Here is a 56,792-nt window from a genome sequence, read left to right as displayed (position 1 = left end):
AGTCGACGACGTCGGCGGCCTCCACCACGACCGGGGCGCCGATCCGGACCGTGGGGTCGCCGGCGGCGTCGCTGGCGCTGGCGCCGACGATGCGCTCCGGGGTGTCCCACGAGGTCACCCCGGCCCATACGTACTCGGGGCCGTCGTCGCCGGGCAGCCCGTACTTGACCACGAGCTGGCTCTCGGCGGGCAGCAGGCCGGCCAGGAAGCGGGCCCGGATGTCGTCCAGCGCGGCCCGGGCCGTGGCGATGGCCCGGCTCATCGCGTCGCCGGAGCGGGCGTACCGGACGTCGGGCTGGATGCCGTTGAACAGGGTCGCGCAGGCGGCGGCGAAGTAGCGGCCGGGCGGGCCCGGGTGCCCGGGCGGCGGGTTGAGGGTGAGGAACGAGTCGGCGTCCGGGTCGGTCGCCGGGTCCAGCTCCAGCCGCAGCAGCACCGGCGCCGTCGCGCCGTGCTGCTCCGGATTGCCGTACGCCACCGCGATGTCGTGCCCGGTCACCGTGGCCAGCACCGGGAGCTGCACGAACGCCGGCACCTCCTCGCCGGCCAGCCCCTCGGTCCAGTCCCGCAGCAGGCGCCGGGCCGCCCCGGTCATCACCGCGCCCCACGCCCGGGTGAGGTGGTCGGGCACGCCCTGTGCCTGGAGTTCCAGCAAGCCGAAGCGGCGCAGCCCCTTGGTGGTGAACCAGAGCCCGTCGGCGTCCGACGAGTAGGGCACCAGCACCCAGTCGACCAGCCGGATCCGGCCCTGGGCGTCGGGGAGGGAGCGCAGCGCGGTGGCCGGGTCGAGGAACTGCAGCCCGAAGACGTCCACCACGTCCCCGTCGACCGTTTCGGCGACCGCCGCGGCCACCGCCCGGGCCGCCCACTCGTGCGCCGGCGGCCAGCCCGGCCGGTATTCGGCCTGCACCACCACCAGATGCGTGGCGGCGGCCAGGCGGGCCAGCTGCGGCTCGGTCGCCCCGAACGCGGTGAGCAGGTCCGGCGGCAGCTCGGGGAACTCGCTGACCGGGCGGGTGTCCACGGTCATCAGCGGGCTGTCCAGCATCTGCCGGGCCAGCCCGTGCACCGGCTCGGCGAGCCGGCCGGCCAGCCGCTCCACGGCGGTCTTCGGGCTCACCTTGGGCAGGCCGACGATCGGCACCAGGTAGGTCGCGTCCAGCGACTCGGGCACCGGTACGGGCATGAAGTCGTCCGTGATGAGCATGCCGTCCCCCTCGACCGCGCCGGTGCACCTCGCCTGAGAACGCTACCCGCCCGGACGGGTGACCCTCAGGCGGACAGCACCAGTCCCAGGTAGGACAGCGTGGTGACGATCTCCACGAGGGCGCCGAGCACGTCGCCGGTGATCCCGCCCAGCCGGCGTACCAGATGCCGGAGCAGCCCGGCCGCGACGGCGAGCGCGGCCAGGACGGCGAGCGGCCCCTGCCACGGGCGGCCGGGCACCGCCGGCACGGCCAGCAGCGCCACGGCGGCCGTGCCGGCCACCAGCGCGACCGGTCCGACCGTGCCGGCCACCAGCGCGCCCAGGCCCTCCGGGCGGGCCGCCGGCACCCCGCGCCGGCAGGCCAGCGCGACACCCAGCCGGCCGGCCGCCGTGGCGGCGACCACCGCCGCGAGGGCCGCCGGCCGGGACCGCCCGGCCAGCTCCGCGAGCACCGCGGCCTGAAGCAGGAGTACGGCCACCAGCGCGACCACGCCGAACGGCCCGACGTCCGGCTTCTTCATGATCTCCAGCGCAGCCGGTCCGCGCCGGTAGGAGCCGAGCGCGTCCACCGTGTCGGCGAGCCCGTCCAGGTGCAGTCCCCGGGTGAGCAGCGCGCCCAGCGCCACGGTCACCCCGGCGGCGACCAGCGGGGGCGCGACCGCCGAGGCGAGCAGCAGCACCGCACCGAGGAGCGCGCCGAGCAGCGCCCCGACCGCCGGGGCGAGCGCCATGGCGGCGCCGGCCGCGGCCCGGTCCACCCGGCCGGCGCGTACCGGCGCCGTGGTGAAGGTGGTGAGCGCCAGCCGAATCCCGTCGCCGAGCCGGAACTCAGTCGGCACGGCGGCCGGGGGCGACCGGCTCGTCCGGCTCGATCGTGGTGGGCCCCGGTCCGGCCGGTTCCGGCTCGGTGAAGTCCGGCGCGGGCCCGGTGGACCCCGGCCCGGCCGGCTCGGTGCCGGTGAACCCGGGTCCGGCCGGCTGGGGCTCGGTGCTCGTGGGCCCCGGTCCGGCCGGTTCCGGCTCGGTGAAGTCCGGCTCGGGCCCGGTGCTCGTGGGGCCGGGGCCGGCCGGCTCGGGCTCGGTGAAGTCCTCGTCGTCCCCGCCGCCGAGCGACGGGTGCACGGGCAGGCCGGCGGCGAGCGCCAGCGCCGAGCGCAGCAGCGGCAGGGCGGCCAGCGCCGTCGCGCCCTCGCCCAGGTCGAGGCGCAGGTCCACCAGCGGGGTCAGGCCCAGCACGTCGGCGGCGAGCCGCACCCCGGGCCGGCCGCCGTGGTCGGGCAGCAGGCACCAGTGCCGGGCCTGCCCGGCCAGGTCGCGGCTGACCATGCCGGCGGCCACCCCGACCGGCCCGTCGAGCAGCACCGGCACGCGCCGGGCGGTCGCGCCGAGCAGCACGCCGGTGGCCACCGCCACGTCGCCGCCGCCCAGCTCGGCGAGCACGTCCTTGGCCTCCCGGGCGGAGCGCCGGGTGCGGTGCAGCGCGTCCCGGACGGCCGCGCAGCGGACCATCCAGGCGGCGTCGTCGAACTCGCCGTGCTCGGTGATCACCCGGCCGAGCACCGCCGGGGGTTCGGCGCCGGCCGTGGCCGCCAGCACCGCGGCGGCGGCCGTCTCGGTGCCGGCCCCGCACGCCGCCAGCACCAGCAGTTGTACGCCCGCGTCGGCGGCCTGCTCGGCGAGCCGCCAGCCGTAGCGCAGGGCCGACTCGACCTGCTCGCCGCTGAGCGCCGGCCCGTCCTCGATGGGTGCGGAGGTGGGCGCCTCGACCACCTGGAGGCCGGCGCCGTTCTCGGCCGCCAGCCGGGCGAGCGGTCCCCTGCCGGCGCGCGCCTGCCGGGCGCGGCGGGCCGACTCGCCGGGCGTCGCGCCCGCCGACGCCCCGCCCTCGTGGTCGCCGTGCAGCAGCAGCACCCGGACCGAGTGCCACGGCGCCGGGGTGGCGGTGCCCTGGGTGGCGCCCGCGAAGCCGACCACCCGCTCCAGCACGCCGAGACCGGCGCCGGGGATGTCCAGGGTGGCGAGCCGGTCGACCGCCTGCGGCCCGGTGTAGTCGTCGGGCATCGGCAGTTCCATGCCGGGCTGGATGACCAGGCCGGTGGCGACCATCGGCAGCGCCATGGTGGGCGCGGCCCAGTCGGCGGCGGGGGCCGCGGTGGCCGGCGCCGGGGCCGGGGCGGGCGGAGCGGTCGGGGTGAGCACCTCGGGCAGCGCCTCGTCGGGCACGCCCGTCACCGGCCGCGCCCCGGCGCTCGCCGCCAACTCCGGCGCGCCCGCCTGCCCGGGGCCGGCCTGCGCGAGGCCGCCCTGCGTGGGCGCCGTCTGTGCCGGGACGGTCGTGGGCGCGGCGGCCGGCTTCAGCCAGGCGGTCTGCCCGGCCACCACCAGCGCCACGGCGTCGCACGCCTCGGCGACCGCCCGGTTGGCCGCGCCCAGCGCGTCGGTGAACGCCCGGCCCAGCGGCGTGGTGGGCACCAGGGACAGGCCCACCTCCGGGCTGACCAGCACCAGCCGGGCGGCGCTGGCCCGGACCGCCGCGGCCAGCTCGGCGATGGTGGCCGTGTCGTCGGCGGGCTGGTGTGCCGGGTCGAGCAGCACGGTCACCCAGCCGCCCAGGTCGTCGACGAGCAGCGTCTCGTTCGGCCCGGCCGTCGCGATCACCTCGGCCAGCCGGCCGGGGTCCGCGGCGGTCTCCTCGGTGGTCCAGCTCCCGGGCCGGCGGGCCCGGTGCGCCGCGAGGCGGGTCGCCCACTCGGTGTCGTCCGGGTCCCCCTCGGGGGCGGTGGCCACGTACCGGACCGTGGGCGCGTCGGCGACCACCGACTCGGCGAACTCCGACTTGCCGGACCGGATACCACCGAGCACCAGGAGCGTGTTCCACCCGTCTACGGACATGCCCGTACCTTAAAGCCGCCCGCCGGGTCGCCGCCCGCCGCCCCGGCGTCAGTCGCAGTGCTCGAACGCGCTCGCGTAGCTGGCCCCGCCCGCCGACCCGCCCCACTTCACGCAGACCCCGGCGGCGGTGGCCCGCACCGGCCCGGCGTAGTACTGGTAGCCGCCGCTCTCGGTGTGCCGCGCCTTGCCCTGCACCTCCAGGTACGCGGTCACCGTGGTGGCCCGCCCGACGTCGGTGTCCTTGAGGGTCACCACGCAGTTGGCGCTGCTCGCGGTGCTGTAGAGCAGGTAGACCCGCCCCTGGCGCACCCCGCCGGCGGTCAGCGTCGCCGAGTCGATCACCTGGTAGCCGCTGCCGCACACCTGCGTCGCCGAGTACGGCTGCTTCGGCGTGGCCTTGCTCCCGGTCGGCGCGGGCGCACCGGTGGTCGGCGCGGGGTCCCCGGCCGGCGGGGTGCCGGCGTCCGGGGCGGGACGGCTCGGCGTGGCCGACGGCGACCGGCTCGGCCGCCCGCTCCGGCTCGGCGTCGGCTGCGGGCCGGAACCGGCGCCCACACTCGCGCCGGCCGACGCCTCGGGCTGCGCCGGGTCGGCGACCGCGGACTCACCGGCCAGCGCGGCCGGGCCGCGCCCCGGATCCCTGCCGTCGGGGGAGCGCAGCACGGCCACGACCACCGCGGTCAGCACGGCGACCAGCACCACGCCGGCCGCCCCGGCCAGCGCCAGCGCCCGGCCGCGACCCCGGCCCTCCGCCGGCTCCTCCAGCGTCGGCGGCACGCCCGAACCGGCGTGCCGGTCCCGCAGCGACCCGTGGCCGGGCCCGCCGCCGGGCTGCGCGACGCCGACCGACCAGGCTGGGCCCGGCGCGGGCACCGGACCGTGCGCAGGGACGGGTCCGGACGCCGCCGGAGCAGGCCCGTAGGCAGCGGGGGCGCCGGGGACGGAACCGGGAGCGCCGGAGGCGTGCCCGGTAGCGGGCGCGGGACCGGGCGTCGAGGCGCGGGCGGCCGGATCAGAGGTGGCGGGCGCCTGCCCGAAGGTCGCGGGGGCGCGTCCGGGCGCGGGCGTCGCGCCGCTCGCGGCCGGATCGGGCCCGGCGGTGGGCAGCGGCGCGGCCGGGAACGCCGCGGGCGGTACGGCCGCCGGGGGCTGACCGACGGGCGGTTGCCCGGTGGATGGCGTACCAGCGGGCGGGCCGGGGGTCGGCGCGGGCGCCGGCAGGACGGCGGGGCCCGCGACCGCCCACGGCGGGCGGGGCGGTTCGGGGAGCCGGGCCAGGGTGGCGTCCCGGGCGTCCTGGGCGGCCTCGGCCAGGGCGAGCGCGCTCGGGAACCGGTCGGCCGGGCGCTTCGCCAGCGCGCGGCCAACCACCTCGACCACGGCCGGCGGGGTGCCCACGAGCGGCGGCGGCTCGTCCTGCACGTGCCGCATGGCCACCTGGAGCGGGTTGTCGCCCTCGAAGGGCGGCCGCCCGGCCAGGCAGAAGTAGGCGACGGCGCCGAGCGCGTAGACGTCGGTGACCGGCGAGACCGGCTGGCCGGCGGCCTGCTCCGGCGACATGTACGAGGCGGTGCCGAGCACCATGTGCGCGGCCGTGATGCCCGCCATGGTGGTGGCCCGGGCGATGCCGAAGTCGACCAGCACCACCGTGCCGTCCCGTTTGACCAGCAGGTTCCCGGGCTTCACGTCGCGGTGGACGATCCCGGCGAGGTGGGCGGCGTGCAGGGCGTGCGCGGCCTGCCCCACCACCGACATGGTGGACGCCGGGTCGAGCCGGCCGGCGCGCCGGATCCAGGTGACCAGCGGCTCGCCGTCGACGTACTCCATCACGAGGTAGCTGACCTGGCTGCCGTCGGCGAGGGTGGCGGAGCCGAAGTCGTGGACCTGCACGATGCCGGGGTGCCGCAGCGCGGCCAGCATCCGGGCCTCGGCGTGGAAGCGGGTGGTGAACTCGGGATCGGCGACCAGCGACGGCAGCAGCACCTTCACCGCGACCTCGCGGCCCAGCAGGGTGTCGGTGCACTTCCAGACGGCCCCCATGCCGCCCGTCGCGATGCGTTCGCCCAGCCGATAGCGATCGCTGAGCACCACTCCTTGAGTCAGCACCGGGCCACCGTACCGGTCGGGGTGGTGGGCATGATCCATGTGGCGGCCGGGCCGTCCCGCGTCGGGCCGACTAGGCTTGCGGGGGTTTCCGTCCCAGGGCGACGGCGGCGAGGGGAGACGCGGCATGGCGTGGAGCTGGCGGTACGAGGGCACGAACGGCGCTTCGGTCGACGGGCCGGGTGAGTCGTTCCCCAGCCAGGCGGACGCCGAGTCGTGGATCGGCCAGGCCTGGCGGGAGCTCGCGGCGTCCGGCGTCACCTCCGTCGCGCTGCTCGAGGACGACCGGGTGGAATACCGCATGAGCCTGCTACCCCCGGCCGAATGACGAGCTACGACCGCCCGCGCGACCCGCTGGTGCTCGGGGTGCCCCGGGCGGCGTTCCGGCCCAGCGCGATCTTCCTGGCCCTGGTCGCGCTCTTCGTGGCCAGCGGGGTGATGGCCTGGAACCGGTTCGGCAACGTCCGGTTCGACGTCTTCCTCTTCGTGGTCTCCGGCTGGCTGATCTCGCTCTGCCTGCACGAGTACGCGCACGCCGTGGTCGCGTACCGGGCCGGGGACCGGGACATCGCGCACCGGGGCTACCTGACGTTGAACCCGCTCAAGTACACGAACCCGCTGCTGTCCATCGTGCTGCCGGTGGTCGTGGTGCTGCTCGGCGGCATCGGCCTGCCGGGCGGCGCGGTCTGGGTCGACCGGCACGCCATCCCGGGCCGGCTGCGGCACACCCTGGTCAGCCTGGCCGGGCCGGCCACCAACGTGCTGTTCACGCTGCTGCTGGTGCTGGCCGTGCGGATCGGCCTGGACGTCGGCGGCCCGGTGGAGTTCGGGGCCGGGGTGGGGCTGCTGGCGTTCCTCCAGCTCACCGCCAGCGTGCTCAACCTGCTGCCGGTGCCCGGCCTGGACGGCGGCAACATGATCCAGCCGTGGCTCAGCCCGCAGTACCGGCGGATGTACGACCTGTTCGCCCCGTACGGCTTCATCCTGCTGTTCGCGCTGCTGTGGAGCCCGCGGATCGGCAACGTGTTCTTCGGGGCCGTCTTCGACGTGGCGGACTTCCTCGGGCTGCCGCCCCAGCTCTACGTCCTCGGGCTCGAACTGATCCGGTTCTGGCGGGGCTGACGCACCGCCGGCGGGAGCCGCCGCGCAGCGGCGGGGTGCCCACGGCGGCGCGTACCCCGAGGGGTCCCGGGCCGGCGCGGAGGCCGCGCCGACCCGGGAGAGCGTCACGGACGCTGCGCCGGGCTCTCGGTCTTCGCCGGGTCCCGCTCGGTGACCGGCTCGACGATCTCGTCGATCGCCTTGAGCAGGTCGGCGTCGAGCTTCACGCCCGCCGCCTTCACGTTGTCGTGCACCTGGTCGGGCCGGGACGCGCCGACGATCGCCGAGGAGACGTTCGGGTTCTGCAGCACCCACGCGACGGCGAGCTGGGCCATGGTCAGGCCGGCCTGCTCCGCGAGGGGCTTGAGCCGCTGCACCCGGGTGAGCACCTCGTCGGTCATGAACCGCGCGATGAACCCGGCGCCCGACTTCTCGTCGGTGGCGCGGGAACCGGCCGGCGGCGGCTGGCCCGGCAGGTACTTGCCGGACAGCACGCCCTGGGCCATGGGCGACCAGACGATCTGGCCGACGCCCAGCTCCTCGCTGGTGGGGATGACCTCGGCCTCGATGACGCGCCACAGCATCGAGTACTGCGGCTGGTTGGAGACCAGCGGGATCCGCAGCTCACGGGCGAGCGCGTGCGCCTCGCGGATCTGCGACGCCTTCCACTCGGAGACGCCGATGTAGTGCGCCTTGCCGGAGTGCACGATGTCGGCGAACGCCTCCATCGTCTCCTCCAGCGGGGTGCTGTAGTCGTAGCGGTGGGCCTGGTAGAGGTCGACGTAGTCGGTCTGCAGGCGGCGCAGCGAGCCGTTGATCGACTCCAGGATGTGCTTGCGGGACAGGCCCCGGTCGTTGCGGCCCGGCCCGGTCGGCCAGAACACCTTGGTGAAGATCTCCAGCCCCTCGCGGCGCTCGCCCTTGAGCGCGCGGCCGAGCACCTCCTCGGCCTTCGTGCCGGCGTAGACGTCGGCGGTGTCGAAGGTGGTGATGCCGGTGTCCAGGGCGGCCCGCACGCAGGCGGTCGCCGCCTCCTCCTCGACCTGCGAACCGTGGGTGATCCAGTTGCCGTACGAGATCTCGCTGACCAGCAGGCCCGAGCGGCCTAGGTGTCGGAATTCCATGCCCCGACCCTAGCCCTGCCCGATCATGGTCGGCGTGCGGCGCGGCGGGGGTGTGACGCTCCCGGCGATCGTCAGAGCACCGGGCTGGTGTCGGCGAGCAGCCGGTCGATCTCCGCGACCACCGCGGCCCGCCCCGGGTGCACCGGGTCGATGAGCGGGTCGCCCCGCCGGTCCAGCGCACCCCACCGGCCCGACTCGTCGCCCACCAGGAACGCCACCGGGTGCACCACCAGCACCGGGTACGCCGGCGAGACCAGCAGCCGGCCCGTCCGGTCCACCACGCCCCGGCGGCCGGCCAGCTCCACCACGGCCAGGCCGTCCTCGGTGAAGCCGTCCACCTGGCGGCCGTCGGCCAGCGCCGTGGTGAGACCGTGGTACCGGGTCGGCACCACCACCTGGCCGGTCCGGTCCACCGCGCCCCAACCGCCGTTCTGCCGGACCGCCGCCAGGCCGCCCCGGAACGGCCGGACGTCCTCGTAGCCCGGCGGGATCTTCACGATGTTGGTCGGGTCGACCGCCATCCACCGGCCCTTGCCGTCCATCGACACCCAGGCCAGCCCCTCCGAGAACGAGCCCACCCCCCGGTAGCCGTTGTTCGCCTCGATCAGCGCCGCGCCGCTCGTGTCGATGAGCGCCCAGCGGGACGCCTCCGGGCGGCGTACCCACGCCAGGCCCTCGCGGAACGGCTGCACCTCGGCGTACCGGTGCGCGATCACCAGCTCGCCCTCGGCGTCCGCGTACCCCCAGAGCTCCTGCTCCTCGTCGAACGTCGGCACCGGGTACCGCTCGCCGCCCAGCAGCGCCTCCCGGCTGCGCGGCTTCGGCCCGAACCCGCCGACCGCGGCCCGCTCGGCCACCGCGTCCAGCGCCAGCGTAGTCCGCGCGTTCAGCTCGCCGTCCGCACCCTGGCGCAGATCCAGCGCCCGCTCGAAGTGCAGGCACGCCTCGGTCAGCCGGCCCTGGTCATAGCAGGACCGGCCGGCGTGCTCGTGCAGCACCGCGCGCAGCCGGTCGGGCAGCTCCGGCGAGTTGGCCTCCGCGAACAGCCGGTCCGCCTCCGCGTACTCGCCCCGCCAGCGCAGCACCTCGGCCAGCCGCGCGCGGGCCAGCGCGGTCCGCCGCAACTCACCGGTGGCCTCCGCGTACGTGAGCGCGAGCCGCGCGTCGGCCAGGGCGTCGTCCAGCTCGCCGAGGACCCGGGACGCCACCGAGCGCAGGCTGAGCAGCCGGGCCCGGCTGCGGTTGTCCACCGCGCTGCCGAGCTTGGCGGTGAGGCCGTCCCGGATCTCGCGCAGCGCCAGGGGATCGGGGGCCTCCTCGCGGAGGGTCTCCGGGTCCAACCGCCAGCGGACGGCGGCCAGGGCCTGCTCCGGATCGGCCGGGCGGGCCTCGCGCTGCTCATCGCCGCCCGCCTCGTCGGCCTTCCCGTGGCCGGCGGCTTGGTGGTCGGAGCTGTGCTGGTCGGCCGCTTCCTGGTCGGCCGTCTCCTGATCGGTCTCCTGCTGGTCGGCCGTTTGGTGGTCGGCGGTTTGGTGGTCGACCGCATCCCGGGCGCCCGAATCCTGGTCGGCCGCATCCTGGCCGGCCGTTTCGTGGTCGGCGGCTTCCCGGGCGCCCGAATCCTGGTCGGCCGTTTCGTGGTCGGCGGCTTCCGCGTCGGTCGGTCCGGTCGCCGGCGTGGGGGATGCCACCTCGGTCGGGGTGGACGGTGCCGGTGCCGGTACGTCCGGTGTGGCCGGCGGGACGGGACGGGCCTGGTCGGTGGTGGCGGTCGGCTCGTGCCGGGTCGCGGCGGCCTCGTGCGGCGCGGCCGCTGTCGCGGCGGCCCCGTGCGGCGCGGCCGCTGTCGCGGCGGCCCCGTGCGGCGCGGCCGCTGGCGCCGCGGCCGCGTGCGGCGCGACCGCTGTAGCGGCGGCCTCGTACCGCGTGGCCGCTGGCGCGGCGGCTTCCGGCGCCGGTGCCGCCTGTTCCGATACGTCGGCCTGCTCCGGTGCGCGTGGCGCCGGAGCGACGGTCGAGGGCGCGGCGTCCCGGGTGGCCTCGGCCGGTGCGTCGGCCCCGGTCGGCGGACAAGGCGTCGGGGCGGCCGGCGCGTCCTCGGTGGCCGGCTGTGCGGGCGCCATCGCCTCGGTGGACCGGCCGGGCGTGGTGGTCGGCTCGTGCGTGGTCGGCGCGGGCGGGTGGTGCGGCACGCCGTGGGCGGGTGGCCCGGAGACCGGCCTCGCGGAATCGGCCACCGGGGCTCCGGAGACGGGCGCGGCGGAATGCGGGGTGGGCGTTGCCGAGACGGGCGTGGCCGCGTTCGGAGTGGTGTCGGTGAGCTCCGCCCCGGCCCGGACGTCGGGGGCGGGGGCGGACAGATCCCGGTCGGATGCGGTGTGCTCCGGACGGGGAGCCACCTGAGCCTCGGGCGCCGGGTCGGACAGGTCCGACGTCGGCCGGGCCACGGTCGCGTCGGCTTCCGGGGTCTCGTCCGGGGCGTCGGGTGCCGGGACGGGCGCCTCCGGCGACGCCGGCTCATCCGACCCGAACCAGGCGTCCGCGGAGGCGGCCGGCGCCTCGGCCGATCGGCCCGACGCCGGGTTCTCCGGCCGGTCGGTGACCTCGCCGAGCTCACCGTGCCCGTCGGCGGCGGCAGGTGCGGGAATCGGGTCGCCCTCGTCCGGCAGGCCGGGGCCGGCCGGCCGGGTCACGTGGTTGTCGCCCGCCGGTCGGGCGGCCTCGACAGGGGCGGCCGGACCGGCGGTGCTGCCGGGTCGGTTGCCCTCGACGGGCGCGGCCGGACCGGCGGTGCTGCCGGGTCGGTTGCCCTCGACGGGCGCGGCCGGACCGGCGGTGCTGTCCGGACGGTTGCCCTCGGCGGGCCCGGTCGGCCGGTGCTCCGGCGGGGCGACTCCCGCGCCGGGGTAGGCAGGCGGGGCGGGTCGGCCCGGTGCGGCCGCTGCCGGCGTCTCGCCGGGCCCGGCCTGCGGTGGCGGGGCGGTCCGGGGGCGGTCGACCGCCGGCCGCTCGGCAGGGTAGGCGGGTGGGGTCGCGGCCGGTTCCGTCGGCCGGTCGAAGCGGTCGCCCGGCGCCGATCGGTCGCCGGAGCCGGTCGGCCGACCCGAACCGGGCGCACCAGAGGTCGGCGCGTCAGAGGTGGGCGCGTCAGGGATGGGCGCGCCGGGGACCGGCTCGCCGGTGGTGGGGGCGCCCGAGACGGGGGCCGCGGGAATCGGTGGGCCGGACACGGGTGCGCCGGACGCCGGCCGCACCGGCACGGGCGCGCCGAAGACCGGCGGCGCAGACACGGGTGCTCCCGGCACGGGCGCGCCGAAGACCGGCGGTGCAGACACGGGTGCTCCTGGCACGGGCATGCCGGAGACGGGCGCGTCGGCGGCCGGCGCAGCCGACACCGGCGCACCCGACACCGGCGTGGCCGGCAGGGGCGCGTCGGAGTGGGGTGCCGCCCGGCGTGGGTCCGGGCGGGTCGCGGGCTCCACCGGTGACCGCCGGACGTCGTCGGGCCGGGCCGGCGGGGCCGGCTGACGCAGCTGGTCCGGCTGCGCCGGCTGACGCCACTCGTCCGGGTGCGCCGACGGCACGGGACGCTGGCGGGCCTCGTCGGGCCGCGGCGGAGGCGGTGCCATCGGCCGGTCCTGCCGCTCCCCGGGGCGGGTCGGGGCGGCCGGCACGGCAGCCTCGCGCCCCTGGTCCGGTCGGGTGCCGGGCGGGGGCTGCTGCCGGACCTCGTCGGGACGCACGGGTCGGTCCCGAAGCTCGTCCGGGCGGGTACGCGCCGCCGGCTCGACCGGCGGTCGCCAGCCGTCGCCCGGCCGGGCCGGTCCGGGCTCGCCCGGCCGTCCCTGCCACCCGTCGGGTTGCGGCCGGAACTCCGGGCGAGGCCCGACCGGTTCAGGACGCGGAGCGGCCGAATCAGGCCGCGGCTCGACCGACTCCGGTCGAGGCCCGACCGACTCGGGCCGGCGCACGACCGGTTCAGGTCGGGGAGCGGTCGACTCAGGCCGGCCGGACTCCGGCCCAGGCCCGACCGACCCGGGGCGGGGACCGTTGACCTCGGGCCGGGGACGGACCGGCTCCGGCCGGCCGTCCATCGGTTCCGGGCGCGGACGGGCCGGCTCCGGCCGTGGGCCGACAACCTCCGGCCGCGGGACGCGCGACTCGGCGCGGGGGCCGTCGTAGCGGGCCGCCTCCTCGGCCGGCTGCGGGCGGGGTCGGGCCGGCTCGGGCCGTGGGCCGACAATGTCCGGCGCCGGGGCGCGCGACTCGGGGCGGGGGCCGTCGTAGCGGGCCGCCTCGTCCATCGGGCGGGCGGGGCGGGCGTCGGGGCCCGGCCGGTCGACCGACGGACGGTGCCGCTCGTCGGGCCGGTACGCGGCCGGCTCGGTACGCGGTCGCCGCTCGACGACCGGCCATTCCCCGTGCTGCGGGCGGGTGCGGTCGCCGGGCGGCCGCTGACCTTCCCGGCGCTCCTCGGGCCGGAACGCGGCGGGACGCGACTCGCCGTACCCACCCGGCTCGGCGCGGTACGGGTCCATCGGCCGGCGCCCGACCTCGGGCCCCTCCCGGTACGTCTCGGCCCGCGCGGCCGCCTCCCGTCGCGGCGGTCCGTCGTATCCCGGTTCCCGGCGCGGTGTCCCCTCGTATCCCCGGTCCGGTTCCCGGCGCGGCGGTCCGTCGAGCCCGCGACCCGACTCGCCACGCGGCGGTCCGTCGTAACCCCGGCCCGGCTCACCCCGCGGCGGCCCGTCGAACCGGGGGCCGGCGGGCTGGCGGAGGTCCTGGTTCCGCGGGTCCGGACGGGCTGCCCCGGCGTCGCGGCGGCCGGCGAACCCCTGGTCGTCCCGACCGGGCGCCTCCTGGTCGCGTCGCTCCGCCGGACGCCCGGGGTCGGCCTCCCGCCGACCGGTCCGCCCGTCGACCGCCGCCACGCGCTCGCCGTCGAACCGTGCCTCCCGCCGGTCGTCGAAGCCCGGATCACGCCGGCCGTCAAAGCCCGGCTCACGCCGGCCGTCGAACGCCCGGTCGCGCCGGCCGTCGAACGCCGGTTCCCGCCGGTCCACCGGCCCGCCCGGCGGCGGGTTGGTCCGGCCGTCCGCCGGGCCGCGGTGCTGCTCCGGCCGGCCCGATCGCGGCGCGTGGTGGGGGTACTCGTCGGGCTCCGGCATCCAGCCGGGCTCGGGAGCGGGGGAGACCGGCCGGTGCGGCGCCGTCCCGCGCGCCGCCTCCGGGCGTACCCATCGCTGGTCGAACCGGTCGTCCGGCGCGCCGCGCCGGGGACCGTCGTCGGGCCGCCGCCCGTTGCCGTCCGGACGCGCGCCGCGCCGGCCGTCGAGGTCGTCCGGTCCGGCGGGGCTGACCGGGTACGCCCCGCGCCGCCGGTCGAGATCGTCGGGGCCGCCCGGATACGCCCTGCGCCGCCGGTCCAGGTCGTCGGGTCCCGCCGGGCTGACGGGGCTGGTGCCGCGCCGCCGGTCGAGGTCGTCGGGCGCGGCGGGGCTGACCGGGTAGGTGCCACGCCGCCGGTCCAGGCCATCAGGCCCCGCAGGGCTGACGGGGTACGTGCCGCGTCGCCGGTCGAGGCCGCCGGGTCCGGCCGGGCTGACGGGGTGCGGACCACGCCGCCGGTCCAGGTCGTCCGGTCCCGCCGGGCTGACCGGGTACGCGTCCTCGCCTCCCGGCGCCGGGCTGACCGGGTGCACCTCGGCCCGGCCGACAACGGCCCGGCCGCGCGGCGCCGGCGGGGTCAGGTACTCGAGGCCGATGTCGCCCGGATAGCGCTGGCCCGGGAACTGCGGATGCCACTCGTGGGTGGGTTCGGCCGCCCAGGACGGTTCGGCCGGCTCGCGCCAGCGGTCCCAGCCGCTCATCGGGAGACCCTGTCGCCGCCCGCGCGGCGCGGCCCCGGGGCCGGCTCGCGTCGCTCGCTCACGGCGATGTCACCTCGTTGGAAATTGTCGCGCTGGGCACCCGTCGCGCCGGTAGAGTCGCCCGGTCCAGCACGTCGTGGCTGCGGAAGGAGGGTAGCGGCGTGGGCTCAGTCACCGCCACTGTGGCACCGCCCACGGATCCAAACGTTACCCGATGGTTTCGGACATTCGGCGCGATAGCCGCCTCCGGTTTCCGGCGTCACGCCACCTACGGGCAGGCCGCCGTGGCGGGCGTCGTGACCAACACGGTCTTCGGTTTCCTGCGCTGCTACATCTTCCTGGCGGTGGCCGGCGCGGCCGGCACGGTGGCCGGCTACGACCGGGCCCAGCTCGGCACCTTCGTCTGGGCCGGGCAGGGGCTGCTCGCCGTGATCGCGATCTGGGGCTGGACCGAGCTGGCCGACCGGATCCGGACCGGCGAGATCGCCGCCGACCTGCTCCGCCCGGTGCACCCGGTGACCAGCTACCTCGCCACCGACCTGGGCCGGGCCGGGTTCGCCTCGCTGGCCCGGCTGCTGCCGCCGGTGGTGATCGGCCCGTTCTTCTTCGAGGTCTACCTGCCCCGGCACTGGGCCACCCTGCCGCTGTTCGGGCTCTCCGTGCTGCTCGCCGTGGTCGTCTGCTTCGGCTGCCGCTACCTGGTCAACGCCAGCGCGTACTGGTTGCAGGACGTCCGCGGGCCGATGATCCTCTGGACGCTGGGCTCCGGCGTGCTGGCCGGCCTCTACTTCCCGCTCGGCTTCCTCCCGGGCTGGCTGGAGGCCACGCTGCGGTACGCCACCCCGTTCCCGAGCCTGTTGCAGGTCCCGCTCGACGTGCTGGTCGAGCGGGAGCCGATGCCGACCGAGCTGGGCCTGGTCGGGCTCCAGGTCGGCTGGGCGGTGCTGCTGCTGGCGCTCTGCCGGCTGGTGCAGCGCCGGGCCGAGCACCGGCTGGTGGTGCAGGGTGGCTGAGCCGGGCGCGACCGGGGCGCTGCGGGCGTACCGGGCGCTGCTCGGGGCGCAGGCCCGGTCGCAGGCGGCGTACCGGACCTCGTTCGTCGTGGACCTGGTGGGCAACATGGGCGCCACCGTGTTCGACGTGCTGACCGTGCTGGTGCTGTTCGGCGTCACCCGGGAGCTGGGCGGGTTCACGCTCCGCGAGACGCTGGTGGTCGTGGGCCTCTCGTCGTCCGCGTTCGCCACCGCCGACCTGCTGGTCGGCAACATCGAACGGCTGCCCCGGTACGTCCGCACCGGCCTCTTCGACGCCGTGCTGGTCCGGCCGCTGGCCGCGCTGCCCCAGCTGCTGCTCATGGACCTGCCGCTGCGCAAGGTCTCCCGGGCGGTCTTCGGGCTGGCCGTGCTCGTGTTCGCGCTCGCCTCGGCCGGCATCGACTGGACGCCGGGCCGGGTCGCGCTGGCGCTGGTCGCGCCGCCGGCCGCCGTGGTCTTCTTCGCCGCGGTCTTCGTCACCACGGCGACCGTGTCGTTCTACTGGATCGACTCGGGGGAGCTGGCCAACTCGGTCACCTACGGCGGGCGCGACTTCACCTCGTACCCGGTCACCGTCTACGGCGGCTGGTTCCGCGCGCTCTTCGCGTACGGGATGGGTTTCGCCTTCGTCAGTTACCACCCGGCGCTGGCGCTGCTGGGCCGGGCCGACCCGCTGGGCCTGCCGGCCTGGGTGGGCTGGGCTTCACCGGGCGTCGCGCTGGTCGCCGCGGCGGTCGCCGCCCTGGCCTGGCGCGTCGGGATCCGCCACTACCGGAGTACGGGGTCATGAGCGTCATCGAGATGGACGGGCTGCGCAAGGAGTTCACCGTCCGGGTGCGGGCCGGGCGGCTGCGCCGGGAGAAGCGGACGGTCACCGCTGTCGACGGGGTGGACCTGCGGGTGGAGCGGGGCGAGATGCTCGGCTACATCGGTCCGAACGGCGCCGGCAAGTCGACCACGCTGAAGATGCTCACCGGCGTGCTGATGCCCTCGGCGGGCCGCGCCCGGGTCTGCGGGCTGCGTCCGGTGGCCGACCGGACCCGGCTGGCGCTGCGCATCGGCGTGGTCTTCGGGCAGCGCTCGCAGCTCTGGTGGGACCTGCCGCTGCGGGACTCGTTCGCGCTGCTGCGGCACGTCTACCGGGTGCCGCCGGGCGAGCACGCGGCCCGGCTGGCCCGCTGCCGGAGCCTGCTCGACCTGGACGAGTTCCTCGACACCCCGGTCCGGCAGCTCTCCCTCGGCCAGCGGATGCGCGGCGAGCTGACCGCCGCCCTGCTGCACGGCCCCGAGGTGCTCTTCCTGGACGAGCCGACCATCGGGCTGGACGTGGTCAGCAAGCAGGCCGTCCGCGGCTTCCTGGCGGAGCTGGGCCGGGCCGGCGACACCACCCTGGTGCTCACCACCCACGACCTGGCCGACATCGAGCGGCTCTGCCGGCGGCTGGTGGTGATCGACCACGGGCGGGTGGTGCACGACGGGTCGATCGCCGCACTGCACAGCCGGTACGGCTCCCGCCGGATGGTGGTCGCCGAGCTGGACGCCGCGTTGCCCGCGCCGCCGGAGCTGCCGGGCGCGCCCGTGCAGCGGGTCGAGGCGGACGGGCGCCGGCTGGTCTTCGCGCTGGAGTCGGCGAGCGTCGCCGAGGTGGTGGCCGGGCTGGCGGGCCTGGCCACGTTGCGGGACATCTCGATCGTGGAACCGGACATCGAGGAGGTCGTGGCCCGGCTCTACCGGGCCCCGGCCGAGGTGGGTTGAGCGTCCGCCGTCACGGGTGTTCCATCACGAGCACGGCGAAGGTGCCGGGGGCCAGTGCCTCGTACCGGTGCGGGACGTCGCCGGGGAACGTGGCGTAGTCGCCCGGTCCCAGCTCGACCGGGTCGGTCTCGGGGCCGACGCGCATCCGGCCGGCCGCGACCACGACGTGCTCGACGCTGCGCGGCGTGTGGGCCTCGGCGAGCCGCACGGCCCCGGGTTCCAGCTCCATCACGTAGACGTCACGCCGGATGTGCGGGGCGCCGGCGGCGAGCAGGGTGGCCGAGAAGTCGGCGTGCTCGGAGCGGATCCGCGGGCCCTCGCCGGCCCGGACCACCCGCACGGCGGCCACGGGCGGTTCGACCAGGCGGCTGAACGGCACGCCGAGCGCCACGCCGAGGGCCCAGAGGGTCTCGACACTGGGATTGCCGGCTCCCGACTCCAGCTGGGACAGGGTGGACTTGGCGATGCCGGCGCGCCGGGCCAGCTCGGTCAGCGACAGGCCCGCCCGGTCGCGCTCGCGGCGCAGGGCGGCCGCGATGGTGGCGAGCGGGGGAGCGGGGTCGATGGCCATTGTTCGCTCCAGTGGTCTGTTTGTTCGGTTTGACGAACGCGGGTGCTCGTGTTCAGGATAATGGACATGCGTACGGCATATCGAACGCGCGACGGCCGGATCCTCCGCGACGTCGCCGCCATCGGCGCGGCGATGGTCGCCGTGGGCGCCTCGTTCGGCGCCGTGGCGGTGGCCGCCGGCCTGCCCGCCTGGGCGACCCTGTCCATGTCGGTGCTGCTCTACGCCGGCGGAGCCCAGTTCATGGCCGTGGGCCTGATCGCGGCCGGCAGCCCCCTCGCGGCGGTCCTCGCCGGCCTGCTGCTCAACGCCCGGCACCTGCCGTTCGGCCTGGCCCTCGGCGGCGCCTTGGGCCCGCGGCGCTGGCAGCGGCTGCTCGGCAGCCACTTCATGACCGACGAGGCGACCGCGTTCGCGCTGGCCCGCCCGGCCGGGCCGGAGCGGCGGCGGGCGTTCTGGCTCGCCGGGGTGCTGCTCTTCCTGGCCTGGAACGCCGGCACCGTCCTCGGCGTGGTGGCCGGCGGCGCGGTCGGCGACCCGGGCGCCCTGGGTCTCGACGCCGCCTTCCCGGCCGGGCTGGCCGCCCTGCTGCTGCCCGGCCTGCGCGACCGGGAGACCCGCCGGGTGGCGCTCACCGGCGCCGCGCTGGCCGTGCTGGCCACCCCGCTGCTGCCGGCCGGGCTGCCGGTGCTGCTCGCGCTCGCCGCGCTGGTCCTGCCCGTGCTGGCCCGCCGCCGCGCGGCGGCCGCGCCGGATGGCGCCGCGCCGGCCCACCCCGGCGGCAGGTCGGCGGACCACGCCGGGCCGGGGGACGACGACGAGTCGCGGGTCGTGCGGGCCGGGGAGGCGTCATGCTGATCGCGGTGATCCTCGCCCTGGCCACCGGCACCTACGGCTTCCGCGTCGCGGGAGTGCTGCTGCGCGACCGGCTGGAACTGCCCGAGTGGTCCCGCCACCTGCTGCCGGTCGCCGCCGCCGCGCTGCTGGCCGCGCTCGCCGCCACCGCGGCGCTGACCGAGGCCGGCGGCTTCGCCGGCTACGCCCGGCCCGCCGGGGTGCTGGTCGGCCTCGTGCTCGCCTGGCGCCGGGCGCCCTTCGTGCTGATCGTGGTCGCGGCTGCGGGCACCACGGCGCTGCTGCGCCTGCTCGGGGTGGCCTGACGACGACACCGGCCCCTCCCCGCCGAGGCGGGAAGGGGCCGGTTCCAGGTCTCGGCGCGGCGTCAGACGCGCCCAGAAGTCCGGGTGAGCCCGGTCAGATCTTGTCGCCGATGTTCACCCGCGGCGCCGGGGCGCGCATCTTGCGGAACGTGATCGACCGCATGATCGCGTAGAAGTAGAGCGAGCCGAGCCGCTCGGTGCTCTTCGGGAAGCGCTCGCGGACCAGCTTCTTGATCTTCCGCGCGATCAGCACCGAGTCGATCACCACGCCGAGCGCCAGTGCGCCCCACAGCAGGTTCGACAGCAGCCGGACGATCGGCGGCATGGCCTGGTTGGAACCGAGCAGCACGATCAGCGCGCCGCCGAAGAACCAGGTGCCCACCGTGCGCCGGGAGTCGACCACGTTGCGGGCCAGCAGCCGCTCGGGGCCCCGGTCGCGCGGGCCGCCCTCCCGCCGGAACTCGGCCGCCGACTCGGCGCGCGCCGCGCGGCGCTGCTCGCGGGCCTCCTCCTTGGTCAGCGGCTTCGCGGGCCCGGCGGGGCGCCGGCCGGCGGCCGGGCGCTTCGGGGTCTCGCGTCCCTTGGCGGGCGTGTAGCCCCGGGGCTGGGCAGCGGTGGGCGCCTCGTCGGTCGTCACCGAGGTGACGGAGTCCTCGACCAGGTCGGTGGGCTTACGGCGAAACAGCGACGGCACGCGGCAAGGGTAGCCAAACAGCCGCGCCCGGTGCACATCGCGGGTGCACCGGGCGCGGACGAAGCGGTGTGACGTTACGGACGCTCGACGTGCGCGCCCAGGTCGGCGAGCTTGGCCTCGAAGTCCTCGTAGCCCCGGTTGATCAGGTCGACGCCGTAGACCCGGGAGGTGCCCTCGGCGGCCAGCGCCGCGATCAGGTGGCTGAAACCGGCCCGCAGGTCCGGGATCACCAGGTCGGCCGCGTGCAGTTTGCTCGGGCCGGCAATCACCGCCGAGTGCTTGAAGTTGCGCCGGCCGAAGCGGCACGGGGTGCCGCCCAGGCAGTCCCGGTAGACCTGGATGTTGGCGCCCATCGAGTTCAGCGCCTCGGTGTAGCCGAGCCGCTGCTCGTAGACCGTCTCGTGGACGATCGACAGGCCGCGGGCCTGGGTGAGCGCCACCACGAGCGGCTGCTGCCAGTCGGTCATGAAGCCCGGGTGCACGTCGGTCTCCAGGGCCACCGCGTTCAACTCACCGCCCGGGTGCCAGAACCGGATGCCGCCCTCCTGGCCCGGCCGGCCGCCGCGCGGCGGGCGGAGGTCGGTCACCTCGTACTCGCCGCCGACCGAGCGGAAGAGGTTCAGGAAGGTCATCATGTCGGCCTGCTGGGCGCCGAGGACCTCGACGTGACCCCGGGTGGCCAGCGCCGCCGCCGCCCAGCTCGCCGCCTCGATCCGGTCCGGGATCGGCCGGTGGGTGTAGCCGCTGAGCCGCTTCACGCCCTGGATCTCGATCACCCGGTCGGTGTGGACCTTGATGATCGCGCCCATCTTCTGCAGCACGCAGATGAGGTCGATGATCTCAGGCTCGACGGCCGCGTTGCGCAGCTCCGTGACGCCCTCGGCCATCACCGCGGTGAGCAGCACCTGCTCGGTGGCGCCCACGCTCGGGTACGGCAGGGCGAACTTGGTGCCGTGGAGCCCGTTCGGCGCCGACAGGTGCAGCCCCTCCGGGGTCTTGTCCACGGTCGCGCCGAACTCGCGCAGCGCCTGGAGGTGGAAGTCGATCGGGCGCGGGCCGATGTGGCAGCCGCCCAGGTCGGGGATGAAGGCGTGACCGAGCCGGTGCAGCAGCGGGCCGCAGAACAGGATCGGGATGCGGCTGGAACCGGCGTGCACGTTGATCTGGTCGGTGCTGGCGCTCTCGACGTTCGACGGGTCGAAGACCAGCTCGCCGTCCTCGTCGCCGTCGCTGACCTTGACGCCGTGCAGGCCGAGCAGCCCGCGGACGACCTCCACGTCGCGGATCCGCGGCACGTCGAACAGCCGGCTGGGGGTGTCGCCCAGCAGGGCGGCGACCATCGCCTTCGACACGAGGTTCTTCGCGCCGCGTACGCGGATCCGCCCTTCGAGCGGCGTGCCTCCGTGTACGACCAGGACGTCGTCGGTCAACGCAACCTCCAGCGCGTTGGTGCTGCCGTGTAGGTGAGTCAGGTGCACGATCTGCATCGCTACCCGAATGGCGGCCCGGTCAAAACGGTCCGCGTGCATCGTCGCCCCGGCAGCATAGCCCTCCGTGACGAGAATGGAATCGGTCACATCACCAGTGAGGGCACGAACCGGGGATTCCGGTGCGTTTCCGTACCAGTGACGTGACCGAGGGTGATCAGGCGCCCGGGAGGGCGAGCATCTGGTCCAGCGCGGCCCGCGCGTGCCGGGCCGTGTCCGGGTCGACGGTGATCTGGTTGACCACCCGGCCGGCCACCAGCTCCTCCAGCGCCCAGACCAGGTGCGGCAGGTCGATCCGGTTCATCGTCGAGCAGTAGCAGACCGCCCGGTCGAGGAACATGATCTGCTTGTCCGGGTGGGCCAGCGCCAGCCGGCGGACCAGGTTCAGCTCGGTGCCGACCGCCCACGCCGAGCCGGCCGGGGCCGCCTCGATGGTCTTGATGATGTATTCGGTCGAACCCACCTGGTCCGCGGCCGTGACGACCTCGTGCCGGCACTCCGGGTGGACCAGCACGTTGACCCCCGGCACCCGCTCGCGCACGTCGTTGACGCTGTCGAGCGTGAAGCGGCCGTGCACCGAGCAGTGCCCCCGCCAGAGGATCATCTTGGCGTCGCGCAGCTGCTCCGGGGTCAGGCCGCCGTTCGGCTTGTGCGGGTCGTAGAGCACGCAGTCGTCCAGCGAGAAGCCCATCTCCAGGACGGCGGTGTTGCGGCCCAGGTGCTGGTCGGGCAGGAAGAGCACCTTCTGCCCCTGCTCGAACGCCCAGTCGAGGGCCCGCTTCGCGTTGGACGAGGTGCAGACCACGCCGCCGTGCCGGCCGACGAAGCCCTTGATGTCCGCCGAGGAGTTCATGTAGGTGACCGGGACGGTGTCCGCGGCGACGCCCAGCTCGGTGAGCACCTCCCAGGCGGTCTCGACCTGCGACAGCACCGCCATGTCGGCCATCGAGCAGCCGGCGGCGAGGTCGGGCAGGATCACCTTCTGGCGGTCCGAGGTGAGGATGTCGGCGCTCTCGGCCATGAAGTGCACGCCGCAGAAGACGATGTACTCCGCGTCGGGGCGGGCCGCCGCCTCCCGGGCCAGCTTGAACGAGTCGCCGGTCACGTCGGCGAACTGGATCACCTCGTCGCGCTGGTAGTGGTGGCCCAGCACGAAGACCTTCGTGCCGAGCGCGGCCTTCGCCGCGGTCGCCCGGGCCACCAGGTCCGGGTCGCTCGGCGCGGGCAGGTCACCCGGACACTCCACGCCACGCTCGGTGGCGGGGTCGCTGCCGCGGCCGAGAAGCAGCAGCGCAGTGGCGGTGTTGGAGGGCTCAACCCAGGTCGAAGTCACGCCTCCCATGGTCCCACAGCGCGACGGCCGCGCGGCCGCCACGGATGTGGCCTGCCACACTGCTCGGCATGCGCGTGCTGCTCTGCCCGGACAAGTTCGCCGGCACGCTGCCGGCCCAGGAGGTGGCCGCCGCGGTGGCCGAGGGCTGGCGCGAGGTCGCCCCCGCCGACGAGCTGCTGCTCCGGCCGCTGGCCGACGGCGGTCCCGGCTTCGTGGCCGTGCTCGCCGAGGCGCTCGGCGGCCGGCTGCTGCCGGTGCCCACCGTCGACCCGCTCGGCCGGCCCGCCGCCGGTGAGATCCTGCTCACCGACGACGGCGTGGCCTACCTGGAGAGCGCCCAGGCGTGCGGCCTGCACCTGCTCACCCCCGCCGAGCGGGACCCGAAGGCGACCACCTCCTACGGGCTCGGCCTGCTGGTCGCCGCCGCGGTGGAGGCCGGCGCGCGGACCGTGGTGGTCGGCCTGGGCGGCTCGGCCACCAACGACGGCGGAGCCGGGATGCTCACCCCGCTCGGGGTGACCCCGCTGGACGAGGCCGGCCGGGCCCTGCCGTACGGCGGGGCGGCCCTCGCGGCGGTGACCGGGCTGGACGGCGCGCCCCGGCTCCGCGGCGTGGCGCTGGTCGCCGCCACCGACGTCGACAACCCGCTGCTCGGGCTGCACGGCGCCAGCAACGTGTACGGCCCGCAGAAGGGCGCCACCCGCGCGGACGTGCTGCTGCTCGACGCCGCGCTGGAGCGCTGGGCCGCGGTGCTGGAGCGGGGCCTGCCGGGCTGCCCGTCCGGGCTCGGCGCGCTGCCCGGCGGTGGCGCGGCCGGCGGCCTCGGCGCGGGCATCCTCGCGCTCGGCGGCCGGTGCGAGTCCGGCATCGGCCTGGTCACCCGGGCGATCGGCCTGGACGCGGCGCTGGACGCCACCGACCTGGTGATCACCGGCGAGGGCTCCTTCGACCACCAGTCGCTGCGCGGCAAGGTGGTCGCCGGCGTGGCCGGGGCGGCCCGGGACCGGGGGGTGCCCTGCGTGGTGCTGGCCGGACGGGTGAGCACCGGGCGGCGGGAGGCCGCCGCGGCCGGCGTGACCGAGGCGCACAGCCTTGTCGAGCACTTCGGCGGCGAGGAGCGCGGGGGAGTGGAGGCGGCGATGACCCGCCCGGCCGAGGGGCTGCGGGCGCTCGGCGCCCGGCTGGCCCGCCAGTGGAGCCGCTGAGCCCGCCCTGGCCTGCGGCGCGGCTCACCCGGCGCGGCACGTGCCACCAGAGGTGCCGCCCGCCCGGGCGGCGTACGATCGGAGCTGGACCACACCGGGAATCATTGGCGGACGCGCGGCGTTGGCCAGTGCGTCCGGACCCCATACCGCGCAGGGAGACTTCCACGTGACCACGCCAGCGCAGACCGAGTCGACCGAGGCCAAGGCCCCCAGCACCGTCGTCCTCACCGACGTCGCGGCGCAGAAGGTCAAGGCCCTGATCGAGCAGGAGGGCCGTGACGACCTGCGGCTCCGGGTCGCCGTGCAGCCGGGCGGCTGCTCCGGCCTGCGGTACCAGCTGTTCTTCGACGAGCGGTCGCTCGACGGCGACATCGTCTCCGACTTCGGCGGTGTCGAGGTCGTCGTCGACCGGATGAGCGCCCCCTACCTGGCCGGCGCCACCATCGACTTCGCCGACCGGATCGACGCCCAGGGCTTCACCATCGACAACCCGAACGCCGGCAACTCCTGCGCCTGCGGCGACTCGTTCAGCTGAGCCGACCGGGGGTCGGTGACCCCAGCCGGGCGACCGGCTCGGTGACGCCTGCCTGAACGGCGGGACCATCCCTCACGGGGTGGTCCCGCCGTTTTTCGTGCCCCGCCCGGGTGTCCGGGCGGTGACGTCCGGATGTGCGGTGGACGACCGGTTGTCGACCGACCCCCGACCGGCCGGCCGGGGCGACCGGTAGGCTGACCCGCGCCGTGCTCCCGACCGCGAGGGTTGACATGAAGATCGCCGTGACCGGCTCGATCGCGACCGACCACCTGATGAGCTTCCCCGGCCGGTTCGCCGACCAGCTCATCGCCGACCAGCTGGACAAGGTCTCGCTGTCCTTCCTGGTCGACGAGCTGGTGCTCCGGCGCGGCGGCACCGCCGCGAACATCGCCTTCGGCATGGCCCAGCTCGGGCTACGCCCGGTGCTGCTCGGCGCGGTCGGTGCGGACTTCGCCGACTACCGGTCCTGGCTGGAGCGGCACGGCGTCGACTGCGACTCGGTGCACGTCAGCGAGATCGCGCACACGGCCCGCTTCGTGTGCACCACCGACACCGACATGTGCCAGATCGCCTCGTTCTACGCGGGCGCCATGAGCGAGGCCCGCAACATCGAGCTGGCCCCGGTGGCGCAGCGGCTCGGCGGCCTCGACCTGGTGCTGGTCAGCGCCAACGACCCGGCCGCGATGATCCGCCACTCCGCCGAGTGCCGGGAGCGCGGCTACGCCTTCGTGGCCGACCCGTCCCAGCAGCTCGCCCGGATGGACGGCGCGGACGTGCTCGGCCTGGTCGACGGCGCCGACTACCTGATGACCAACGAGTACGAGAAGTCGCTGCTGCAGAGCAAGGCCGGGCTGACCGACGCCCAGCTGCTGGACCGGGTGAAGGTCCGGGTCACCACGCTCGGCAAGCAGGGCGTGGAGATCGCCGGGCGGGACGTCGGCACCATCCACGTGCCGATCGCCCGGGAAACCCAGGCGATCGACCCGACCGGCGTCGGCGACGGGTTCCGGGCCGGCTTCTTCGCCGCCCTCAACTGGGGCGTCACCCTGGAGCGGGCCGCACAGGTCGGCTGCCTGCTCGCCACGCTGGTGCTGGAGAACTTCGGCGGCCAGGAGTACGAGGTCCGCCGGGACCTGTTCGTCAAGCGGCTCGCCGAGTCGTACGGCGACGCGGCCGCCGAGGACGTCCGGCCGCACCTGCTGTGACCGCCCCGCAGCCGGCGGTGGACCCGCACGCGGTCCGCCCCGGCGTCGGCGAGCCGATGCTGGTGGCCTTCGCGGGGCTGCCCGGCGTGGGCAAGACCACCCTCGCCCTCCGGGTCGGCGCCGCGCTGCGCGCCCCCGTCCTGCCGGTCGACCCGGTGGAGCGGGCCCTGGGCCGCTACGGCCTGGTCGGCGACGTGCCCGGGATGGCCGCCTACGGCGCGGTCGCCGGGCTGGCCGAGGTGCAGCTCGGGCTCGGGCTCAGCGTGGTGGTCGACGCCGTGAACCCGGTGGCCAGCGCCCGGGGTCTCTGGCACGACCTGGCCGAGCGGGCCGGCGTGCCGCTGCGGGTCGTCGAGGTGCACTGCGGCGACGAGGCGGAGCACCGCCGCCGGGTCGAGGCCCGGCCGCCCGACGAGCACCACCCCACCTGGGAGCAGACGCTGCTCCGCCGCGCCGAGTACGAGCCGCTCATCGGCCCCCGCCTGGTGGTCGACACGGCCGTCGACACCGACCCGCTGCCGGGGATCCTCGCCTACCTCCGCTGAGCCGCCCGGTCAGTGGCTGCGGCGCACGTCGTAGCCGGGGCCGTCCGGGTGGGCGGCCACGAACTCCTGGCCGCGCATCCGGCACCAGGCCGGGATGTCCACGGCCGCGGCGGGGTCGTCGGCGAGCACCCGGACCACCGCGCCGACCGGCAGCTGGGGCAGCCGCCGGGCGAGATTGATCACGGGCAGCGGGCAGCGCTGCCCCCGGCAGTCGAGCACCTCGTCCGGCGTGCTCACAGCCCAGTCACCCCCGCCTCGGCCCGCAGGCCGGCGACGATCCCGGGCAGCTCGGCGAGGAACCGGTCGACGTCCGCCTCGGTGGTGTCCCGGTGCAGCGACACCCGGACGTTGCCGTGCGACAGCACCCCCATGGCCTCCAAGACGTGCGACGGCCGCAACGTCGAGGAGGTGCACGACGAGCCGGAGGAGACCGCGAAGCCCCGCCGGTCCAGCGCGTGCAGCAGCGCCTCCCCGTCCACGTACAGGCAGGAGAAGGTGACCAGGTGGGGGAGCCGGTCCACCGGGTCGCCGACCACCTCCACGTCCGGCACCTCGGCCGCCACCCGGGCCCGGATCCGGTCGACCAGCGGGCCCAGCCGGGCCGCCTCGGCCGCCGCGTCGGCCGCCGCCGCACGCAGGCTCGCCGCCGCGGCCACCACCGCCGGCAGGTTCACCACCCCCGGGGTACGCCCCGACTCCCGCTCGTCGGCCGGGAACGGCGACTCCCAGCGGGTGCCCTTGCGCACCACCAGCAGCCCCACGCCCGGCGGCCCGCCCCACTTGTGCGCGCTGGCGCTCAGCACCGACCAGCCGGCCGGCAGCGGCGCCCGGCCCGCGAGCTGCGCGGCGTCGACGTACAGCGGGACCCCCGCCTCGGCGCACAGCTCCGCCGCCGCGGGCACCGGCTGCACCGTGCCCACCTCGTGGCTCGCCCCGATGAGGGCCGCGAGGGCCACCCCGGGCGCGGCCACCGCCGCCGCCCAGGCGTCCAGGTCCACCCGGCCGAGCCGGTCCACGGGTACGCCCACCGCGTCACCCCCGCCGGCCACGTGCCGCTCCGCGGCGTGCAGCACCGCCGAGTGCTCGATCGCCGAGTGCACCAGCGCCGCCCCCGCCCGGCGGCGCCCGGACAGGCCACCGAGCACGGCGGCGTGCGCTGCCGCCGTACCGCTGGGGGTGAAGGACAGCTCGTCGGCGCGGACGCCGAGGGTCTGCGCGGCGGCCTCGCGGGCGGCGTCGAGGAGCTGGCGGGCCCGGCGGGCCTGGCCGTAGAGCCGGGCGGGGTCGGCCCAGCCGTCGTCCAGCGCGGCCAGCAGCGCCTGCCGCGCGACCGGGTGCAGCGGGGCGGCGGTGGCCGCGTCCAGGTAGACCGGGTTTGCGCTCACGAAGGTCGACGCTATCGCGCCGGTACGCCCAAGATCTCCCCGATGGGGGCGGACAGTGACCCCAAGACGGTCAGGCCTGCCATGGTCGAGTAATCTGCGACCGTCGGTGACGCCTTTGCCGTCGGTGTCGAGCGAAACAATCACCGCGGCGCGCTAGGGAGGCAGGACCAGGTGGTCGCAAGGAGTTCGGAGGTACGGCCGTCGGCCGTACGGCACAGCGCTTCCTCGGGGGCCGGCGGAGGCCGGCGGCGTGGTGCTGGTCGACTCGCCGGGCTCGGTCTCGGTGGGGCCGCGCTGCTGGTTCTGCTCACGGGCTGCGACGTCGGCAAGACGTTCGGCGGCTTCGGGTGGCCGCAGGGCGGCATCACCCCCGAGTCGCACCGGATGTACGACCTGTGGATCGCGTCCTGCATCGCGGCCCTCGCGGTCGGCGTGTTCGTCTGGGGCCTGATCTTCTGGTGCGTGATCCGCCACCGGAAGCGCGGCAACGAGCTGCCGGTGCAGACCCGCTACAACCTGCCGATGGAGTTCCTCTACACCATCGCGCCGATCCTCGTGGTCTCCGTGCTCTTCTACTACACCGCGGTGGTGCAGACCGACGTGGTGAAGGAGTCGAAGAACCCCGACGTCACCGTCGAGGTCGTCGCCTTCAAGTGGAACTGGCAGTTCAACTACCGCGACGGCCAGGGCCGCGACGCCAACACCGTCGCCTCGGTGCTGGGCACCAGCGAGGTCATCCCGGTGCTGGTCCTGCCGAGCGGCAAGTCGATCCGGTTCGAGGAGCAGAGCCGCGACGTCATCCACTCCTTCTGGGTGCCGGAGCTGCTGTTCAAGCGCGACGTCATGCCGGGCAGCATCCGCAACACCTTCGAGGTCTCCAGCATCGACCAGGAGGGCTCGTTCGTCGGCCGCTGCGCCGAGCTGTGCGGCAGCTACCACGCCTTCATGAACTTCGAGCTGCGGGTCGTCTCGGCCGACAAGTACGAGCAGTTCCTGGCGGCCAAGAAGGCCGGCAAGTCGACCCAGGAGGCGCTCTCGGCGATCGGCGAGAACCCGTACGCCACCGAGACCGTGCCGTTCAAGACGCGGCGCAACACCGCCAACTTCAACCCGTCCGACGCGACGGCCGGCGCGGGAAGCTGAGGGGCTTGGCATGAAGACCGAGTGGAAGATCTTCCTCACCATCGCGGCGTTCCTCTTCGGCGCCACGATCCTCTACGGCGCGTGGACGTACGGCGACGGCGGCCGGGTCGAGTGGGTCGGCACCGTGGCGCTGCTGCTGTCCTTCCTGCTCTGCTCCATGTGCGGCGGCTTCTTCTGGTTCGTCTCGCGCCGGATCGACCTGCGTCCCGAGGACCGGCCGGACGGCGAGATCGCCGACGGCGCGGGCGAGATCGGCTTCTTCAGCCCGGGCAGCTACTGGCCGTTCGGCCTGGCCCTGGCCGCCGCGATCGCCGGTCTCGGGCTGGTCTTCTGGCAGTTCTGGCTGCTGGGCCTGGGCATGGTGGCGGTCGTCTTCGCCGCCTGCGGCCTGCTCTTCGAGTACTACTCCGGCACCCGGCGCACCGCCGAGCACTGACCCGGATCATCAGCGGACGGCCCGCGCCCCTGCGAGGGGGCGCGGGCCGTCCGCTTACCCGCTTCCTCGTTCGCCGCGTGTCGCGTGTCGCCTGCCGCCTGCCGCCTGCCGCGTGCCGCCTGTCGCCGTTGATCATGAGGTTAGCGGTGCGGTTCGCCCGTTTCGTCGCGGCCAACTTCATGATCGCCGGGGTGAGTGGGCGATCTTGGACAGTTGCTGTTCGGAGCGGACGGTAACTGTCCAAGAATGGGGGGCGGTGTGCCGCTTGCGGTCTGCGTGGACCGGGGGACCGCCTGAGCGCAGTCCCGCAGGTGGGTCAACGGGATTAGAAACGCTGCCGGTGCTGCATCCGGACCACCTCCACGGCGGTAGCGGATATGGCCCGGGCGGGGGGATCGTCGAATGTGGCGGATTGGCGGCGAGGGCCTTGCGGGCTCCGCGGGCTCGGGCTGCGGGGCGGGCGGGTGTCAGCGCGGTGCTGCGCCGGGGCCGTACCTCGTGTCAGCGGGTCCCTGCGCCACGCGCTGTTCTGCCGGGCGACCGGCGCGACTGATGCCTCACGGTGCACGTGGGCGGGTGCTGCCGAGGGCGGGAGGCCGCGCGCGGCGGCCGGGCGGGTCAGGCGGCGCGGCGGTGGGGTGGGCGGGCGGCGCCGCGGCGGTGGTTCAGGCGGGGGGCGCGGAAGGCGAAGGTGGCGATGAGCACGGCCGCGCCGCAGCCGGTGCAGACCAGCTCGGGGCAGTCGGCGCCGTGCCCGTCGACGCAGGGAGGCGCCTCGAACAGCACGACGCCCTCGCAGGTGTCGCAGTAGAGCTCGCGGTCCGACACGGGCGTCTCCTCTCGTTCCGGTGCCCGCCGGACGGCGAGAGCGCCATCGGCGGAAAACGGAAAATTACTCCCGTGTAGTTTGGCACGCCGGTCCGACAGAAACCGGACGGCACCCGGCCTCAGAGGCTGCCGGCCACCTCGAGCCAGCGCTCCAGAGCGCCGGCCGCCGCGCCCGAGTCGACCGACTCGGTCGCCCGGACCAGGCCGGCGCGCAGCGCCTCGTGCAGGTCGCCGTCGAGCGGGCCCTGGGTTGCCAGCGCGACCGCGGCGTTCACCAATACCGCGTCGCGGACCGGGCCGGTCTCGCCGGCCAGCAGCCGCCGGACGACGCCGGCGTTGTACGCCGCGTCACCGCCGCGCAGGTCGGCCAGGGTGGCCCGGGGTACCCCGAGCTCCGTCGCGTCCAGCAGCGCCTCCCTGACGGCGCCCTGCTGCGCCACCCAGACGCGGGTCGGCGCGCCGGTGCTGAACTCGTCCAGCCCGTCCTCGCCGCGCATCACGACGACCGAGTCGCCCCGGGCCGCGAAGACGGCCGCCATCACCGGTGCCATCCGCGGATCGAAGCAGCCCACCGCGCCGGCCCGCGGCCGGGCCGGGTTGGTCAGCGGGCCGAGGAAGTTGAACGCGGTGGGCACGCCGATCTCGCGGCGGACCGGGCCGGTGTGCCGCATCCCGGGGTGGAACCGGGCGGCGAAGCAGAAGCCGATGCCGGCCTCGGTCACGCAGCGCGCCACCTGCTCCGGGTCCAGGTCCAGCGGGACGCCGAGGTATTCCAGCACGTCGGCCGTGCCGCACGAGGAGGAGGCGGCCCGGTTGCCGTGCTTGACCACTCGCACACCGGCGCCGGCGACCACCAGCGCGGCCATGGTGGAGATGTTGACGGTGTGGGCGAGGTCGCCGCCGGTGCCGACCACGTCCAGCGCCGTGGCCCGGACCTCCTCGGGCAGCGCCACCGGGACCGCCCGGGTCAGCATCGCCTCGACCAGGCCGCCCAGCTCGGCCGGCGTCTCGCCCTTGCTGCGCAGCGCCACGGCGAAGCCGGCGATCTGGGCCGGGGTGGCCGAGCCGGCCATGATCTCGCCCATGGCCCAGGCGGTGTCGGCGGTGGAGAGCTCCTCGCCGCGCAGCAGCGCGTTGAGCAGAAGCGGCCAGGTCCGTTCGCCCATGGCGGGCCTCCCGAGCGGGCGTGAGAGCGGGTGTGGCGGCCGTCGTCCGGGCCGCGGCGCCGCCGGGCGGCGCGGGGACCGGATCGTGGCCGGCGGCCGTCGTTCGTGCTGACGGCGCGCAGGCCGAATTATGGCCGAGGTCGGCGCCACGGCCGCATCGACGTGGCGCCGCACGACGGCTCCGGATCCCGACGCGCCGGGCCGGAGTCGTCGCGGGGTGGGTCAGGCGGCGGCGTGGGTGCGCCGCAGCAGCTCGGCGACGGTGGTGCCGGCGGTCACCGGGTCGAGCGGGTGGGTCAGCGTGGCGTCGACCTCGGCGTACGCGGCCAGCCAGCGGTCGGCGGCGCGGGCCAGCACCACGCAGGTCGGCGGGGCGTCGTCGCGGTCGTCCTTGATCTGGCGGGCGATGCCGAGGCCGCCACCGGGGCTCGCCTCGCCGTCGAGCAGGAGCAGGTCGATCTCGTAGTCGTCGACCAGCCGGACGCACCCGGCGTAGTCGGCGGCCTCGACGAACTCGATCTCGATCCCGGGGGCGGGCCGGGTGCCGACGGCGAGTCGCATCCGGTCACGGACCTTCGGGTCGTCGCTGTAGAGCAGGACGGTGTAAAGACGATCGCTCATCGTGACGTGGCTCCCACCTCGTAGCTGCCCGCTGATCGTAGCGGGCGTCACATCCGGCGAGTCGCCCCGCCCTGGCAGGGTCAGGCGCTCGCTTCCGCGGCGCGCTGGCGGGCCTCCTGGCGGTCCAGCTCGCGGTCCAGCCGGCGGGCCTCGCGCTCGGACTGCTTGATCCACTGGACGACCAGCACGGCCAGCATGGTGACGCTCACGAACTCGCCGCCGGCCCACAGCACGCCGCCCGCCACCACCTGGTCGTTCCAGGGGTCGGACCAGCTCAGGTGCAGCGACGGGTACCAGTCGCCGCCGAGCAGTGTGGTGCTCTGCATGATGGTGAGCCCGAGCACGGTGTGGAACGGCACGGAGAGCAGCATGAGCAGTGCCCGCGCCGGGTACGGCCAGCGCCCGGGCAGCGGGTCCAGGCCGAGCAGCGGCCAGAAGAACACGCAGCCGGTCATGATGAAGTGCGCGTGCACGAGTTCGTGCGCCCACTCGTGCCGGAGGGTGATCTCGTAGAGGCCGGTGAAGTAGAGGGCGAACGGGTTCACCACGAAGATGGCGAACGCCACCAGCGGGAAGCTGTAGACGCGGGCGACCCGGCTGTGCACGACGGCCAGCAGCCGCTTGCGCGGGCGCACCGGCAGCGTGCGCAGGGCGAGCGTCACCGGCGCGCCGAGCGCCAGGAAGATCGGCGCGATCATGGACAGCACCATGTGCTGGATCATGTGCACCGACAGCAGGGCCGTGTCGTAGGCGCCCAGCCCGCTGACCGTGACGGCGGCGATGCCGCCCAGGCCCGGGACGAGGAAGAAGACGGTACGCGCGACCGGCCAGCGGTCGCCGCGCAGCCGCAGCCGGTACACGCCGTAGAGGTAGAGGCCGGCGGCGAGCACCAGGCCGAGGGTGAGCCAGCTGTCCAGCCGGGTCTCGGTCAGGACCCGGGCCACGGTGAACGGCGGCGGGACGGCCTCGCCCCCCGCCGCGAGTGTCGCCGGGGCCACCGAGGTGGCGGCGAAGATCGGATCGACGTGCAGCACGCTTTTCAGGGTAGGTCAGGCGAAGCGGACGACCCCGATCGGGCCACTGATGGCACAGGTTTGCCACCCCGCTGATCGTCGGTCCCGGTCAAGGGCAATAATGACCGCGTGACTGCGGCCCCAGCCATTGACAAGAGCCGGATCCACTCACTGACGCGGCCGAACATGGTCAGCGTCGGGACGATCGTGTGGCTCTCCAGCGAACTCATGTTCTTCGCGGCGCTGTTCGCGATGTACTTCTCGATCCGCGCGGCGGCGCCGGAGCAGTGGGAGAAGCACACCGAGATCCTCAACATCCCCTACGCGACCACCTTCACGGTGATCCTGGTGCTGTCCTCGGTGACCTGCCAGCTCGGTGTCTTCGCGGCCGAGAAGGGTGACGTCCACGCCCTCCGCCGGTGGTTCACCATCACCTTCGTGATGGGCCTGATCTTCGTGCTCGGCCAGGCGAACGAGTACCGCAACCTGGTGCACGAGGGCGTCAAGATCAACGCAGACGGTTACGGGTCGATGTTCTACCTGACGACCGGCTTCCACGGCCTGCACGTGACCGGCGGTCTCGTCGCGTTCATCATCTTCATGATCCGCACCACCATGGGCCGGTTCACCCCGGCGCAGGCGACCTCGGCGATCGTCGTGTCCTACTACTGGCACTTCGTCGACGTCGTGTGGATCGGGCTCTACGCCATGATCTACTGGCTCCAGTGATCTTGGCGCGTCACGTATCGCGCCGCTGCTCCGTCCCCTGAGACAAGGTCCAACCGGTTAAGGACACAGGTCATGACTTCTGACAACGACCGCCGACGCGGTCTGCTCGCGCGGCTGCGCGGGCGGCCCGTAGCGCGCAGCAGGGGCCGCCGCCGGCTGGGTGCCGCGGTCCGGCTGGCCGCCGCGCTGATGCTGGCCGGCGGCGCCTACACCGTCTTCGCCCCCGGTGTGCAGGCGCAGGACAACCCGCCCCTGAGCGCCGCCGCCAACGAGGGCAAGGCGCTGTTCGACGTGAGCTGCGTGACCTGCCACGGTCGCAACGCCCAGGGCGTCGAGGGACGCGGGCCGAGCCTGATCGGCGTCGGGTCGGCCTCGGTCGAGTTCCAGGTCAGCAGCGGTCGGATGCCGATGGCCCGGCAGGAAGCCCAGGCCATGCGCAAGCCCCCGCAGTTCACCGACGAGCAGGTGCGCCAGCTCGGCCAGTACATCCAGGAGCTCGGCGGCGGCCCGCAGGTGCCGCAGGGCAACAACCTGCACGAGAACGCCGACATGGCCGCCGGTGGCGAGCTGTTCCGGATCAACTGCTCGCAGTGCCACGCGTTCGGTGGTGGCGGTGGCGCCCTCTCCTCGGGCAAGTACGCGCCGAGCCTGCGCCCGGCCAGCGACCGGCAGATCTACGCCGCCATGCTGAGCGGCCCGCAGAACATGCCGGTGTTCGGGGACAACCAGATCACTCCGGAGCAGAAGGCGGACATCATCGCCTACATCCAGGAGACCCTGAAGCACGACCAGGACCAGGGCGGTTTCAACCTGGGCCGGTACGGCCCGTCGACCGAGGGTCTCGCGATCTTCCTGGTCGGCATCGTCGCGCTGGTCTTCACGAGCCTGTGGATTGCGGGCAAGTCGTGACCGAGCGGATCATTCGTTTCAGTGCTGTGGCGCCGACCCCCGGTGCCACCCGTAGCGAGGTGACGGCATGAGCACCCACACCGAGCACCAGGCCCAGCGGGGCCCGGAGCCGCTCGACGTGAACGACCCCCGGCTCTCCCGGTTCGAGATCGTCGAGGAGGGCGCGCGGCGGGACGACATCGAGATCGTCCACTACGAGCCGCAGGTGGTCCCCGGCAGCAAGGCGGAGCGCCGGCTGACCCGCACGGTCGCCGCGATGTTCCTGCTGACCGGCGCCGCCGCCACCGCGTTCCTGGTCATCTACATCTGGTGGCCCTGGAAGTGGGAGGCCGGTCGCGGCGGCGACAAGTACTACACCCCGCTGCTCGGCGCGACCCTCGGCATCGCCCTGCTCGGCATCGGCTTCGGCATCCTCACCTGGGGCAAGAAGCTGCTGCCGAAGGAGGTGTCGATCCAGGACCGGCACGACCAGCCCGGTTCCCCGGAGGATCGGAAGATCACCGGCGAGACCATGCTGTACATGGCCGACGAGCTCGGCGTGAAGCGCCGGCCGCTGCTCGGCGTCTCGTTGCTGGCCGGTCTGGTGCCGGTCGGCGCGGTCGTCGCGGCGCCGCTGGTCGGTGGCCTGATCTCGCAGCCGCACAAGAACAACCAGATGTTCACCACCGGCTTCGCGCCGGCCGAGGGCGGCAAGCGGATCCGGCTGATCCGCGAGGACGGCCGGCCGATCCGCCCGGCCGACGTCAGCGTCGGCGGCCAGCTGACCGTCTTCCCGGGCATCGAGGGTGGCGTCAGCAACAAGCACGCCGACTCGCCGACCCTGCTGATCCACCTGCGCGAGGACGACGCGCAGAAGTCGCGCGCCGCCAACGCGCGCAAGGGTCACGGCGACTACATGTGGGGCAACTACGTCGCGTTCTCCAAGATCTGCACGCACGCCGGTTGCCCGGCCAGCCTCTACGAGCAGCAGACCAACCGCCTGCTCTGCCCCTGCCACCAGTCGCAGTTCCTCATCACCGACAACGCCAAGCCGGTCTTCGGCCCGGCGAACCGGCCGCTGCCGCAGCTGCCGATCGAGGTCGACGAGGAGGGCTTCTTCGTGGCGAGGTCCGACTACACCGAGACCATCGGTCCCGACTTCTGGGAGCGGCCATGAAGCGCCGAAAGTTCGATGCGGCCGCGCTGCCGGCCAAGACCGCCGGAGCGCTGGACGACCGCTTCCAGGCGGCCACCCCGCTGCGCAAGCTGCTGAACAAGGTCTTCCCGGACCACTGGTCCTTCCTGCTGGGCGAGATCGCGCTCTTCTCGTTCATCGTCCTGCTGCTGACCGGTGTCTTCCTGACGTTCTTCTTCGAGCCGGCGATGACCGAGGTGGTCTACGACGGCAGCTACGCGCCGCTGCGGGGAACCCCCATGTCGGCCGCGTACGCCTCCAGCCTGGACCTGTCGTTCGACGTCCGGGGTGGCCTGATCATGCGGCAGATGCACCACTGGGCGGCGCTGCTGTTCATGGCGTCGATCGTGGTGCACATGCTCCGGGTGTTCTTCACCGGCGCGTTCCGCAAGCCGCGTGAGACGAACTGGATCATCGGCTCGCTGCTGTTCTGGGTCGGCTTCCTGGCCGGCTTCACCGGCTACTCGCTGCCGGACGACGGCCTGTCCGGCACCGGTCTGCGGATCGCCTCCGGCATCATCCTGTCGATCCCGGTCATCGGTTCCTGGGTCAGCTCGTCGATCTTCGGCGGGGAGTTCCCGGGCACCATCATCATCAGCCGCTTCTTCATCGCCCACGTGCTGCTCATCCCGGGTCTGCTGGTCGCGCTGATCAGCGTCCACCTGGGCCTGGTGTTCAAGCAGAAGCACACCCAGTGGCCCGGCCCCGGCCGGACCAACGAGAACGTGGTCGGCGAGCGGATGTTCCCGCGCTACGCGCTCAAGCAGGGCGGCTTCTTCATGGTCGTCTTCGGCGTGATCGCGCTGATGGGTGGCCTCTTCCAGATCAACCCGATCTGGTACTTCGGCCCGTACGAGGCGTGGGTGGTCTCGGCCGCCAGCCAGCCCGACTGGTACGTCATGTTCCTCGACGGCTCGACCCGTCTGATGCCGGCCTGGGAGATCAGCATCCCGCTCGGCGACGGGTACGTCATCCCGCCGCTGTTCTGGCCGACGGTCGTGCTGCCCGGCATCCTGGTGGGCCTGTCGACGATGTACCCGTTCCTGGAGGCGCGCCGCCTCAAGGACTACAAGCACCACAACCTGCTCCAGCGGCCCCGGGACGCACCCGCCCGGACCGCGGTGGGCGCCATGGCGGTCTCCTTCTACGTCGTGCTGACCCTCTCCGGCGGCAACGACGTCATCGCCGACAAGTTCCACATCAGCTTGAACGCGATGACCTGGGCCGGCCGGATCGGCCTGCTGGTGGTCCCGCCGCTGGCCTACTACGTCGCCTACCGGCTGTGCCTGGGTCTCCAGCAGCACGACCGGGAGGTGCTGGCCCACGGCGTGGAGACCGGCATCATCAAGCGGCTGCCCGACGGCCGGTTCGTCGAGGTCCACCAGCCGCTCACCCCGACCGACGGGCACGACGGGCACGGCCCGGCGCTGGACTACGTCGGTTGGGTGGTACCCAAGAAGATGAACCGGCTCGGTGCCCTCGGCCCGGCCATCCGGGGCTTCTTCTACCCGATCGAGAAGCCGGCCGAGGCGCCGGTCTCGCCGGGGCACCCGCCGGTCGAGCCCCGACCGGAGCGGGAGGAGATCGGCAGCGGCGAGCGCCGCTGACGAGCCCGCGTACGACTGACCGTGGCGCCCGCCGGATCACCGGCGGGCGCCACGGCCGTTTTCCGGCCCGCTCGTCCCGTTCCGCCCGCGGGACGCCGGTCGGCCCCGCTCCGGTGTCCCGCCACCCCCTGACACGGACGGGTGGAATCGCAGGAATAACCCCGGTCAGCCGGGTATCCGTGCGGTCCAACGTCTCAAGGGGGGGAAAGCATGTTGGGAATCAAACGCCTGGGCCTGCTGGCCGCGCTGGTGCTCGTGGGCCTGGCACCAGCCGCCGCGGCGCAGGCCGCGGCCCAGCCGTCGACGCAGGACACGCAGTACCTGCAGGCGGTGCACCAGGTGAACCTGTTCGAGATCACCGCGGGTAACCTGGCGCAGCAGAAGGGGCAGAACCAGCAGGTCAAGGACCTGGGCAAGATGTTCGTGACGGACCACACCCAGCTGGACCAGACGGTGCAGTCCACCGCGCAGCAGCTCAACGTGCAGCTGCCGGCCGACCCGACCGCCGACCAGCAGAAGGTCCTCGACCGGCTGAACAACCTCAGCGGCGCCGAGTTCGACAAGGCGTGGGTGACCGCCCAGTTGGCCGGCCACGTCCAGGCCATCCAGGCCACCCAGACCGAGATCTCGCAGGGCTCCGAGCAGTCGGTGGTGCAGATCGCCCAGGACGCCCTGCCGGTCCTCCAGGCGCACTACGACGCGCTGGTGGCCCTGGCCCAGACCCTGGGCGTCCCGGTCCCGCAGACCAGCGCCAGCGGCACGCCCAGCCCGGGCGGCACCACGTCGCAGGGCCCGGGCGGCACCGAGTCGCCGTCCCCGGGCGGCACCGGCACCGAGGAGCCCGCTCCGGGCACCACGGAGACCCCGGCGCCTGCCCAGAGCTGACGCGTACGACCCACGGTGGCCGGTCCGCCCCTGCGGGGGTGGGCCGGCCACCGGCGTGCGGGTCAGTCGGCGTTGGCCAGCCCGATCGCGAACGCCTCCTCCAGGTCGTGCTGGGAGTAGGCGCGGAACGCGATGTGCGACTCGGTGTTGATCACACCCGGCACCTTGGAGATGCTGCCGGCGATGACCTGGGCGATCTGCTCGAACTCGCGGACCCGGACCATGGCGATCAGGTCGACGTGCCCGGCCACCGAGTAGACCTCGCTGACGCCGGGCAGGTTGGCCAGCGTCTCGGCCACCTCGGGAATGGAGTCGGTGGCGCAGTCGATCAGCACGATCGCGGTGATCACGGGACATTTCTCCGTTCGTCGGCGTCGAGGCCCATGCTAAGGGCTGGTCGGGTCACCGGGCCGCCGGGACGGTCAGGTCGGTGCCCGCCCGGATCACCCCGCTGAGGCGTTCCCCGGCGGCGACCGTCGCGCCGGGCCAGACCACCGAGCGGTCCACGGCGCCGCGCACCACCGCGTCCGCGCCGACCACCGAGCGGGTCACCGGCCCGTCGACCGTGGCGGACGGGTCGACCAGGCCGCCCGGGCCGGCCGCGTGCAGGTTGGCCGCCAGGTAGTCGGCCGGAGTGCCGGTGTCGTAGAACGTGCCCGGGTAGGGGACCACGGCCAGCGCGCCGGCCGCCTCCGCGGGCCGCCAGACCGCCCGGACCAGGTCGCCGAAGGCCGCCGGCAGGTCCCGCACCAGCCGCCACGGCAGCAGCGAGAACCCCACGAACCGGTGGCCGTCGAAGGTGCCGGGGGCCGCCGGGTCGTCGGCCGGCTGGCCGAGCAGGCGTACGCTCCGCCCGTCCCAGCCGTCCAGCAGCGCCGCGACGTCCGGCCCCGGCGGGACGCCCGGGTCGGCCAGGTACGCGTCGGCGTTGCCGACCAGCACCCCCCGCCCGGCGATCCAGTCCCGCAGGTTGCCCAGCCCGCCGGCGGTGCCGAGCGGGTCGCCCGGCTCGACCGACAGGTGCGCCCGGGCGCCCACGTGCGCCACCACCTGCCCACCCAGGTAGCAGGCGTTCACGGCGACCCGGTCCGGCCCGGTCAGGCCCAGCCCGGCCAGCCGGTCCAGCGCCCGGTCGAGCAGCGGCACGTTGCCGACCGGGCAGAGCGCCTTGGGCAGGTGCGCGGTGAGCGGGCGCAGCCGGGTCCCCTCCCCGGCGGCGAGCACCACCGCGCAGACGTCCACGGCGGCCCGCCAGCCGGGCCCCGACGCGGCGGCCCCGCCGGTGCCGGTCACGCGGCGGGCGGCGCCGCCGGCGGGACCTCGCCCGCGCGCGGGCCGATCCCGTAGTGCCCGAGCAGGTTGGCGGTGGCGCGGCTCATCCGGGGCAGGTCGTCCAGCGGGTGCCAGGCGGCCTCGAAGACCTCGGCGCCGTCCACGGTCAGCTCGGTGCTGGAGGCCGGCACCTCCGTCTCGAAGACCACGTCCACCCAGCCCTTGGCGTGCACCACGGCGTTCGGCACGGCGGGGCGGAGCCGCTCGGGCGCGAGCCGGATGCCGGACTCCTCGTACAGCTCGCGGGCGGCGCCGACCACCGGGGCCTCGCCGCGCTGCAGCAGCCCGGCCGGGAGGGTCCAGCTGTGGCCGGGCGGCTGGCGCAGCAGCAGGATCCGCCCCGCCCCGCCGGCCTCGGCGTCCCGGACCAGGGTGACCGCGCCGACGATGTACTTCGGCACGGCGAGCCGGACCAGCCGCCGCCGCAGCGGGACCGGGAGCCGGTAGAAGATCTGGTAGCCGAGGGCCCGTCCGGTGGCACGCGCGCGGGGGATCATGCCTGTAAGGCTAGTGGCCGGCCGGCGCCGGCGGATGAGTGGAGCTCGCCTACTGCCGGTGGTCGACCAGATCGATCAGCTGCCGGACCACCGTGTCGGGCTCCACGGTGCGGTCGAAGACCGCCACCAGCAGGGTTTCCAGGTCGGGGTAGCCCAGTTCCTCGGAGAGCCGCAGCAGCGGCAGGTCGCTGGCCAGGCCCCGGTCGTGCTTGCGCAGCGCCAGGCCGATGGTGGCCCGGCCGAGGCGTACCTTGTCGGCGATCGAGATGCCCGGTTCGGTGTGCTCGGCGAACCAGCGGTTGATCTGCATCTGGGCATGGGGGGACTTGACGAAGCCCAGCCACTCCCGGCGCGGCCCGCGGGGCGCCACGTCGACCTCGAAGCCGCTCTCCGCGTCGCTCTCGGTGAAGATCTCCACCACGTCGCCCTCCTCCAACTCGGAGGAGAGCGGGGCCAGCCGGCCGTTGATGCGCGCGGCGAGGCAGTGGTCGCCGCGCTCGGTGCTCAGCTCGTAGGCGAGGTCGACCGGGGTGGCCCCGGCCGGCAGCACCACCTGCCGCCCGTCGGCGACCACCTGGACCTGCGCCTCGGCCAGGTCGCAGCGCAGCGACTCCATGAACTGCGTGGGGTCGACCGTCTCCTGCTCCCAGTCGAGCACGCGACGCAGCCAGGCCAGCTCGTCCGCCCCGTCGGCGGCACGCCCGGCCTCGCGGGGGAAGCGGTAGTGGGCGGCGACGCCGTATTCGGCGGAGTGGTGCATCTCCGCGGTGCGGATCAGCACCTCGACGGTGCGGTCCTGCGGGCCGCAGACGCTGGTGTGCAGGGACCGGTAGAGGTTGTTCTTCGGGGAGGCGATGAAGTCCTTGAAGCGGCCCGGCACCGGCCGCCACAGCCCGTGGACCGCGCCGAGCGCGGCGTAACAGTCGGTGGCCGGGCCGTCCACCACGATGGCGATGCGGGGCAGGTCGTACGGCGCCGCGTGCTCGCCGGCCACCGTGTCCTTCCAGATCGAGTAGAGGTGCCGGGGGCGGGGGCCGACCTCGGCGTCCACCCGGCTGCGGCGCAGCGCCACCCGGGTCTTCGCCACCACGTCGTCGAGGTAGGCGTCCCAGCCCGGCCGGTCGTGCACGAAGCGGGCGATCCGCGCGTGCTCCTCCGGCTGCAGGTGCAGCAGCACCACGTCGTCCAGCTCGCGCTTGAGGGTCTGGATGCCCAGCCGGTCGCAGAGCGGAACCAGCACCTCCTGGGTCTTGCGGGCGATCCGCTCCCGGGAGGCGGCCGAGCGGACCCCGAGGGTGCGCATGTTGTGCAGCCGGTCGGCCAGCTTGATGATCAGGACCCGGACGTCCTTGCCGGCCGCCACGATCATCTTGCGGACGGTCTCCGCCTCGGCGGCCTTGCCGTAGAACGCCTTGTCGAACTTGGTCACCCCGTCGACCAGGTGGGCCACCTGGCGCCCGAAGTCCTCCTGGAGCGCCTGGAGGGTGTAGCGGGTGTCCTCCACGGTGTCGTGCAGCAGCGCGGCGACCAGGGTGGTGCTGTCCATGCCGAGGTCCGCGCAGATCTGGGCGACCGCGAGCGGGTGCGTGATGTAGGGCTCGCCGCTCTTGCGGAACTGGCCGCGGTGCATGTTCTCGGCGATCGTGTAGGCCCGCCGCAGCACCGACGCGTCGGCGTTGGGATGGATGCCCCGATGGGCGCGGACCAGCGCGGTGACCGGGTCGTTGTCGGTGGTGGGCCAGGTGAGGAGGGAGCGCAGGCGCCGGGAGAGCGGCAGCTCGCCGGGCTGGGTCGGGAGGGCGCCGCCCAGGGCGGCGCCGTGTCCGGCGTCGACGTCCACCTGGGACACCTCCTCACCCCGGCCCCGGGCCGCCGGCGGGCCGGCGACCGGGAGCAGGCCCGCGAATCGGGCAGGACTGCACTTCTCTAACAGCCTAAGGGAGTTGACGTAGTCCGATCGGACACTTGGTCATGAGCGTTCGGTCGAGAGTTGGTGGGAGGTGCCGTTCTCCGCCTTGGCCAGCAGGTCGCGGAACCGGCCCGCGCCGGCGACCGGCGAGGCCCATCCGGCCGACATCTCCACGAGCCGGGTCTCCGGTCGTTCCAACCAGGACAGGATGCGCTCGGTCTCCTCCGCGGTCGCCGCCGGCACCGGCCCGTGCCCGGGCAGGACTGTCTCGGCGGTGGCCCGGATCGCGGTGATGGTCGGTCGCGGATGGACACCCGGCGGGGACACCCCGGCCCCGGCCAGCCGGCCGTGGCGCACCAGGGCCAGCTCCCAGCCGCCCCGGGCGGCCGGCCGGGCGGCGGCCAGCTCGGCGATGCCGGTCAGCGCGGCCAGGCGCTGCATGCGGACCGCCGCGCGCAGCACCGCGGCCAGCCGGCTGCGCACCACCGCGGCCTCCTCGTAGCGCTGGCCGGCGGAGAGCACCTCGATCCGGGCCAGCAGGGCGTCGACCACCACCTGCGGGTCGTCGCGGGTGGCGGTGCGGAACGGGACGGCGGCGCGGTGGTCGTACTCCTCCGGGGTGATCCGGTGCTCGCAGGGCGCCGGGCAGCGACCCAGCTCGGCCAGCGCGCAGGCCGGCATGGTGGTGCGCCGGGACAGCCGGTGGGTGCACTGGCGCAGCGGCACCGCGTCGTGGAACCCGGCGGCGGCCAGCTCGGCGGCCTGCTTCGAGCGGAACGGACCGAGGTAGGCCGAGTCGGTGGGCGCGAGGTCGCGCACGATCGACAACCGCGGGTACGCCTCGTCGGTCAGCTTCAGCCAGACCTGGCGCTCCGGGTACTTCGACCGCCGGTTGTACGGCGGCGCGTGCGCGGCGATCAGCCGCAGCTCGCGCACCTCGGCCTCCAGCGAGTGGGCGCACTCGACCGCCTCCACGCGCTCGGCGGCCGCCAGCATCTCCGAGATCCGGGCCCGCTTCTCGGCGGCGGTGAAGTAGCTGCGCACCCGGGTGGCGATGTCGCCGGAGGTGCCGACGTAGAGCGGCCGGTCGTCGGCGGCCCGGAAGATGTAGACGCCGGGCACCTTGGGCAACCCCTCGGCGAGGTGCCGCTTGCGCCGCTGGGTCGGGGTGACCGCCCGGGCGAACTCGATGGCCTCACCGACGGTGTCCACCCGGTGCCCGCCGAGCCGGCCGATCAGCCCGTGCAGCACGTCGACGGTCGCCTTGGCGTCGTCGAGCGCCCGGTGGGTGGGCTGGGTGGCGGTGCGGAAGTAGGCCGCCAGGGTGCCCAGCTTGCGGTTGGGCACCTCGTCGCGGGTGAGCACCCGGCGGGCCAGCGCGGCGGTGTCCAGCACCCGCGGGTTGGGCCAGCGGTAGCCGTGCTTCGCGCAGGCGGCCTTGAGGAAGCCCACGTCGTAGGGGGCGTTGTGGGCGACCAGCACGGCGTCGGCGACGAACTCCAGGAAACTCGGCAGCACCTGCTCGATCGGTGGCGCGGGGAGCAGCATGGCCTGGGTGATCCCGGTCAGCACGGTGATGAACGGCGGGATCGGCACCCCCGGGTTGACCAGGGTCGCGAGCACGCCCAGCTCCTCGCCGCCGCGCACCTTCACGGCGCCGATCTCGGTGATGCCGCCGCCGTCCGGCGCGCCGCCGGTGGTCTCCAGGTCGACCACCACGAAGGTGGTCGCGTAGAGCGGCAGCGCGGGGTCGACCCCCGTGCCCGCCACCCGGTCCAGGCCGGCCAGGGCCTCCTGGACGTAGTCCGCTCGCGTCACCCGCGGCACGCTAGCGGCGGGGTCCGACACTCCCGTCCCGGCAGCCCCACGCGTCACCACAGGGGTAGGATGAGAGATCGGCTCACTCACCGGGCGGTGAGCCCGTTCGGGGTGGGAGACTTGCCACATGCCCCTCACCGAGCCGCACGACGACCACTCCTCCCCGGAGGAGCCGCTGGTCGGCGCGGGCGACGCCGGTGAGACCCCGGACGGCGCGGCCGCCGAGCCGGAGCCCGTCCTGCCCGAGCCGGTCCGGCAGCGGATCGTGGCGCTCACCGCCGCGGTGCTGCCCGGCCTGGCCGCCGACGAGGTGCCCGTGCCGCTGCGCCGGGTGGCCAAGTTCGCCCCCAACCGGCGCGCCCGGCTCGGTGCCCCGGCCATCGCCGCCCAGCTCACCGCCGATCCGCTGTTCCGGCAGCGGGTCACCGCGCGGGTGCTCGCCGACGCCGGCGACCTGGGCGCGGCCGTCGTGGAGGGGACCGCACCGGCGGCGGCCGACCCGGTCGAGGTGGCCGCCCTGGCCTACCTGGCCCGGCCGCGCGGCTGGCGGGAGTTGATCGAGGCCAGTGGCGCCGCGGTGCGCGCCGAGGCGGACAGCGCGGTGGTCGCCGAGCTGGTCCGCGAGGCCGAGCAGCGGGCCACCCGCGCCGAGCACGACCGGGCGGTGGCCCGGGTCGAGGCGGAGAAGCTCCGCGACGAGCTCGCCCGCGTCCGCGAGGAGCTGGGCCAGCTCCGCGAGGAGGCCCGCCAGCTCGCCCGTACCCTCCGGGAGACCCAGGGCCGCGAGCGCAAGGCCACCGAGCTGCTGGCCACCGAGCGCGGCCGGGCCGCCCGCGCGGCCGCCGACGCCGACGCCGAGCTGCGCCGCGCCCGGGCCCGGCTGGCCGAGGCGGAGGCCGCGGCCGGCGTGGCCCGGGTCAGCGCCAAGGAGGCCCGCTCGGTCGACGAGGCGAAGCTCTGGCTGCTGCTGGAGACGATCGGGCAGGCCGCCGTCGGGCTCCGCCGCGAGCTGGCGCTGGACCCGGTGGAGAAGCTGCCCGCCGACTTCGTCGCCGACGCGTTCGCCGACCAGTCGGCGGCCACCCCGGCCGGCGCCGCGGCCCGGGCCCGGGACACCGACGACCCTGCCCGCCTCGACCAGCTGCTCGCGCTGCCGAAGGCGCACCTCGTGGTGGACGGCTACAACGTCACCAAGCGGGGCTTCGGCGAGATGTCGCTGGAGCAGCAGCGCAAGCGGCTCATCACCGGGCTGGGCGGGATCGCCGCGCAGACCGGCGACGAGGTCACCGTGGTCTTCGACGGCGCCGAGCGGATCCACGGGCTGCCCCCGACGCCGCGCGGCGTGCGGGTGCTGTTCTCCCGGAAGGGGGAGACGGCGGACGAGTTGATCCGTCGCCTGGTCCGCGCCGAGCCGGCCGGGCGGCCGGTGGTGGTGGTCTCCTCCGACCGCGAGGTCGCCGACGGGGTACGCCGGCACGGCGCCTACCCGCTCGGCGCCGACTCGCTGTTGCGGCGGCTCGCCCGGTCCTGACGCGCCACCGCCGTCCGTGATCGACCCCAGGTCGGCGAGGTGGCGTCTTCGCGGTGCTTGATCGACTCCAGCTCGGCGAGGTGGCGGTGTCCGGGGCGAGTTGATCGCGCCACCTCGGCGAGGCGGTGTGGATCTTGGCGGGGCCGGCCGCCGGGGTGCGCGGCGGACCGAGAGTGGCCAGGGAGCCCGTGAGTGGGGTGCTGGATGATCGGGTTCGGGGTGGGTGCTGCCTCGTTGTCCGGTTCTGTCACACCCCCGGCCTAGCCTCGTGGTGACCGACGGTGGTGGGCCCTCTCCGGTCCGCCATCGGCGATGCGTCAGGAGGCGTGCATGCTCATCGACTGCGACACCTGCGGGGTCCGGGGCGCCGGCTGCCCCGGCTGCCTGGTGACCGCGCTGCTCGACACCGGCTCCGCGGCCGCCGACCTGGGCCCCGACGAGCACCGGGCGATCGAGGCGTTCGCCCGGGCCGGCTTCGAGGTGCAGGTGCTGCCCGCCCCGCCGGCGCCCCGGCGGCCGGCCCGCCGCCGCCGGGTCGCCTGATCCCGCTCGGCCACCACGGTCACCGCGCCGCGCGGGCCTTAGGATGAGCGCTCACGGCGGGAGGGAGCGGCATGAGGCGGGCACGGCGCGACGGGACGGGGCGGTGACCCCGCGCGGCTGGGCGGTGCTGACCCTGGCCGGGCTGGCCGTCGCGCTGCTGGTCGCCGCAGCGCTGCTGGTCCCGTGGAGCCGGCCGCCGGCACCCCGGGCCGACCAGCTCGCGGCGCTGCGCGCGCTCCCGGTCGACCAGGTGGCCCGGGGCCGGGCCTTCCACGGCGCGCTGCGCCCGGCGGGCTGGTCGGCGCTCGTCGTCGGCCTGGTGGTGGCCCTGCTGCTCGGCCTCACCCCGGTCGGCGGTCGCCTCGTCGAGCTGGCCGGCCGGCCGTTCGGCGGGCACTGGGCCGCCCAGGCGGTGCTCGGCGGGCTGGCCGTGATGTTCCTGGCCGACCTGCTCACCCTGCCCTTCGCCGCCTGGCGGCAGACCGTGCTGAACCGCTACGGGCTGAGCACCCAGGGCTGGGGCGGCTGGGCCGTCGACCTGCTCAAGTCGTACGCGGTGAGCGCCGTCATCGGCGCGCTCGTCCTGCTCGGCTTCTACACCGTGGTCCGGCTCTCCCCGCGCTGGTGGTGGGCGTTCGGCGCGGCCGGCGCCGCCGCGCTGGTGGTGCTTCTGTCGTTCGTGCTGCCGGTGCTGGTCGAGCCGGTGTTCAACCGGTTCACCCCCATGGAGCCCGGCCCGCTGCGCACCGAGCTGACCAGCCTGGCGGCCCGCGACGGGGTGCCCGTGCGCGACGTGCTGGTCGCCGACGCCTCGCGGCGGACCCGGGCCGTCAACGCGTACGTCTCGGGGCTGGGGCCGACCCGGCGGGTGGTGGTCTACGACACCCTGCTGCGCGAGGCGGACCCGGCGGAGGTCACCAGCGTGGTCGCCCACGAGCTGGGGCACGCCAAGGACCGGGACGTCTGGACCGGCACGCTCATGGGCGCGCTGGGCGCCGCCGCCGCGGTGGTGGCCCTCTACCTGATCGGGTCCTGGGCGCCGCTGCTGCGGCTGGCCGGGGTCGACTCGATCGCCCAACCACGGGCGTTCCCGCTGCTGATCGCGCTGGTCACGGTGGCCGGCCTGATGGCCACGCCGGTGCAGGCGCTGGTCTCCCGGCGGGTCGAGGCCCGGGCCGACGCGCACGCGCTGGCGCTCACCGGCGACCCGGTCACGTTCGAGGCGATGCAGCGCCGGCTGGCCGGCGTCAACCTGGCCGACCCCGACCCGCCCCGCTGGGAATACCTCTGGTCGGCGTCCCACCCGTCCACCGTGGAGCGGATGGCCGCCGCCCGCGCCTACGCCAGGGAGTCCGGCGGATGAGCCGCACCTTGCTGATCACCAACGACTTCCCGCCGCGCCCCGGTGGCATCCAGTCGTTCGTGCACAACCTGGCGGTGCGCCAGCCCCCCGGCTCCGTGGTGGTCTACGCGTCGAGCTGGCGGGGCGCGGCCAAGTTCGACGCCGACCAGCCCTTCGAGGTGGTCCGCGAGCGGACCAAGGTGCTGCTGCCCACCCCGCTCGTGGCCCGCCGTGCGGCGCGCCTGGCCCGGGCGTACGACTGCGACACGGTGTGGTTCGGCGCGGCGGCCCCGCTGGGGCTGCTCGCGGCGGGGCTGCGCCGTCGGGCCGGGATCGGCCGGGCCGTGGCGCTCACCCACGGGCACGAGGCCGGCTGGGCCGCGCTGCCGGGCGCCCGGACGGCGCTGCGCCGGATCGGCCGGGGCGTCGACGTCACCACCTACCTCGGCGAATACACCCGGGTCCGGCTGGCCCGGGTGCTCGACGGGGTGACCGAGCTGCGCCGGCTCGCCCCGGGCGTCGACGTGGACACCTACCACCCCGGCGTCGACGGCGAGCGGGTGCGGGTGCGGCTGGGGCTGGCCGACCGGCCGGTCGTGGTCTGCGTCTCGCGCCTGGTTCCGCGCAAGGGTCAGGACATGCTCATCCGGGCGATGCCGGAGATCCGCCGCCGGGTGCCGGACGCCGCGCTGCTGGTGGTCGGCGGCGGCCCCTACCGCGCGACGCTGGAGAAGCTGGCCCGGCAGACCGGGGTCGAACGCGACGTGGTGTTCACCGGCTCGGTGCCCTCGGCCGAGCTGCCCGCGCACTACGCCGCCGGCGACGTCTACGCGATGCCCTGCCGGACCCGCAACCGCGGCCTGGACGTCGAGGGCCTGGGGATCGTCTACCTGGAGGCCAGCGCGACCGGGCTGCCGGTGGTGGCCGGCGACTCCGGCGGCGCGCCGGACGCGGTCCGCGAGGGGGAGACCGGCTACGTGGTCCGCGGCCGGGACGTGCCCCAGCTCGCCGACCGGGTGGCCACCCTGCTCGCCGACCGGGACCTGGCCCGCCAGCTCGGCGCCGCCGGCCGGGCCTGGGTGGAGCGGGAGTGGCGCTGGGAGACCCAGGCCGACCGGATGGCCGCCCTGCTCGCCGGCTGACCCCGGCCCGGAAGCCGGGCCGGGGTCGCGAACGCGAACCGGTCAGGTGCGGACCAGGGCCGGCTCCGCCGGCACCGGCCGCGGCGACCGCCGGGCGAGCCGACCCGGCCACCAGGTGCGCACGCCGAGGTCCAGGGTCAGCGCCGGGATCAGCAGGCTGCGCACCAGCAGCGTGTCGAGCAGGATGCCGACCGCCACGATGACGCCCATCTGCACGGACGGCACCAGCGGCAGCACCAGCAGCGCGCCGAAGGTCGCGGCCAGCACCACGCCCGCGCTGGTGATCACCCCGCCGGTGACGGTCAGCGCGCGCAGCACACCCGGCCGGTGCCCGATCCGGGCGACCTCCTCCCGGGCCCGGGTCATCAGGAAGATCGTGTAGTCAACACCGAGCGCCACCAGGAACAGGAACGCCTGCAACGGGACCCCGACGAAGAGATGGGGGTGGCCCAGCGCGTCCAGCAGCAGCCCGGCGGCCCCCATGGCGGCCGCGTACGACAGGACGACGCTGACCATCAGCAGCAGCGGCGCGACCAGCGACCGGAGCAGCAGCACCAGGATGACCAGGACGACGGCGAGCACCAGCGGGATGACCACCCGGTTGTCCCGGTTCACCGTGTGCTCCTCGTCGAGGATGGTGGCGGTCCGCCCGCCGACCAGGGCCCGCGCGTCGGGCACCGCGTGCACGGCGGTCCGCAGCCGGGTCACCGTGTCCCGGGCGGCGTCGCTGTCCGGCGCGGCGGCGAGCACCGCCGGCACCCGGACCCACCGGCCGTCCGCCGGGCGTTCCGGCGCGCCCACCTCGGCGACGCCCGGCACCGCGCGGGCGGCGGCCACCACCTCATCGGCCGTCCCGGCGGCGGCCAGGATCTCGGCGGGCGCGGCCGAGCCGCCCGGGTAGTGGGCCGCGATCAGCCGCTGCCCGGTGACCGAGCCGACCTCGGTGGTGAACGACTCGTCGTCGGGCAGGCCCAGGCCGAGGTTGCCGATGCCCAGGGTCAGCGCGGCCAGCGCGGCGGCGGTGCCGAGCCAGACCGCCCGGGGCCGGCCGGCGACGAGGCCGGCGATCCGCCGCCAGATCCCGTGGTCGGCGGTGTGGTCGCGGGTGTCGGCGCCGGGGGCGTACCGGGGCACGAACGGCCAGAACAGCCACCGGCCGCAGAGCACCAGCACCGCGGGCAGCAGGGTGGTCATGGCCAGCAGCGCCGCGGCGATGCCGACCGCGCCGACCGGACCCAGGCCGCGGGTGGCCGGCAGGTCGGCCGCGAGCAGGCAGAGCAGTCCGATCGCGACGGTCGCCGCCGAGGCGCAGACCGCCCCGGCCGAGCGGCGCAGGGCGGCCGCCATGGCGGCGTGCCGGTCGGCGTGCCGTCGCAGCTCCTCCCGGTAGCGGGCGATGAGCAGCAGGGCGTAGTCCACCCCGACACCGAAGACCAGCACGGTGAGGATGGTCTGGCTCTGGAAGTCGACGGCCAGCCCGGCGTGCCGGGCCAGGAGGTAGACCACCGCCCCGGCCAGCTGGTTGGCGACGGCCACCGCGACCAGCGGGATGAGCCACAGCACCGGGCTGCGGTAGGTGACCAGCAGGAGCAGGGCGACGGTGAGCGCGGTGGCCAGCAGCAGCGCGCCGTCCATTCCGGAGAACGCGTCGAAGACGTCGTGCTCGGCGGCCGCGTCCCCGGTCAGCGCGGTGCGCAGGCCGGGTGGCGCGCCGTCGGCCAGCCGGTCCTTGAGCCCGTCGACCGCCTCGGCGCGCCGCTCGTCGTCGAGGCTGACCGGCAGGGACAGCAGCAGCGCCCGGCCGTCGGCGGAGGCCACCGGCGGGGACACCGCGCCGCCGTCGGCGTACCGGGCGAAGGCGGCCCGGTCGGCCTCGGCCCGGGCCCGGTCGGCCGGGGTGAGGCCGCTGTCGCGGACGTAGACGGCGATGGCGAGGGGGTGGCGCGACTCGGGGAAGGCCGCCTCGGCCCGCTGCACCGCCCGGCTGCTCTCGGCCCCGGCCGGCAGCGCGCCGAGCGTCGAGTTGTCCTGCACCTCGCCGAGCTTCAGGGCGAGCGGGCCGGCCGCCACGAGCAGCGCCAGCCAGAGGAGGAGGACCGCGTACTTGCCGCGGCGGCCGGCGGGCAGGCCGGCCAGGCGTTGCGGGGACATCCCGGTTCCCTTTCGTCGTCACGGTTGCGGGGTCGGCGACCCCACAACCGATCCTTCGGGCCGGCGCGGTCCGGGTCAGGGGTGCCAGCGCGCCGGCCGGGGTGGTGCCAGCACCACCGATCCCGCGCGGCCGGTGCCGCAGAATGGGCCCGTGGACGGCGTACGCGGACTCCTCCGCACCTGGATCCGGCCCGGCGCGGTCACCGCCGCACAGGGGCTGCTGATCGCCCTGCTGTCGTTGACCACGCACGTCGCGCTCTTCGTGCTGTCGCTGGTGTCGCTGCTGCTGATCCCGGTGTTCGGCGTGGGGTTCGCGCTGTTCCCGGTGGCCACCGCGCTGGTCCGGTTCTGTGCCGGGCTGCACCGCCGGCTGGCCCGCTGGGGCGGGGTCGAGATGGCCACGCCCTACCGGCCGGCGCCGGCGGGGGCGCAGTTCGGCACCTGGCGGCGGTTCCGCTGGGTCGTGGGTGACCCGGCCACCTGGCGCGACCTGTCCTGGCTGCTGCCCGGCGCGGTCACCGGCGCGGTCTGCCTGGCCGCCTTCGTCCTGCCGCTGTACGGCCTGGAGGGGATGCTCGGGCTCCCGCTCGTGCTGCACCTGACCGTCGGCTTCGGCTACGGCCCGTTCTGGCCGATCGACAACCTCGCCGAGGCGCTGCTCTGCTTCCCGCTGGGGGCGTTGTTCCTGGCCGGCGGGCTGGCCGCCGGACGCTGGCTGGTCTGGCTGCACCTGGCCTTCGCCCGGTTCTTCCTGCCGCCGACCCGCACGGCCGAGCTGGCGCTGCGGGTCCGCCAGCTCACCGTCACCCGGGCCGACACGGTGGACGCGCAGGCTGCCGAGCTGCGGCGCATCGAGCGGGACCTGCACGACGGGGCGCAGGCCCGGATCGTCGCGCTGAGCATGAGCATCGGCCTGGCCGAGCAGCTCGTGGGGGACGACCCGGAGGCGGTGCGGCGGCTGCTCGCCGAGGCCCGGGAGACCAGCGGGCAGGCCCTGGCCGAGCTGCGCGGGCTGGTGCGCGGCATCCACCCGCCGGTGCTCGCCGAGCGCGGCCTGGCGGGCGCCGTACGCGCGCTGGCGCTGGCCGTGCCGCTGCCGGTGGCGGTGACCGTCGACCTGCCGGGCCGCCCGGCCGCTCCCGTGGAGTCCGCCGCGTACTTCGCGGTGGCCGAGGGGCTGGCGAACGTCAGCAAGCACAGCGGGGCGTCCCGGGCCTGGGTCGAGCTCGGCCATGCCGACGGGCGGCTGACCATCGTGGTCGGTGACGACGGGCGGGGCGGCGCCGACCCGGCGGCGGGCAGCGGCCTGGCGGGGATGGGGCGCCGCCTGGCCGCGTTCGATGGGACGATGGTGGTCACCAGTCCGGCCGGTGGGCCCACCGTCATCAGCATGGAGCTGCCGTGCGAGTTGTCATCGCCGAGGATCTCGCCCTCCTCCGGGACGGGCTGATCCGCATCCTGGGGGCGTTCGGCTGCGAGGTTGTCGCGGCCGTCGACAACGGACCGGCGGTGCTGCCGGCGCTGGTCGCGCACCGCCCGGACGTCGCGGTGCTCGACGTCCGGCTGCCGCCGACCTTCACCGACGAGGGGCTGCAGGCCGCCATCCGGGCCCGCGCCCAGATCCCCGGCCTGCCGATCCTCGTGCTGTCCCAGCACGTCGAGCAGCTCTACGCCCGGGAGCTGCTCTCCGACCGGGCCGGTGGGGTGGGCTACCTGCTCAAGGACCGGGTGTCCCACGTGGACCAGTTCATCGACGCGGTGCGCCGGGTGGCGGACGGTGGCACCGTCATGGACCCGGAGGTGGTCGCCCAGCTGCTGGCCAGCCGGTCCGGGGCGGGGCCGCTGGACGAGCTGACCCCCCGGGAGCGGGAGGTCCTCGGCCTGATGGCCGAGGGCCGGTCCAACGCCGCGGTGGCGGCCCGGCTCTTCGTCACCGAGAAGGCGGTCAACAAGCACATCAACAACATCTTCAGCAAGCTGCGGATGCCGCCGTCCGGCGACGACAACCGGCGGGTGCTGGCCGTGCTGGCCTATCTGCACGGGGAGGACGGCCGTCGGCCGCGGACCCCGGCCTGACGCGGTCAGGACGCGGTGTCGGTGAGGGCGGGGGAGCAGCGGTCCAGGTGCGGCGCGGCCGGCCCGGGGCGGCCGAAGTGCCAGCCCTGCCCGGCGTCGCAGCCGATCGCGCGCAGCCGGTCCGCCTGGTCGGCCGTCTCCACCCCCTCGGCCGTCACGGTCAGGCCGAGGGCGTGCGCCAGCGAGACCAGCGAGGCGAGGATCCGCTCGTCGGTGCGGCTGCCCGGGTCGTCGGCCGGTGCGCGCAGCCCGGCCACGAACTCACCGGCCACCTTCAGCTCGCTCACCGGCAGGTCCCGCAGGTACGCGAGGTTGCAGTAGCCGGTGCCGAAGTCGTCGATGGCCACCCGGACGCCGAGGTCGGCCAGCACCCGCAGGGCGCGGACCGGCTCGGCCACGGTGCTCATCATGGTGCTCTCGGTGATCTCCAGCTGCAGCCGTTCGGCGGGCAGGCCGGTGCGCCGCAGCACCCCCTGCACCTCCTGCACGAGCTCGGGCCGGTGCAGCTGGCGGACGGCGAGGTTGACGCTGACGAACGGCGCACCGGCCGGCCCGTCCGCCCAGGTGGTCGCCTCGCGGCACGCCTCGGCCAGCACCCAGCTGCCGAGGCGGACGATCAGGCCGGTCTCCTCGGCCAGCGGGATGAAGCTGTCCGGGCGGAGCACGCCCAGCTCGGGGTGGCGCCAGCGCACCAGCGCCTCCATGCCGACCACCCGGCCGTCGCGCAGCCCGGTCAGCGGCTGGTAGTCGAGATAGAACTCGCCCCGGTCGAGCGCGGCGGGGATGGCGGCGGAGAGGGCGTACCGGGCCAGCTCCCGGCGGTTGCGGTCGGCGTCGAACAGCGACCAGCGGGCCCCGCCGGCCGCCTTGGCCCAGTGCAGGGTGCTGTCCGCCGCGCGCATCAGCTCCATCGGCGAGGTGTCGGCCACCTGCCGCTCGACGATGCCGATGCTGGCCGACACGGTCAGCTCGTGCCCGTCGACCAGCGCGGGCTCGCTCACCGCGGCCAGGGCCGCCTCGGCCACCTTCACCACGTCCTCGGTGCAGCCGGCGCGCTCGACCAGGATGACGAACTCGTCGCCGCCCAGCCGGGCCACCAGGTGCTCGCCCAGCACCCGCCGCAGCCGCCGTGCCACCGACACCAGCAGCGAGTCGCCGACCTGGTGACCGAGGGAGTCGTTGACCACTTTGAACCGGTCCAGGTCGAGGAAGCAGACCCCGATCCGGTCCGCGCCGCGGCCGGGCGCCGTGATGGCGGCGGTGAGCCGCTCGGTGAACAGCGTGCGGTTGGGCAGGCCGGTCAGCGGGTCGTGGGTGGCCTGGTGCCGGAACCGGGCCTCGCTGTCCCGCAGGGCCCGTTCGGCCTGCGCCCGGGCCATCATGGCGGCCCGCCGGATGGCCTCCTGCTCGTCCAGCGTGCGGTCGCGCAGCGCGCGGGCGTAGCCGGTGGCCACGGTGGCCAGCAGCCGGGCCATCCGGTCCTCGACGTCGTCCACGACCAGGTCGAGGTCCCGGACGAGGCGGAGCTGGATCACCTCGATGGTGCGGCCGAGCCCCTCGGCGGAGGCGATGTGCGACTGCACCAGCTCGGCGCCGACCTGCTGGCCGATCCGCAGGTCGAACGGGTCGGCGCGCAGCGCCAGCGCGAGCCGCTCGGTGAGCCGCTGGAGCAGGGCCTCCAGCTGGGCCTGGGTCATCGGCAGGTAGCTGGTCCCGGAGACCGCCTTGGCCCAGGCCCGGGCGAAGGCGCCGGGGCGGGAGCGGGTGGTGGCGGTGGCCCGCTCGTCACCCACCGAGCCGCCCGACACCGCCCATGAAGACCGCCTGCTCGGCGTTCTCGGCCTGCTCCGGGGCGTCCGGCCGCCACTGCGGCACCCAGACCACGCCCGGGTCGACCAGCTCGAAGCCGGCGAACAGGGCGGTCAGCTCGGCTCGGCTGCGGATGAAGAGCTGGTTGTCGGTGCGCCGGTAGACCCGCTCGGCCTCGGCCCGCTCGCCGGTGCCGGCCCGCCCGTCGTCGCTGGCCTGCGACATGACCAGGTAACTGCCGGGGGCCAGTGCCTCGCGCAGCGTCCGCAGGCAGTCCTCCGGGCGGTCCGCGTCGGGGATGAAGTGCAGCACCGCCACGATCATCACGGCGACCGGCTGGGAGAAGTCCAGCAGCCGGAGCACGTCGGGGTGGCGGAGGATCGCCTCCGGCCGGCGCAGGTCCTCCTGCACCACGGCGGCACGGTCGTTGCCGGCCAGGATCTCCTGGCTGTGCGCCACGGCGACCGGGTCGACGTCGACGTAGACCACCCGGGACTCCGGGTCGATCCGCTGGGCGATCTCGTGCACGTTGCCCACCGTCGGGATGCCGGAGCCGATGTCGAGGAACTGGCGGATCCCGGAGTCGGCCAGGAACTGCACCGCCCGGCGGAGGAAGGCCCGGTTGGCCTGGGCCATCAGCGGGGCCTCCGGGACGGCCTCCACCATGGCCCGGGCGGCCGCCCGGTCGGCCGCGAAGTTGTGCGAGCCGCCGAGGTAGTAGTCGTACATGCGTGCCACGCTGGGGCGCTCGATGTCGATGGTCTCGGGTGCCCAGTCCGGCCGCTGCATGCGCTTGCCCCTTTGTGTCGGCGACGCGCGGGGGTCACCGCCGCGCGGATCACCCGGGTATTCTGCCCGCCCGCCGTCGCGCTGCAAAGACCACCGTCGCTCCGCGTCCGGCTCCTCACCGTACGCGGTCAGGGGGTGCCCGGAATGCCGGAGAGGCCCGCGTCCGGGGTGCGGACGGGGCCTCTCCGGCGTCGTGCTGGCGGGACGCCGTCAGAACTTCGGCGCGTCCGGGGCCTCCAGGAGCCCCAGCCGCAGCGCGGTCATCAGCGCCTGGGCGCGGTTGGCGGCGCCGAGCTTCTCGTAGAGCTTCGAGATGTGCGTCTTGGCCGTCGACTCGCTGACGAACAGCTGCTTGGCGATGCCCGCGACGCTCATGCCGTCGGCGAGCAGCCGCAGCACCTGACCCTCGCGGGGGGAGAGCTGCGGGCCGGACGGGGCCAGCCGGCGCTTCATGGCCTCGGCCAGGTCGGCCGCGGTGAACGCGCTGGGGGAGGAGGCGGCGTGCCGGGCGGCGGCCACCACCTCGTCGGCCGGGGCGGTCTTCGGCACGAACGCGCTCGCCCCCGCCTCCAGGGCACCGAAGAGCTGGTCGTCGCCCGCGTACATGGTGAGCACGACGATGCCCATCGACGCGCTGGACTTGCGCAGGGCGCGGGTGGCCTCCAGGCCGCTGCCGTCGGGCAGCCGCAGGTCCATGATCACTACGTCCGGCTGGAGCGCGCCGGCCTGGCGCACACCCTCCGCGGCCGTGGCGGCCTCGCCCACGACCTCGAACTGCCGGTCCCGCTCGAAGGCGTGCCGCAGACCCTTACGGATCAGATCGTGATCGTCGACAAGGAGAACCTTGGTCCGGGTGGCCGGTGTCGGGCTGGTGGTCATCCTCGGGTTACTCCCCTTCTGCTGCTGCGCTGCCGCGCACCTTATCGCGCCGGGGCGAGGAGCCGAGTACCACCGCCACGGTCGTGCCGCTGGGTTGCCGCGGCCTGATCTCCAACCGGCCCCGGATACGTTCCGCCCTCTCGGCCATGATCGCAAGACCGTAGTGCCCGTCGGGGCGCTGGTCACCGATGCCGTGACCGTCATCCGACACTTCAATTTGCGCGTACGGGGGGTCCACCTCACACGTGACCCAGAGATTTGCCGCCCCGGCGTGCTTGCGCGCGTTGGTCACCGCCTCCTGCGCGATGCGCAGCAGCTCGGCTTCCGTGGCGGCGGGCAGCCGGGCGGTGGACTCGTCCAGGGACAGGTGCACCCGCAGCCCGCCGGAGGCGCCGACGGTGCGGGCGTACTCGGCGATGGCGGCGGCCAGGCCGCCGTGCCGGTCCACCTCGCTGCGCAGCTCGAACAGGCTCAGCCGCAGCTCGGTGATCACCCGGGTGACCTCCTGGCGCAGCGTGCGCAGCGAGTCGGCGGTCTCCTCGGCGTCGTCGTGCACGGTGGCCAGGGCGTTGTCGATGCCGTACCCGACCATCACCAGCTCCTGGGCGACCCCGTCGTGGATCTCCCGGGCCAGCCGCTGCCGCTCCTCGTTGGTGGCCAGCGAGCGCACCTCGTCGAAGAGCAGCGCGGCCTCCAGGCGCAGCGCCGCCGGGCCGGTCAGCGCGGTCACCCGGGACACCACCGGCGGCGGGTACGCGTGCGCGGTGTCCGCCTCGACGACCACGAGGCCGACCGTGCGCACCCCGGCGACCAGCGGCACGATCAGCGCCGAGACCTCCCCGGACTGCCGGGAGCGGGCCTGCGAGCGGGCCGAGGTGGTCGGCTGCTGGCTGGCCCAGGCGTCGGCGATGGCCGAGTCCGCGTCGAGCGTGGTCTCCCAGTCCACCCGGTCCGCCCCGATCTGGGCGAGCACCACGAGCCGGCCGCCCCCGCTGGCGGACAGCACCGCGCCCCGGTCGGTCTTCGCCACCACCCGCAGCTCCTCCAGCAGGTGCTCGGAGATGCCCCCCGGGTCCAGGGTGGCGCCGGGGAGCTGGCGGGCGACCGTGCGCAGCTGGGTGAGCAGCCGGGTGGCCTCCGCGTACGGCTGGGGCTTGCCCTCGCCGCGGACCCGCAGCACCCGCTGGAGCATGCCGGCGGTGTAGAGGCCGAGGCCGGCCAGGATCAGCCACTGCGCGCAGACCGCCAGGTAGCCGGGCT

Annotated in this window: 50 protein-coding genes (2 of these 50 only partly in view); 24 read left to right on the top strand and 26 right to left on the bottom strand. The window is 75.1% G+C overall.

All coding sequences use genetic code 11. The features are described 5' to 3' along the window. The 4 genes from GA0070214_RS23985 to GA0070214_RS33065 all read right to left on the bottom strand — a co-directional run. Positions 1–1,207 carry the 5' portion of a DUF2314 domain-containing protein gene (locus tag GA0070214_RS23985; protein WP_091268349.1) on the bottom strand. The gene continues 89 nt to the left of window position 1, outside the view, so the window shows 1,207 of its 1,296 coding nt (coding positions 1–1,207); the start codon lies at positions 1,205–1,207; the stop codon falls past the left edge of the window. A gap of 65 nt (positions 1,208–1,272) precedes the next feature. Then, positions 1,273–2,046 (bottom strand): adenosylcobinamide-GDP ribazoletransferase, encoded by a 774-nt coding sequence (locus GA0070214_RS23980; RefSeq protein ID WP_091268347.1) that lies wholly within the window; start codon positions 2,044–2,046, stop codon positions 1,273–1,275. Beyond that, positions 2,036–4,099, bottom strand: coding sequence for a bifunctional adenosylcobinamide kinase/adenosylcobinamide-phosphate guanylyltransferase (locus GA0070214_RS23975; RefSeq protein WP_091268343.1), 2,064 nt, complete (start codon positions 4,097–4,099; stop codon positions 2,036–2,038). Before GA0070214_RS23975 ends, GA0070214_RS23980 begins: the two co-directional genes overlap by 11 nt. A 48-nt stretch (positions 4,100–4,147) precedes the next feature. Continuing rightward, positions 4,148–6,205 (bottom strand): serine/threonine-protein kinase, encoded by a 2,058-nt coding sequence (locus tag GA0070214_RS33065; RefSeq protein ID WP_244167822.1) that lies wholly within the window; start codon positions 6,203–6,205, stop codon positions 4,148–4,150. 124 nt (positions 6,206–6,329) lie between these two features. On the opposite strand from GA0070214_RS33065, the gene GA0070214_RS23965 reads away from it, so the two are divergent. Together GA0070214_RS23965 and GA0070214_RS23960 are read left to right on the top strand one after the other, a co-directional pair. After that, the gene (locus GA0070214_RS23965; RefSeq protein WP_091268332.1) at positions 6,330–6,530 is read left to right on the top strand and encodes a hypothetical protein; all 201 of its coding nucleotides are present in this window, start codon (positions 6,330–6,332) and stop codon (positions 6,528–6,530) included. Continuing rightward, positions 6,527–7,324, top strand: a complete 798-nt coding sequence (locus GA0070214_RS23960) for a site-2 protease family protein (protein ID WP_091268329.1) — start codon at positions 6,527–6,529, stop codon at positions 7,322–7,324. The genes GA0070214_RS23965 and GA0070214_RS23960 overlap by 4 nt, the downstream gene beginning before the upstream one ends. A 104-nt stretch (positions 7,325–7,428) precedes the next feature. Here the strand turns inward: GA0070214_RS23960 and GA0070214_RS23955 are convergent, their stop codons facing one another. After that, positions 7,429–8,427 carry an aldo/keto reductase family protein gene (locus tag GA0070214_RS23955; protein ID WP_091268326.1) on the bottom strand — a complete coding sequence of 333 codons (999 nt, stop codon included), beginning with the start codon at positions 8,425–8,427 and terminating at the stop codon, positions 7,429–7,431. A 71-nt stretch (positions 8,428–8,498) separates the two neighbouring features. Beyond that, the gene (locus GA0070214_RS32590) at positions 8,499–14,297 is read right to left on the bottom strand and encodes a WG repeat-containing protein (RefSeq protein ID WP_244167821.1); all 5,799 of its coding nucleotides are present in this window, start codon (positions 14,295–14,297) and stop codon (positions 8,499–8,501) included. Positions 14,298–14,458: 161 nt separating this feature from the next. Between GA0070214_RS32590 and GA0070214_RS23945 the strand changes: the two genes are divergently transcribed. Genes GA0070214_RS23945 through GA0070214_RS23935 form a run of 3 tightly spaced genes read left to right on the top strand, consistent with a single transcriptional unit; the run spans position 14,459 to position 17,086 of the window. Next, entirely contained in the window at positions 14,459–15,310 is an 852-nt protein-coding gene (locus tag GA0070214_RS23945; protein WP_091268324.1) for an ABC transporter permease, read from the top strand. Next, a complete protein-coding gene (locus tag GA0070214_RS23940) occupies positions 15,303–16,121 on the top strand; it encodes an ABC transporter permease (protein ID WP_244167819.1) in 819 nt (272 codons plus the stop codon). Before GA0070214_RS23945 ends, GA0070214_RS23940 begins: the two co-directional genes overlap by 8 nt. Beyond that, positions 16,118–17,086: an ABC transporter ATP-binding protein gene (locus GA0070214_RS23935; protein ID WP_091268322.1), complete on the top strand. Its 969-nt coding sequence runs from the start codon at positions 16,118–16,120 to the stop codon at positions 17,084–17,086. The genes GA0070214_RS23940 and GA0070214_RS23935 overlap by 4 nt, the downstream gene beginning before the upstream one ends. 10 nt (positions 17,087–17,096) lie before the next feature. Here GA0070214_RS23935 and GA0070214_RS23930 read toward each other — a convergent pair whose 3' ends face one another. Further along, positions 17,097–17,657 carry a helix-turn-helix domain-containing protein gene (locus tag GA0070214_RS23930; RefSeq protein WP_091268319.1) on the bottom strand — a complete coding sequence of 187 codons (561 nt, stop codon included), beginning with the start codon at positions 17,655–17,657 and terminating at the stop codon, positions 17,097–17,099. Positions 17,658–17,723: 66 nt separating this feature from the next. Here GA0070214_RS23930 and GA0070214_RS23925 point away from each other — a divergent pair, with 66 nt between their 5' ends. After that, positions 17,724–18,512, top strand: coding sequence for an AzlC family ABC transporter permease (locus GA0070214_RS23925; protein WP_091268432.1), 789 nt, complete (start codon positions 17,724–17,726; stop codon positions 18,510–18,512). After that, on the top strand, positions 18,506–18,814 hold the full coding sequence (locus tag GA0070214_RS23920; protein ID WP_091268317.1) for an AzlD domain-containing protein: 309 nt from the start codon (positions 18,506–18,508) through the stop codon (positions 18,812–18,814). The genes GA0070214_RS23925 and GA0070214_RS23920 overlap by 7 nt, the downstream gene beginning before the upstream one ends. 94 nt (positions 18,815–18,908) lie before the next feature. Here the strand turns inward: GA0070214_RS23920 and GA0070214_RS23915 are convergent, their stop codons facing one another. The 3 genes from GA0070214_RS23915 to nadA form a co-directional block, all read right to left on the bottom strand. Continuing rightward, on the bottom strand, positions 18,909–19,508 hold the full coding sequence (locus GA0070214_RS23915; RefSeq protein WP_091268315.1) for a DUF3043 domain-containing protein: 600 nt from the start codon (positions 19,506–19,508) through the stop codon (positions 18,909–18,911). Positions 19,509–19,582: 74 nt separating this feature from the next. Further along, positions 19,583–20,938 (bottom strand): UDP-N-acetylglucosamine 1-carboxyvinyltransferase, encoded by a 1,356-nt coding sequence (gene murA, locus GA0070214_RS23910; protein ID WP_091268430.1) that lies wholly within the window; start codon positions 20,936–20,938, stop codon positions 19,583–19,585. Between the two features lie 214 nt (positions 20,939–21,152). Then, positions 21,153–22,328: a quinolinate synthase NadA gene (gene nadA, locus GA0070214_RS23905; RefSeq protein WP_091268313.1), complete on the bottom strand. Its 1,176-nt coding sequence runs from the start codon at positions 22,326–22,328 to the stop codon at positions 21,153–21,155. Positions 22,329–22,372: 44 nt separating this feature from the next. Here nadA and GA0070214_RS23900 point away from each other — a divergent pair, with 44 nt between their 5' ends. The 4 genes from GA0070214_RS23900 to GA0070214_RS23885 all read left to right on the top strand — a co-directional run bounded on the left by GA0070214_RS23900 (position 22,373) and on the right by GA0070214_RS23885 (position 25,818). Beyond that, positions 22,373–23,533 (top strand): glycerate kinase family protein, encoded by a 1,161-nt coding sequence (locus GA0070214_RS23900; protein ID WP_208602879.1) that lies wholly within the window; start codon positions 22,373–22,375, stop codon positions 23,531–23,533. A 166-nt stretch (positions 23,534–23,699) separates the two neighbouring features. Further along, on the top strand, positions 23,700–24,068 hold the full coding sequence (gene erpA, locus GA0070214_RS23895; RefSeq protein ID WP_091268308.1) for an iron-sulfur cluster insertion protein ErpA: 369 nt from the start codon (positions 23,700–23,702) through the stop codon (positions 24,066–24,068). Between the two features lie 230 nt (positions 24,069–24,298). Further along, entirely contained in the window at positions 24,299–25,273 is a 975-nt protein-coding gene (locus tag GA0070214_RS23890; RefSeq protein ID WP_091268306.1) for a carbohydrate kinase family protein, read from the top strand. Next, positions 25,270–25,818, top strand: a complete 549-nt coding sequence (locus GA0070214_RS23885; protein ID WP_091268302.1) for a P-loop nucleotide/nucleoside kinase family protein — start codon at positions 25,270–25,272, stop codon at positions 25,816–25,818. Before GA0070214_RS23890 ends, GA0070214_RS23885 begins: the two co-directional genes overlap by 4 nt. 9 nt (positions 25,819–25,827) lie before the next feature. Here the strand turns inward: GA0070214_RS23885 and GA0070214_RS23880 are convergent, their stop codons facing one another. Both GA0070214_RS23880 and GA0070214_RS23875 read right to left on the bottom strand, forming a co-directional pair. Continuing rightward, positions 25,828–26,055: a sulfurtransferase TusA family protein gene (locus tag GA0070214_RS23880; RefSeq protein ID WP_091268299.1), complete on the bottom strand. Its 228-nt coding sequence runs from the start codon at positions 26,053–26,055 to the stop codon at positions 25,828–25,830. Then, positions 26,052–27,203: a cysteine desulfurase family protein gene (locus GA0070214_RS23875; RefSeq protein WP_091268297.1), complete on the bottom strand. Its 1,152-nt coding sequence runs from the start codon at positions 27,201–27,203 to the stop codon at positions 26,052–26,054. The genes GA0070214_RS23880 and GA0070214_RS23875 overlap by 4 nt, the downstream gene beginning before the upstream one ends. Positions 27,204–27,374: 171 nt before the next feature. On the opposite strand from GA0070214_RS23875, the gene ctaC reads away from it, so the two are divergent. Both ctaC and GA0070214_RS23865 read left to right on the top strand, forming a co-directional pair. Beyond that, positions 27,375–28,346: an aa3-type cytochrome oxidase subunit II gene (gene ctaC, locus GA0070214_RS23870; RefSeq protein ID WP_091268295.1), complete on the top strand. Its 972-nt coding sequence runs from the start codon at positions 27,375–27,377 to the stop codon at positions 28,344–28,346. A gap of 10 nt (positions 28,347–28,356) precedes the next feature. Further along, the gene (locus GA0070214_RS23865; RefSeq protein WP_091268293.1) at positions 28,357–28,782 is read left to right on the top strand and encodes a cytochrome c oxidase subunit 4; all 426 of its coding nucleotides are present in this window, start codon (positions 28,357–28,359) and stop codon (positions 28,780–28,782) included. A 618-nt stretch (positions 28,783–29,400) separates the two neighbouring features. Here GA0070214_RS23865 and GA0070214_RS23860 read toward each other — a convergent pair. The 4 genes from GA0070214_RS23860 to GA0070214_RS23845 all read right to left on the bottom strand — a co-directional run bounded on the left by GA0070214_RS23860 (position 29,401) and on the right by GA0070214_RS23845 (position 32,431). Next, positions 29,401–29,610 carry a hypothetical protein gene (locus tag GA0070214_RS23860; RefSeq protein WP_091268291.1) on the bottom strand — a complete coding sequence of 70 codons (210 nt, stop codon included), beginning with the start codon at positions 29,608–29,610 and terminating at the stop codon, positions 29,401–29,403. 119 nt (positions 29,611–29,729) lie between these two features. Beyond that, the gene (trpD, locus tag GA0070214_RS23855) at positions 29,730–30,776 is read right to left on the bottom strand and encodes an anthranilate phosphoribosyltransferase (protein WP_091268290.1); all 1,047 of its coding nucleotides are present in this window, start codon (positions 30,774–30,776) and stop codon (positions 29,730–29,732) included. A gap of 222 nt (positions 30,777–30,998) precedes the next feature. Continuing rightward, the gene (locus GA0070214_RS23850; protein ID WP_091268287.1) at positions 30,999–31,397 is read right to left on the bottom strand and encodes a hypothetical protein; all 399 of its coding nucleotides are present in this window, start codon (positions 31,395–31,397) and stop codon (positions 30,999–31,001) included. 80 nt (positions 31,398–31,477) lie between these two features. Beyond that, positions 31,478–32,431 (bottom strand): cytochrome c oxidase assembly protein, encoded by a 954-nt coding sequence (locus tag GA0070214_RS23845; RefSeq protein ID WP_091268284.1) that lies wholly within the window; start codon positions 32,429–32,431, stop codon positions 31,478–31,480. A gap of 108 nt (positions 32,432–32,539) precedes the next feature. Here GA0070214_RS23845 and ctaE point away from each other — a divergent pair, with 108 nt between their 5' ends. The 5 genes from ctaE to GA0070214_RS23820 all read left to right on the top strand — a co-directional run bounded on the left by ctaE (position 32,540) and on the right by GA0070214_RS23820 (position 37,714). Beyond that, on the top strand, positions 32,540–33,139 hold the full coding sequence (gene ctaE / locus GA0070214_RS23840) for an aa3-type cytochrome oxidase subunit III (protein ID WP_091268281.1): 600 nt from the start codon (positions 32,540–32,542) through the stop codon (positions 33,137–33,139). A gap of 72 nt (positions 33,140–33,211) precedes the next feature. After that, positions 33,212–34,048: a cytochrome bc1 complex diheme cytochrome c subunit gene (gene qcrC, locus GA0070214_RS23835; RefSeq protein WP_091268278.1), complete on the top strand. Its 837-nt coding sequence runs from the start codon at positions 33,212–33,214 to the stop codon at positions 34,046–34,048. A gap of 67 nt (positions 34,049–34,115) precedes the next feature. Further along, positions 34,116–35,204, top strand: coding sequence for a cytochrome bc1 complex Rieske iron-sulfur subunit (gene qcrA / locus GA0070214_RS23830; protein WP_091268275.1), 1,089 nt, complete (start codon positions 34,116–34,118; stop codon positions 35,202–35,204). Further along, positions 35,201–36,829: a cytochrome bc1 complex cytochrome b subunit gene (gene qcrB, locus GA0070214_RS23825; protein WP_091268273.1), complete on the top strand. Its 1,629-nt coding sequence runs from the start codon at positions 35,201–35,203 to the stop codon at positions 36,827–36,829. The genes qcrA and qcrB overlap by 4 nt, the downstream gene beginning before the upstream one ends. A 210-nt stretch (positions 36,830–37,039) precedes the next feature. After that, on the top strand, positions 37,040–37,714 hold the full coding sequence (locus GA0070214_RS23820) for a DUF4142 domain-containing protein (protein ID WP_091268270.1): 675 nt from the start codon (positions 37,040–37,042) through the stop codon (positions 37,712–37,714). 62 nt (positions 37,715–37,776) lie between these two features. On the opposite strand, the gene GA0070214_RS23815 is transcribed toward GA0070214_RS23820, so the two are convergent. The 5 genes from GA0070214_RS23815 to GA0070214_RS23795 form a co-directional block, all read right to left on the bottom strand. Then, entirely contained in the window at positions 37,777–38,064 is a 288-nt protein-coding gene (locus tag GA0070214_RS23815) for an Lrp/AsnC family transcriptional regulator (protein ID WP_091122500.1), read from the bottom strand. Positions 38,065–38,116: 52 nt separating this feature from the next. Then, on the bottom strand, positions 38,117–39,007 hold the full coding sequence (locus tag GA0070214_RS23810) for a nucleotidyltransferase family protein (protein WP_091268267.1): 891 nt from the start codon (positions 39,005–39,007) through the stop codon (positions 38,117–38,119). After that, a complete protein-coding gene (locus tag GA0070214_RS23805) occupies positions 39,004–39,543 on the bottom strand; it encodes an NUDIX hydrolase (protein WP_091268264.1) in 540 nt (179 codons plus the stop codon). The genes GA0070214_RS23810 and GA0070214_RS23805 overlap by 4 nt, the downstream gene beginning before the upstream one ends. Positions 39,544–39,592: 49 nt before the next feature. Then, positions 39,593–41,383 (bottom strand): RelA/SpoT family protein, encoded by a 1,791-nt coding sequence (locus GA0070214_RS23800; RefSeq protein WP_091268261.1) that lies wholly within the window; start codon positions 41,381–41,383, stop codon positions 39,593–39,595. Positions 41,384–41,512: 129 nt separating this feature from the next. Further along, on the bottom strand, positions 41,513–43,270 hold the full coding sequence (locus GA0070214_RS23795; RefSeq protein WP_091268257.1) for a DEDD exonuclease domain-containing protein: 1,758 nt from the start codon (positions 43,268–43,270) through the stop codon (positions 41,513–41,515). 127 nt (positions 43,271–43,397) lie between these two features. Here GA0070214_RS23795 and GA0070214_RS23790 point away from each other — a divergent pair, with 127 nt between their 5' ends. The 4 genes from GA0070214_RS23790 (at position 43,398) to GA0070214_RS23775 (ending at position 47,828) form a co-directional block, all read left to right on the top strand. Further along, positions 43,398–44,801, top strand: coding sequence for an NYN domain-containing protein (locus tag GA0070214_RS23790; RefSeq protein WP_091268254.1), 1,404 nt, complete (start codon positions 43,398–43,400; stop codon positions 44,799–44,801). A gap of 330 nt (positions 44,802–45,131) precedes the next feature. Continuing rightward, positions 45,132–45,344, top strand: coding sequence for a hypothetical protein (locus tag GA0070214_RS23785; protein ID WP_091268251.1), 213 nt, complete (start codon positions 45,132–45,134; stop codon positions 45,342–45,344). 103 nt (positions 45,345–45,447) lie between these two features. Beyond that, positions 45,448–46,707: a M48 family metallopeptidase gene (locus GA0070214_RS23780; protein ID WP_091268248.1), complete on the top strand. Its 1,260-nt coding sequence runs from the start codon at positions 45,448–45,450 to the stop codon at positions 46,705–46,707. Next, positions 46,704–47,828 (top strand): glycosyltransferase family 4 protein, encoded by a 1,125-nt coding sequence (locus tag GA0070214_RS23775; protein ID WP_091268245.1) that lies wholly within the window; start codon positions 46,704–46,706, stop codon positions 47,826–47,828. Before GA0070214_RS23780 ends, GA0070214_RS23775 begins: the two co-directional genes overlap by 4 nt. A gap of 42 nt (positions 47,829–47,870) precedes the next feature. Here GA0070214_RS23775 and GA0070214_RS23770 read toward each other — a convergent pair whose 3' ends face one another. Next, the gene (locus GA0070214_RS23770; RefSeq protein ID WP_091268242.1) at positions 47,871–49,979 is read right to left on the bottom strand and encodes an MMPL family transporter; all 2,109 of its coding nucleotides are present in this window, start codon (positions 49,977–49,979) and stop codon (positions 47,871–47,873) included. A gap of 151 nt (positions 49,980–50,130) precedes the next feature. On the opposite strand from GA0070214_RS23770, the gene GA0070214_RS23765 reads away from it, so the two are divergent. Together GA0070214_RS23765 and GA0070214_RS23760 are read left to right on the top strand one after the other, a co-directional pair. After that, positions 50,131–51,429, top strand: coding sequence for a sensor histidine kinase (locus GA0070214_RS23765; protein WP_244167817.1), 1,299 nt, complete (start codon positions 50,131–50,133; stop codon positions 51,427–51,429). Continuing rightward, positions 51,381–52,055, top strand: a complete 675-nt coding sequence (locus GA0070214_RS23760; protein ID WP_091268240.1) for a LuxR C-terminal-related transcriptional regulator — start codon at positions 51,381–51,383, stop codon at positions 52,053–52,055. The genes GA0070214_RS23765 and GA0070214_RS23760 overlap by 49 nt, the downstream gene beginning before the upstream one ends. A 5-nt stretch (positions 52,056–52,060) precedes the next feature. On the opposite strand, the gene GA0070214_RS23755 is transcribed toward GA0070214_RS23760, so the two are convergent. From GA0070214_RS23755 to GA0070214_RS23740, 4 genes are all read right to left on the bottom strand, one after another. After that, on the bottom strand, positions 52,061–53,863 hold the full coding sequence (locus GA0070214_RS23755) for a putative bifunctional diguanylate cyclase/phosphodiesterase (RefSeq protein WP_377463203.1): 1,803 nt from the start codon (positions 53,861–53,863) through the stop codon (positions 52,061–52,063). Next, the gene (locus tag GA0070214_RS23750) at positions 53,841–54,653 is read right to left on the bottom strand and encodes an SAM-dependent methyltransferase (RefSeq protein WP_091268238.1); all 813 of its coding nucleotides are present in this window, start codon (positions 54,651–54,653) and stop codon (positions 53,841–53,843) included. The genes GA0070214_RS23755 and GA0070214_RS23750 overlap by 23 nt, the downstream gene beginning before the upstream one ends. Before the next feature lie 210 nt (positions 54,654–54,863). Then, the gene (locus GA0070214_RS23745; RefSeq protein WP_007072219.1) at positions 54,864–55,532 is read right to left on the bottom strand and encodes a response regulator transcription factor; all 669 of its coding nucleotides are present in this window, start codon (positions 55,530–55,532) and stop codon (positions 54,864–54,866) included. Positions 55,533–55,539: 7 nt separating this feature from the next. Next, positions 55,540–56,792, bottom strand: the 3' portion of a protein-coding gene (locus GA0070214_RS23740) for a sensor histidine kinase (protein ID WP_091268236.1). 439 nt of this gene lie beyond the right edge of the window; 1,253 of the gene's 1,692 nt are visible here — the last part of the coding sequence; its start codon lies beyond the right edge, outside the window; the stop codon is at positions 55,540–55,542.

This window comes from Micromonospora chaiyaphumensis, from assembly GCF_900091435.1.
In the GTDB taxonomy this organism is placed as follows: domain Bacteria; phylum Actinomycetota; class Actinomycetes; order Mycobacteriales; family Micromonosporaceae; genus Micromonospora; species Micromonospora chaiyaphumensis.
Note: the sequence above shows the minus strand (reverse complement) of the source record. Positions and strands in the feature narration are given on the sequence as shown.

Coding starts and splice junctions, on each gene's coding strand:
- GA0070214_RS23965 (WP_091268332.1), top strand. CDS start 6,330: ATGGCGTGGAGCTGGCGGTACGAGGGCACGAACGGCGCTTCGGTCGAC.
- GA0070214_RS23930 (WP_091268319.1), bottom strand. CDS start 17,657: ATGGCCATCGACCCCGCTCCCCCGCTCGCCACCATCGCGGCCGCCCTG.
- GA0070214_RS23865 (WP_091268293.1), top strand. CDS start 28,357: ATGAAGACCGAGTGGAAGATCTTCCTCACCATCGCGGCGTTCCTCTTC.
- GA0070214_RS23820 (WP_091268270.1), top strand. CDS start 37,040: ATGTTGGGAATCAAACGCCTGGGCCTGCTGGCCGCGCTGGTGCTCGTG.
- GA0070214_RS23975 (WP_091268343.1), bottom strand. CDS start 4,099: ATGTCCGTAGACGGGTGGAACACGCTCCTGGTGCTCGGTGGTATCCGG.
- trpD (WP_091268290.1), bottom strand. CDS start 30,776: ATGGGCGAACGGACCTGGCCGCTTCTGCTCAACGCGCTGCTGCGCGGC.
- GA0070214_RS23750 (WP_091268238.1), bottom strand. CDS start 54,653: ATGCAGCGGCCGGACTGGGCACCCGAGACCATCGACATCGAGCGCCCC.
- GA0070214_RS23960 (WP_091268329.1), top strand. CDS start 6,527: ATGACGAGCTACGACCGCCCGCGCGACCCGCTGGTGCTCGGGGTGCCC.
- GA0070214_RS23925 (WP_091268432.1), top strand. CDS start 17,724: ATGCGTACGGCATATCGAACGCGCGACGGCCGGATCCTCCGCGACGTC.
- GA0070214_RS23900 (WP_208602879.1), top strand. CDS start 22,373: ATGTGGCCTGCCACACTGCTCGGCATGCGCGTGCTGCTCTGCCCGGAC.
- GA0070214_RS23770 (WP_091268242.1), bottom strand. CDS start 49,979: ATGTCCCCGCAACGCCTGGCCGGCCTGCCCGCCGGCCGCCGCGGCAAG.
- GA0070214_RS23935 (WP_091268322.1), top strand. CDS start 16,118: ATGAGCGTCATCGAGATGGACGGGCTGCGCAAGGAGTTCACCGTCCGG.
- GA0070214_RS23920 (WP_091268317.1), top strand. CDS start 18,506: ATGCTGATCGCGGTGATCCTCGCCCTGGCCACCGGCACCTACGGCTTC.
- GA0070214_RS23850 (WP_091268287.1), bottom strand. CDS start 31,397: ATGAGCGATCGTCTTTACACCGTCCTGCTCTACAGCGACGACCCGAAG.
- qcrB (WP_091268273.1), top strand. CDS start 35,201: ATGAAGCGCCGAAAGTTCGATGCGGCCGCGCTGCCGGCCAAGACCGCC.
- GA0070214_RS23790 (WP_091268254.1), top strand. CDS start 43,398: ATGCCCCTCACCGAGCCGCACGACGACCACTCCTCCCCGGAGGAGCCG.
- GA0070214_RS32590 (WP_244167821.1), bottom strand. CDS start 14,297: ATGAGCGGCTGGGACCGCTGGCGCGAGCCGGCCGAACCGTCCTGGGCG.
- GA0070214_RS23745 (WP_007072219.1), bottom strand. CDS start 55,532: ATGACCACCAGCCCGACACCGGCCACCCGGACCAAGGTTCTCCTTGTC.
- GA0070214_RS23890 (WP_091268306.1), top strand. CDS start 24,299: ATGAAGATCGCCGTGACCGGCTCGATCGCGACCGACCACCTGATGAGC.
- qcrA (WP_091268275.1), top strand. CDS start 34,116: ATGAGCACCCACACCGAGCACCAGGCCCAGCGGGGCCCGGAGCCGCTC.
- GA0070214_RS23775 (WP_091268245.1), top strand. CDS start 46,704: ATGAGCCGCACCTTGCTGATCACCAACGACTTCCCGCCGCGCCCCGGT.
- qcrC (WP_091268278.1), top strand. CDS start 33,212: ATGACTTCTGACAACGACCGCCGACGCGGTCTGCTCGCGCGGCTGCGC.
- GA0070214_RS23805 (WP_091268264.1), bottom strand. CDS start 39,543: ATGATCCCCCGCGCGCGTGCCACCGGACGGGCCCTCGGCTACCAGATC.
- GA0070214_RS23785 (WP_091268251.1), top strand. CDS start 45,132: ATGCTCATCGACTGCGACACCTGCGGGGTCCGGGGCGCCGGCTGCCCC.
- GA0070214_RS23955 (WP_091268326.1), bottom strand. CDS start 8,427: ATGGAATTCCGACACCTAGGCCGCTCGGGCCTGCTGGTCAGCGAGATC.